Origin of the sequence: Galbibacter kalidii (assembly GCF_026241135.1) — a bacterium.
Taxonomy (GTDB): domain Bacteria; phylum Bacteroidota; class Bacteroidia; order Flavobacteriales; family Flavobacteriaceae; genus Galbibacter.
In genome coordinates this window covers 288358-346028 of sequence record NZ_JAPFGA010000002.1, presented here as the reverse complement: position 1 = coordinate 346028, position 57671 = coordinate 288358, and the positions used below count along the sequence as shown (strand labels likewise).

Below are 57671 nucleotides of genomic sequence, written 5' to 3'. Positions count from 1 at the left end.
TTTGGATTTTAAAGAAGATGTTACACTTTCCCAATTCAATAGTGTTTTGGAGGATATTGAAACGGTTTTACAAGATAATTTTGGGATTAATCACATCAATATTCAACCGGAATTCAATAAAGAAGACCCTAAAGACTATATTGTTCAAGATTAGTAGCGTCCAAAACATTTTTATTGAATTTTTTAAACATACTGAATTTGCTGAGGTTTAGATGAAATTTCAACGTTTGTGGTTTGGTTCGGGCCTACGATAAAAATATTAAAAATCAAGGAAGCAGGGGTGGGTTAAAGATAAAAATTTATTTAGGACAGAATTGGTTATACATTTAAAACCTATGTTAAAAGTAGACGCAAAATCATATTCAGAACTCACCAAGGAAGAACTCTACGAACTACTACATCTAAGAAGTGAAATTTTTGTGGTGGAACAGGATTGTGTCTACCAGGATATTGATTACAAAGACCAAAAGGCGCTGCATATTATAGGTAAAGTTACAGGGGAAATTGTTGCCTATACCCGTATTTTCAAACCCGGTGATTATTTTAAAAACCCGAGTATTGGGCGTGTATTGGTTAAGATGAACTACAGAAAGTACGGTTACGGACACGATATTATAAAAGTCTCTGTGGAAGTGATTCATAAACAATACGCTTCTTTTCCTATAGAAATTTCCGCGCAAACCTATTTAAAAAAGTTTTATGAGACTCACGGATTTACCCAACAAGGTGAAGGCTATCTGGAAGATGGGATTCCGCATATTAAAATGATTAAATTCCACTAAATGTGATTATATCATTTATTTTTGTTTGGATGTTGTCGTGTGTCGAAAACCCTAACCACATAAATTTTTGTTCTTCCTTCCCGATACGTTATTTTACAATGATGTTTTATAAGTTTTCGATATTTGCGTTTTAAATGTAAGAAGGGATTATCCGTTTCACCAATTTTGGATGTATCCACATTCTTATGTTTGAGTATTTCTGTAGCTTGACGAAGTTCTGTTACTATTTGTCTTGCTTTAGAGAGACCGTGAATTTTACTATAAAATTCAGTGATTTTTTTCAAATCTTTAGTGGCTCTCGATGACCATACTACAGGTTTTATGCTTTTGTCCAATCTTCAATCATTTTTTGAACTTCATCCTGACTGTGTATGCGACCAGCTTTAATATCTTCTTCGCCTTCAGCAATCATTCTATCTAATTGTTTTTGTTCAATATATGATATAGCAGTTTTATATAAAGCATCTAAAAATTTTTTATCGCCTATTTCTACATACTTATGCAGTTCTTCTCTTAATTCTATAGCACCCATATTTTCTGTATTAACCCCACTTAGTGGGTTTTATTTCCCGATACTCTACATTGAAATGAGTTAGGATGTGTTCTTTTTAATACCTCATAGGCTTATCCCAATGTAGTTGATTTATACCAAAGATACAATTTCTGTTTTAGAATAGTAATCCCACCGCATGGGTTTAACCGGTTTGTTATTAGAAAAGTATATTATATTTATGGAAAGATAATTCCTAATCAAGGACTCAATTCAACTTGATCATCTTCTTGTCGAGATTCAGATCATCGAGCATGGTATTGGTGAATTTATAATGGCCTTTGGTAGTTATAATTTTAAATCGATAGGATTTCATTTTACTCAAAACATCCAAAAACATCCATTTGGATTTTAATAAATGAGGCTTTTCAGACTTCACACTGATCTCAAAGAAATGTTTGATTCCCTTTTTATCGGCCACAATATCCGGGGTAATGGTAACATCACTTCCTTTTTTGATAAAAGATTTTGGTGTATCATATCCCTTCAGGTCGGCTCTTATATTTTTAAAGCCCCTATTTTCCAAATAGTGAACGGATCTGCTTAAAAAATCTTGGTAATTTACCTTATCTATGCTTATCATACATCTATAATACGAAAAAAAATCGTAATTAACCAATAATCAATGAGTTAAATGTTGTTAAGTATGGCATAAGCTTACTTTTTTAATAAATTGGCTTCCTCCAAACTGCTTTTTATGATTTCCATGACCGAATTATAAGTCTTTTTCTGATAGAAGAAACGAAAACCAAAAGTCAATATCCAGCTTCCTAAAATGCTGCGCACCAAAGAGCGAATTCGTTTTTTTAGGATACGTTTATATTTCTTTTCAAAATCTGATATATCCATTTTCGGATATTCGGGATAACCTAAGGCAGCATCCTCCCCATAAAGGTCTGAATAGACTTGATTATCATAAGCAGACTTTACTTTCATATCGGGAATGATAGGGAAAAAACGTTCGCCCGATATATTCCCTGGTGGCACGAAATAGGAAAAACGATCCATGGCTTCTTTGGTAATTTTGATATCAAGACGCTTTTCCACATTTTTCTCTTTGACGGAAAAATGATAGCGCAAAAAATCCTGACAGTTCTTTCTGCCGAGTGCAAAATCGTGCTCTCTTAGGTTTTTATTCATAAATCCGGCAAAACCGCTCATAGGTGATGATGCTAAATGATTTTCTTCAATCATATTCATGCCGTTTATCTTGCTTTTTCTACTGGGAGCGACCAAAAATTTGGTACGATCACTAAGGGATAATGCTTCTAAAATACCATCCTGATTAAACATCACTTGATTCCGCAAGGCTCTGAACATGCTTTTTGCGACACTCAAAATATCGCGTTGCGGATTGAACAGTGACAAATCGTTGTCTTGATTTGGGAAAGGATCAACCATTACAACGGCATAATTGTCATTCTTTTGGAGGTTTTCATTCTTTTCGTTCAAGACTTTAATACCAATTCCGTAGGGCTCATTGTTGATTAAACCACCGTCAATGGAATTGAATTTATAACTCTCCTCATTATCCAGAATAAGGGGTTCAATCCCCTTTTTCCTTCCAAAGAGATAATTTGGAAAGCGCTCAATATATTTTTTGGAAATTTCAATTTCCCGCGATTTTAAACCGATGGGAAAAGCAGCAGTACTCAGGGTAGCATCCCTTAAATAATGGATATCTTGGTTTTCATTGAGATCAAGCACATAATAAAGCGAATCCTCATCGTTGGGAACACCGCGGAGGTGCTTGTCATTTTTTACTTTATATCTGAAAAATCCACCGTGATTGGTAATGATATTGGCCGAATTGTTACTGTGACTACCACTGAAATCGACTTTGAAATTCAATCCGCGTAGATTGGTGGTGGTCAGGATCAAATCCAGATCTTTTGAGATAAAATCGGGATATTGAACATCTTTATTGACCCTTAGTGCCTCATCAGCTATCTTTTCTATGGCAATGCTGTTCAAAAGTGATTCCGGTAACTTTTTTTTATCGAGATCATCAGTATTCAACAATTTTTCAAGGGTTTTGCTTTGCTGATCATCAGCCATTTTCACCCAACACTTATAAAAGAGATTGTCTTCCCCTTCAGGATTTTGGCGGTTTGTCGCTTTGTGTTTTTTGTTCAGCAAACTTAAAAGCGTGAGCGTTCCCGTAATTCCCCCTGCAGAAGCACCACTTAAAACATCAATTTCCACATCGTGCATGGGGATACTGTGATCGTAATCAGGATGGTCTATACCTAATTTTTTATTTTCCTCCTTTTTTTCCTGCCATAAGCTCAGGGTTTCCATCAGGTAGTCAATAACCCCAGCTGTATAGGAACCGGCTGAAACAGCTCCGGCCATGGTTAAACAGAGTTTGAATGATTTGGGCATGACAGCTAATGTTTTTACGGTTGATGCCATAAAGTTAAAAAGGAATTATTAAAAAAATCTTAAACGTCAATGAAAACCCTAAAATCCATCATAAAACAGCGTGAAACTAATGTTAAACAGCAGAAATCAATAAAGAAAAGAAATACCTTGATCCGGCTAATACTTATTGAATGTGAAAAAACTACCCAATGCAACACTTTACCCGCTTTTCTTTTTGAGCGCCTGTATTGCTTTTTCCCAAAGTGAAAAAGAATTAAAAGTTTTTGTTTATATAGATAACAAGGCAGTCACTCAATTTGGAATAGCCAATTTAACCACAAAGACTGAAGGGGTCTATACCGATGGTTTTCATGTTATTAAAGCCAAACTTGGCGATCAACTGTTTATTGCTTCCAAAGCGTTTGAGAATTTTTATAAATCAGTTACTGAAACGGATGTGGCTTTGGGAAAAATAGAGGTGTACATGAAAGACGGAGTGATTCAACTGGATGAAGTGGTGGTAACAGAACATCAACTTTCCTACGGAACATTTACGGATTATGAACCTATTCAATACACGCCTGCAGAACGCAGGTTAAAAGCCGCCAATAAATCATATTACAAGGGAAGTGGGATGTCAATGTCATTAGACCCGCTTATCAATGCCATTAGCGGAAGAACCAAAAAACTCAAGAAACGCCTCAAGGCTGAAACCGAACAAACAGCAGTTGATTTTCTGGAAGAAAACTATAAAGATCATATTTTGAACGACCTTAAACTACCTAGGAAATATTTTGGGATGTTTCTGTATTTTGTGGCGAATAAAAACAAAGCAATACATAAGATTACAAACAAACGCCGAATCCACTTCCTCTTGAAAAGAAGTTATATGGAGTTTATCGAATCTGCTGAAGAGGGAGAACGGGAAGATTAAATTGACTAAAAAAGCACATGATATTTTGCGTCAGGTCGAGCGCAGTCGAGACCTAATTCAAAAGCATCAAAGTCCCAAAACCTCTCGACTGCGCTCGAGGTGAGAATGTCTTTAACTAAATCGAACAAACATCACCTCAAAATACTGCTATACTTACTTTCATCCTTCAATATTTGAGCCGAGGTTTGAATGGCTTCATCATTCTTTAAGTAATAGTCATAAAGTCCGTCGCGATAAAAATAACGAACGATAAGATCGTCTTCTATATTTTTGGTAATGCTCTGCTGGAAACTATCCAAGGAAGCCAGTTTACTTTTATTGATATCATCCAATAATTGCTGATAATCGTTTTTAACAGATTCACCAAACAGCTCAAATTCGTTATCACTCATCACTTCTTTCAGCGTTTTTTCCGTTTCCGTTTCATAATCAAATCCGCTTTGGGCCACATAATCCTTGAAATTTTGGTAATCGGCTTCCGTAAAATTAAAATCAGCCATATTGTTTGTCGGATTTTTGTAGTAGTATTCCGTAGCATAATCAAAAACAACATTGTTTTGTAATAAGGCTTTAGTAAGGATATTGTCTTTGAGACGGCTCACCTCAATATCGGGCATCACACCACCACCGTCGTACACTTTTCTTCCGTTTCGGGTTTTAAATTCGTTAAATTGCTTTTTTGTAACGGCATTTCCATTTTCATCCCGATTCCAGTAGTCCAAAGATTGAATACAACGTCCGCTTGGAGTGTAATATCGGGAAATAGTCACTTTCAATTGCGTTCCGTAAGTAAGTTTGATAGGGCGCTGCACCAAGCCTTTTCCAAAGCTTCTCGCCCCTACTACAACAGCCCTGTCCAAATCTTGAAGCGCACCACTTACAATTTCACTGGCAGAAGCACTTCGACCGTTGATCAAAACAATCAAGGGGATTTCGGTATCCACCGGATTTTTTCGGGTGTAATATTCCTTGTTGAATTTTTTGACGTTGGATTTTGTACTTACGATCAATTCCTTTTTGGGAACAAACAAATTACAAACATTGATAGCTTCGGTAAGCAGTCCGCCGGGATTGCCCCTAAGGTCGAGGATAATCTTTTTAGCTCCCTGATCTTTTAGGGATTCCAAGGCTTCTTCAGTTTGTTTGGAAGCCTTACTGTTGAATTTAGAAAGGACGATATAGCCGGTTTCATCATCAACTTTTTTGAAATACGGAACGGCATCAACTTCTATTTCTTCTCTTGAAATTACGGTGGTCATGGTTTTCCCCTGACGCAGATAGGTGATATCAACATCGCTGTTTGAAGATCCTTTCAGCAGTTCAGAAGCATCATCTTTAAAATCGGATACATCGATATCACCGATCTTGATGATCTCGTCCCCGGCTTTCAAACCGGCTTTATCGGCAGGATAATTTTTGTAGGGTTCTACGATCAAAAGTTTATTGTCATAACTACGAACCACTGCTCCAATACCCGAATATTCTCCGGCATTGTTTATTTTAAAGCCTTCTACGTCCTGTTCGTTCATAAAACGGGTGTAAGGGTCTAAATCCTCCAACATGTTTTTTATGGCTGTGTCCATAAGTTCTGCCGGATTGGTTTCATCGACATAATTCATGTTGAGCTCCTTGAACATGGTCGTGAAAATCTCTATCTGTTTAGCGATTTCAAAAAAGTCATTTTTAAACCCGGATCCTATTAACAATAAAACCACCGCTACTACCGGAATTATAACACGCTTTTTCATCTGTATTCAATTTTTTTAATAATATTCTGTCCGTTTTCAGTAAAAATAAGGATTATTGTCGGAAAGGGATTATTTATTGGTTTAAAACCTTGCTCCCGAACCTTCGAGGTATTACAGCTACTTTTTAGTTCCTATAAATTTTAGCCACAGATTCACGGATATATTTCACTCCCCTCCTTTGGAGGGGTTGGGGGGAGGAAAAATACATTTGTGAATTCGTGGCAAACAGACTTCAAGTCCATGGTGGTTTATTCCATTTTAACAGCCTCTTCAAATTTTTGATGCAGTTTTTGTATCTGCCGCATCAGTTTTTCAAAAGCGGGCATTTCCTTTCCTGTGTAAAGGAACATCATTGCGTAGGAAGAGCTTCCGGCAGCAGTAAAAAATAAATGTTTATTGAGCCGATAAGCTTCCCGCATAAGACGTTTGATACGGTTTCTGTCCACAGCTTTTTTAAAATTTCGTTTTGAAACGGAAACACCGGCTTTTATTTTTACCTCCTCGTCTTCCGTTTTTAGATAGACTAATCGCAGCGGATATTTAGACACAACACTTCCTTCTGTAAACAACTGCTCGATGCGTTTTACACTTTTGAGTTTTTCTTTTTTGGGAAAGGATTGGTCCATTGGTTTGACAATTGGGCGTAAAAATAACAAAACTGTTTAAAAAGTAATAAAAATGGTACTTTGTCAGTTCGAGCGCAGTCGAAACCTATTGATTTTTCAAAGGTTATTTAGTTCTCGACTGCGCTCGAACTGACAGAAAATGATCTTTTAGCCAGTCTCTTTTATTCCGCTTGATAGGTATTGTTGCTCCTGTCAATATCGGCCATTAACTCTGATGGATCGATAACAATAGCTTTGATATTACTTTTAGGCGCGTCGATAGTAAAATCGTATGTTGGGAATGCCCATGGCCAGTCAGGCAAAACGGTTCTCTCCACTTCAAACGGATTCATTTTTTCACCGTGCATCATACGTAAAGGCGCATAAAAATATTCCATGCTTCCGTCGTTGTAGAATACCATCACATCTATAGGCATTGGCATCAATCCGATACGTTCCATTTCCACCTTGGTTTTCCCATTTTCTTCACTAACCGATGTAATTCCGTAGTCGATAGTATTGGTGGTTTGTGTCCAATCAGTCAAATACCAGCCCAGTTGCATCCCCGATACCTTCTCGGCAGTTCTTTTGATATCGTTGGGCGTAGGGTGTTTAAATTTGAAATCACTATAATACTTTTGAAGGGTTTTCAACAAATTCCCTTGTCCGATAACATAGCCCAACTGTGCCAAAAAGACTTCCCCTTTGCTGTATGCTGAGATGCCGTAAGCACGGTTGAACACATACCTGTCGGCATGGGTTGTCATGGGTTGTTCCATACCTGAAGTGGCCAAAGAAATATAGCCCTTATACGCCCCTTTAAACGGATTCGGGTTGTTTTGTCCCATAACTTCATTCATGGCGAGGTCTGAAATAAAAGAAGTAAAACCTTCGTCCATCCACTCATGCTTGGATTCGTTGGTTGCCAAAACGTGCTGAAACCACGAATGTGCAAATTCGTGTGCTGTTACACCTACAAGGCTGCCAAATTTACGCTCTCCGGTAATCAAAGTACACATGGCATATTCCATACCGCCATCTCCCCCTTGGATTATGGAGTACTGTTTATATGGATATTTACCGACGTATTTGTTGAAGAAAGCTAGTATTTCTGCTGTTTTGGGTTGAAGTTTTTTCCAGTTTTCTTTAATCGATTCCTTGTCTTTATAAAAGAAATGTAGTGTGGTCCCACTTGGGGTTTCCAAAGTATCGTGAATAAAATCTGGATCGGCTCCCCAGGCAAAATCATGAACATTAGGTGCTACAAAATGCCAGGTCAGGGTCTTCCCTTTTGCTTTTTTTGGCTTTTCTCCTTCCGGAAGGTATCCGTGTCCGATTTCTTCGGGATTCTGCAAATAGCCTGTCCCACCAATAACATAATCTTTGTCTATGGTAATTTTCACGTCAAAATCACCCCAAACCCCGTGAAATTCACGTCCTATGTACGGATCGGCATGCCAGCCTTCAAAGTCGTATTCCGCCATTTTAGGATACCATTGTGTCATGGATAAAGCAACACCTTCGGCATTGTTTCGCCCACTTCTTCTGATTTGCTGTGGAACCTGCCCATTAAAAGCCATATCAAAAGTTACGGTTTCCCCGGGGAGGATGGGTTTTTCTAACTCCACTTCCAAAACGGTTCCGTCTTCATTGAATGTGATAGCTTTTCCGTTTTGTTTAAGTTCATCAACCCTTAGGTAACCTATTTCCGAAGACGATAATTTACTAATCCTGTCTCTCACCCTTCGATCCGGATCTTGGATGGTTCTACTGCGAACGTCCATTTCACTTCCGGGTTGAAAAGCGTTAAAAAACAAATGATAAAAAATAGTTTTTAAGGTGTCGGGAGAATTATTGGTGTATTTTAATTTTTGAGTTCCTTTATATTGAAATGTTTTAACGTTCATTTCAACCTCCATTTTATAATCGACATGTTGTTGCCAATAGGAAGTTGAATTGGGTTGTGTTTCAACCTTGGTTGCATAGGCATTTGTAAAGAAGAAAATGCTTAGACCAAGTGCTGTGATAAAAAATCGGTTCATAATATTTAATTCATTTATAATTTCACTTGTTTTTTAGAAACTTTATCGGCCAGGAGAATAGCATTGAACAAATTGACCATTTTTCCTGATTTTGAGATTTGCCCGAATGGTTTTTTGTTGGAAGGATCACCTCCCAGAATAACATTAGCTGTAGAAGTAAGTCCGGATTGCATGATGATCTGCTTAACTTCATTTGCCTTTAGATCGGGATAATAAGCCCTGATCAAAGCAGCGACACCAGCTACTGCCGGGGCAGCCATTGAGGTTCCTTGCAAGAATTCATAGCCGTTATCGGGCGTAGTGGACCAAATTTTGGTTCCGGGAGCAAAAACATCGACGTTGTTTTTTCCGTAGTTAGAGAAAACAGCGACCATTTCAGGTCCGTATTTATAATTCAAGGCTCCTACAGTCAAAAAGTTATCGGCGATTTCCGGATTGTTATTTTCGTTGTCGTTCGGATATACATTGGTTTCATCCAAGTTGTAGGATTCGTTTCCGGCTGCTTTGATGATCAACACATCTTTGGAAGCGGCATATTTTATGGCATCCCAAACCCATTCTTTGTGCGGAGAATAATATTTCCCGAAGCTTCCGTTGATTACTTTGGCACCATTATCTACCGCATAGCGGATGGCCAAAGCGACATCTTTGTCATATTCGTCACCATTGGGCACTGTTCGAACCGGCATGATCTTAACGTGATTGGCAACTCCATCTATTCCAATACCATTATTGCGTTGTGCAGCTATGATTCCCGAAACGTGGGTTCCGTGTTTGGCGTGTTTTTTATCACCGATCACATCGTTATTTCCATAATCGGTATCGGTAATATCATTGGGATCATCACCAACAATAGTTCTGCCGTCGAAATCTAAATTAAGATTGTAATTGAGCTGATCTGTATGATACTCAATACCTTCTTTGAGCTGTTTTTTGATTTCGGCAGCATCGTTTTCAATAGCAAACATTTGATTCATAATTGCAACAGCTTGCAGTACTTTTGGATCTGTAGATTGTATAGCTGCTACCTCTTCCGAAGTATAGGTTTCTTTTCCAAGTTCTTCCTGCAGGACCGCATCAGCTTGAGTTACAGCTTGTAAAATTTGTTCGTATTGAGCTTTGTTTTGCAGGGCTTCTTGATATTTTTTTTCATGTTCAGCCTTGGCTTTTTGATAAGTTTCAGAACCGTCGTCCCCTTTATTGATGATACGGGCCATTTCAAGCTGTTCGTTATTAGCTTCACCCAGGAAATTCCATCCGTGGATATCATCAACAAAACCATTTTTATCATCGTCGATTCCATTGCCAGCAACTTCATCCGGATTGGTCCAGATCACATTTCTTAGATCTTCGTGATTGATATCAACTCCGGAATCCAACACGCCTACAATCACTGTCGTCGGGTTTAATCCACTCAGTTTATTGAAAATATCGGCATATGCTTTATCTACACTCATTCCCGGAATGGTATCTGCGATAAGGTCACTGTGGCTCCAGTCTTTTAACTGAGCGTCTGATAGCGTAGCTACCTTCAGCGGGGTTTTATCAATATTTTCAACAGGGGTCATAAGAATTGCAGAAGACCCACATCCAGTCAAAAGGATTGTTGCAATCGCACAGGAGGCAACAGATTTTTTAATATTCATCGTTTAAATTTTAATTAAATAATTCATTAAAGGTAAAAGTTTGGTTCAGTCTGGGACCTTTTTCTGTTGATTGAAGCGTACATATTTCGTTATGTGCATCGTGTTCGAACAACAAATAATAATCGTTGTTTACGGCGGTGTTTAAAAATAGTTTTTTCTCTTCCAAAGTAAGCAAAGGCCGGGTGTCGTATCCCATTACGAAAGGCAACGGAATATGACCAACAGTAGGCAATAGGTCTGCCATAAAAACCAAGGTTTTTCCTTTGTATTTTATATGGGGAATCATTTGTTTGTCGGTGTGACCGTTTACGTATAGAATATCAAAACCCAATTCAGAATCTTTTAAAAAACCACTGTCCGGGACAGGTAGAAATTCCAACTGTCCGCTTTCCTCAAGCGGAAGGATGTTTTCTTTTAAAAATGAAGCTTTTTCCCTTGCATTGGGTTTTGTTGCCCATTCCCAATGATCCTTGTTGGTCCAAAAACGGGCATTTTTGAAGGCTGGTTCATAGCCGGTCCGGTCTTTGTTCCACTGCACACTTCCACCACAATGATCAAAATGAAGGTGCGTCATAAACACATCGGTGATATCGTCACGGTGAAAGCCGTGTTTTTTAAGGGAATCGTCTATGTTGTCGTCTCCCCAGAGGTAATAATAGCCAAAGAATTTATCAGATTGTTTGTTTCCCAGACCTGTATCGATAAGGATGAGCCGGTCGCCGTCTTCTATCAAAAGCGATCGGGCAGCGATATCGATCATATTATTTTTATCGGCGGGATTGGTTCTGTTCCAAATAGATTTTGGCACAACGCCAAACATGGCGCCGCCGTCTAATTTGAAATTCCCGGTCTCTATCGGATATATTTCCATAGGTTATAAAAGGTTATGCAAGTTATAAAAATCACTGAATTAACAATTATTGTATCTTCTAATTTAGCAATCATTAACATTATACAAAATTAAACAAGACTTCATTCTGTTTTGCAGTTGTATAAAGTTTGGGGTATTTTTATGACATATAACAAGCAGATGAAAATTTACCCAAAGAAAGCTACCAAAATAAAACTTTTAAGGTTTGGACGTGACTTCAAACCTGATGAAAAAGTGATTTTAAGGGATTTTCTTGCCATTGAAAGAACACGGCTCGCTAACGAACGTACACTTTTGTCGTATATCAGATCGTCTATTTATTTGGTTCTGGGAGGCATCGCTTTTCTTCAACTGAAGGATTTTGAAAGCATTAAATACCTTGGCTATCTTTCCATTGCTTTAAGTGTCATTTTTTTGGTTATAGGAATTTACCGTTTCATGCTTTTAAAAAAGAGCCTGAAAAAAGTGTTTTACGATTCTGAAAAGGAAAAGTAACAGATTGTTGATTTTTTATTAAATTCCTCCAGGCAGTTGATTTATTCGATGTAAATCACCTTTTCCAGAGAGTCGATGACATCGTCATAGTGAAAGGGACGTTTGTTGTTTTCACCATCCATAATTATAAGGGGTAAAACAGGATTTCCATTTTTCTTTTTTTCCTTAAGCCAGTTTCTGGTTGAAATTTTATTGTTAACGATTTCTGTTTTCTGATCATATTCATCGTTTTGGATTTTTCTGATCCATGGTTCTATATTAGCAGTACCTGCAAATAAGGTTGATGCAGAAATAGAGTGTAAAAGATTGACACCGACACCATCTTGGTTTGCAGCAATCACCACATATTTTTCAGGGACATAAAAAACATCGTTAGCAATTCTGGATGCCAGCAAGTTGATTTCACTGTTTCCCGTTAGAGCAATAAAAGCCTTAAAATTGCCTGCTTCAGCTTCACCCTGTATGCTTTCGTCAAGGGCATTACCGTGAATACATTCAAACCCCAATTTCCTAGCTTGGATTACTGCCACTTTATTGGTATCGATAAGTCTTACTTTATTTTTTTCGCCGAGGTGTTTAGCAATAAACAAGGCCAAGGGGTTAGCCCCCAAGATGAGGTATCCTTCTTTGGAATATTGTTTTACCAATTCGCCCCGTTTTTTAAGCCAATTGGTGGTCCATGTAAGCAGCAACGGTACTGAAAGCGTTGTTAAAATAGCCATAAACACCAAAATGGAAAATAATTCCTGTGAAATAATCCCGTATTGAAGTCCGATTCCTGCAATAATGATCTCAACAGCACCACGTCCATTCATTCCGGTTCCTACAGCAAGCCCTTCCCGCCAACCATTTCCACTTGGGAGATAAAACAATACAGTACCCAAAATTTTTCCGGCAAAGGCGACACCAAGGATTAAAAGCATAAGGTTGAGGTCGGTTTGAAATACATCCAGGGTTACATGAAAGCCTGCTGATACAAAAAAGATAGGTGCCATAAACCCAATGGATACATCGTGAAAAATTCCTGTAATGTCTTTGGTAACTTGTCTGTCAAACACATTATCTTTCACGAACAAACCTGCCATAAAAGCCCCAAGAATGCTATGAAGTCCTGCCATTTCAGCTAATTCAGCAAACCCGAAAACGATAATAAGCAATAGAGTGAAATGAAAGGTCCTATTCTTTATTTTATTATTGGTAAGTAGCTTTCCAAGTTTTGGCAATACAAAAAGCCCTAAAGCTGAGGTGACTGCAAAAAAGAGCAGGACTTTTCCTGCAACAATGGCAATTTCTGAAGTATTGACAGATCCTGCGTCAATAAAACTGGAGATTCCGGCAAAAATAATCAAGGCAAAAGAGTCAGAAATTAAGGCTCCGGCCATCAGCACATAGGCAATACGGGTATCCAGCAAGTTCAGGTCGACCAGAATCCTGCTTTTGGTTGCCAAGGAAGTAACTCCCACAGCAATACCTACAAAAAACCCGGCCAACGGAGTGCCACCAGTAGCGGAGATGACATAATATCCCAGAGCAAAAGGAACTACAAATCCTCCAACAGCAGCCAAGAGTCCGGCCCATGAAGCTTTCCCTAAATCCTTGAAATGGATTTCCATGCCTATATAAGCCATAAGCATGATAATTCCGGTTTCAGATAAAATATTAATCGTTTCAGAAGATTCTAACAAACCTAAAAGTGCAGGCCCAATCAGGATACCTACCAAAAGTTCACCCATAATAGCAGGGTAGCCAATACGTTTGAATAAGGCTCCGCCCGCCCAAGCCGCTACCAAAATAATCAGTAAACTTAAAATATCGAAACCTTCCATATCCTTCTGACAAACAATAAGTTCCTCTAAGATGAGGAAAAATTTTTAAAGAGAGAAATTCTGAGGATTCTTTGCCGCATATTTCTGAAAGAAAAATTTTTAACGGATATTTATTGCTAATAAACCATCCAACAAAAGATCCCTATGCTGTTTACATTTGCTTCTATGGACACAAACCTTATCATTACAATTGCCATCATTATTGTTGGGATTTTTCTCTTTGTAAGGAATTATTTTTCCATAGACACCACCTCTATTATTATCATGGCACTGTTTATTGTTGCAGGCGTGTTGAGTCCGGAGGAAGGTTTTTCAGGTTTTAACCATCCGGCAACCCTTACTTTGGCCTGTATGTTTGTGGTTAGTGCAGGGGTTTTTAAGTCTGGGATACTCGACGGACTGAGCGATAAAATCATCAAACTTGCTAAAATACATTACAGTATTGCCTTGGTTGTGTTTTGCGTTATTGCGGCTTTGTTTTCGGCCTTTATCAATGACTCGGCTGTGGTGGCACTGCTGTTGCCCATAGCCCTTACCGTGTGTAGGGAAACAAATATCAGCCCGGGAAAATTACTAATGCCGATTTCGTTTGCCGCACTATTTGGCGGTACATGTACACTTATTGGTACATCCACCAACATATTGGTAAGCAGCTATGCCGAAAAGTACGGGGTGGAAGGTTTTGGTATGTTCGAGTTTTCCAAACCGGCTTTTTGCTTATTGATCATTGGGTTTTTGTATCTGTTTTTTGTGTCACCACTTTTACTTCCCAAGCAAAAAGGAAAAACAAGAGGGCTCACTAAAGAAGCCGAAAAATACATTACCGAAATAAAGGTGAAAGAAAAGGCATCGGATATTGGTAAAGCCATAGAGGACTCTAAATTGACAAAGGATTTTAAGGTGCAAATACTTTCGATAACCCGAAACGGGGAAGTAGAATATAATGTTGATCCTTTGGGAACCATTGCGCAAGGCGATATCATAAAAGTGATCGTTCCACCTGAGGTTTTAACTAAACTAAGGGAAGGCAAGGACTATTCACTGCAAGGCGAACTTGATGGAACCCTTTCTGAAGTCACTGATGATGAAAAAAATGTTTACGAGGTGATTATTCCGTTTGGGTCAAATTTATCGGGCAAGTCTCTTGTTGAAATGAATTTCAGGAACCGATATAACGCATCGGTATTGGCTATAAGACAGCGAGGAGAGGTGCGGTTTAACAAACTCTCGGAAGTAAAACTTGCCGAAGGCGATATGCTGCTTGTGTTATGTTCTAAAACCAATCTTGACCTATTGATAAACAATGATCTGGCTGTACTCTTATCAGAACACAAAAAACGGAAAACAGACTATAAAAAAGCTATTCCTGCCATCCTTATTGCTATGGGGGTTGTATTGGCGGCAACCTTTAATCTTACGTCCATATTGATAAGTAGTATGATGGGTGCATTGCTCTTGGTGGTAACCTCCACATTGAAACCCAAAGAAGCTTATGAGGCTGTGGAATGGAAAGTTATTTTTATGATGGCCGGCGTACTGTCTATGGGAACGGCCCTGGAAAAAACCGGAGGCGCCGAAAAGATTGCCGTTTTTATACAGGAAACCCTTGGCAATTACAGTGCCAACATTACGTTGAGCGCGTTGTTCTTGATTACGTTTTTATCGACAAATGTGTTGTCTAGTAAGGCTGCTGCTGCACTTATGACCCCAATAGTAATCAGTCTGGCGGCGGCTATGCAGGTAAGTGAACGACCATTTTTAATAGCTGTAATGTTTGCCTGTTCCCTGACTTTTATGACCCCTGTAAGCTACCCTACAAATACTATGGTCTATGCTCCGGGAAATTATAAATTCAAGGATTTTTTAAGAGTAGGAACCCCGCTTAACATCATTATTTGGATAGCTGCTTCCTTTATAATCCCTTACTTTTTTCCCTTTTAATCCCGCAAAACGGGGTTAACCGGAATACTATTGGGTATAGCGTGTCCATTTTTCGAGGGCGAAATATATAGCGTTTTAAATTGTGCTTTAACAGGGATAGATATCCGGAATAAAATCTGATATTCGTATATTGGCTAGAAATTAACCAAGAAAGAGAGAAAGAAATTCTATGATAGAACTTGCAGGAATTGTAATACTCGGAATCCTGGCACAATGGGTGTCTTGGAGACTGAAACTACCCGCTATTTTACCGCTTATCCTAATAGGTCTTTTTGTGGGGCCTATATCTACCTTGTTTACAGAGGACGGTTCGAAGTGGATAGAACCTGTATGGAATGGCGAAAAAGGCCTTTTCCCCGGGGATAGCTTGTTCTATTTTGTTTCCTTGGCTATGGGTGTTATTCTTTTTGAAGGGGGTTTGACACTGAGAAGAAATGAAATATCCAAAGTAGGTCCGGTGATTCTAAAATTGATAAGTCTCGGGGCAGTGGTTACTTTTTTTGGAGCTGCAGTAGCAACTCATTTTATTTTTGATCTAAGCTGGGAGGTGTCCTTTTTGTTTGCAGGACTGATCATCGTTACCGGACCAACGGTAATTTCGCCTATTTTGCGGAATATCCCGTTAAAAAAAGACGTTTCGGCTGTTTTAAAGTGGGAAGGAATTCTTATAGATCCCCTCGGAGCTTTGGTAGCGGTATTGGTTTTTGAGTTTATAAGCGTTGGAGGGACTTCCGGTTTTACACAACAGGCCCTTATTGAATTTGGAAAAATAGTGATAGTTGGTTTTTCGTTTGGTATTTCTGCCGCCTATGCCCTGTATTTTGCAATGAAGAAAAGACTGATTCCGCACTATTTGCTAAATGTGGCCGCATTGTCAGTTGTGCTGCTGGTTTTTGTGGAGTCCGATATATTTGCTCATGAATCGGGATTGCTTTCCGTTGTGGTCATGGGAATGGTTCTTGGAAACAGCAACCTGCCCAATTTGAAAGAACTGTTGTATTTTAAAGAATCATTGAGCGTATTGCTTATATCTATACTGTTTATTTTACTGGCTGCCAATATCAACATCAGTGATTTGTTGTTGGTGTATAATTGGAAGACAGCAATTTTAATGGCAGTTATTATTTTTATTTTAAGACCATTAGCAGTTTTTATAAGCACCTTTGGGTCAAGTCTTAAAACCAATGAAAAAATGTTTATCAGCTGGGTTGGTCCAAGAGGGATCGTGGCTGCAGGTATTGCATCTTTATTAGGGACCAAATTAATAAAAAGAGGAGTTGCTGAAGCTGAATATATTACCCCGCTTGTAATCACTCTGGTACTGGTGACCGTATTGTTGAATGGGACCACGGCCCGTTTTGTTGCCAAATTGGTGGGCGTATTCTTAAAAGAATCAAACGGAATCCTTATTGTGGGGGCTTCCAAGGCGTCTCGTCTTATTGCTAAATATTTACATAATAACGAACGTCATGTGGTTTTGATAGATACTAACAGCGAAAATATTGAGAAAGCGAAAAGGTTAGGGCTGGACGCCATGGAATCGAATATTTATTCAGAAGATGTTTCTACAGATGTTGAATTGAGTGATATTGGGTATCTATTGGCACTTACCGGGAGTGATGAGGTAAATAATTATGCCCTGACAAGGTTTAAAAAACATTTAGGGGAACACGGGGCCTTCCGGCTTATTTCTCCCGAAGAATTAAGAAAGCCGAAAAAAGCTCCAGTTAAAGAACTCTTTTCCAAGAAAGATGATTATATCAATTTAAATGAAGTAGCACGTGATTATCCTGCTGTTAATGAATTGGAGTTGGAATCTAAGGAAAACTATCTTAAAGAGATTGAGAAACTGAACAAAGAACAAAAAACAGTGCCTTTATTCATTAAAGACAATACAGGGGTGTTGCATATCATAGCATCGACCTCCATAGAAAATGAATTGACAATTGAAAAAGGCAATAAACTGGTGTATTTAGGAAAACCCATAGAGGTAATAGGTGCTGACCCTGAATCTAAAAAAACAGTAGAAACTGAATAATCAAGTGATGTTAAAAAGTCTTGTTTGTAAACTTTTAATGCTGTTGACCACAATTGTTTGGCTGTCGTCTTGTGATGGAACACGCCAAAGGAATAAAGGCAATAGGCTTTTTGATGATTCTTATAAAGCGACGACCCATTTTCAAACAAAAGAAATTCCGGAAGGCTATGCAGAAATAGTTGTCGATACGGTTCTAACAAATCACTTTACAGCACAAACAAAATATCATTCTACAGACGAAATTGTACTTGAGATTGAAAACAAAAAACACGAAGCCATCCAAAAAACGGTCTATAAAGAATTTCATTCGGATGTATCTGTGTACTACAAAGATCAATTGGTACTCAAGAAAAAGATAAAAAAAGATCTTTTTAAAGATGAAAACGAGGACTTTTGGGATAAATCCATTATGCATTCCATAGCCGTGGATGAAATAGCTTCTTCAGAAAACAATATTGTTTTTACTGTTACTTTCTATAATACTGATAAAGAGCATTTTATCGATTATAAATTGATTATCGACAAGATTGGGGATTTTCATATAGAAGAATACACCGTATAATTTATTAAGATCTAATCATTCAACTTTAAAACCGCCATAAACGCCTGTTGCGGAATCTCTACATTCCCTACCTGACGCATACGCTTTTTCCCTTTTTTCTGTTTTTCCAGGAGTTTCCGTTTACGTGAGATATCACCACCATAACATTTGGCCGTTACGTCCTTACGTAGCGCTTTTATGGTTTCCCGGGCAATAATTTTTGCTCCGATAGCGGCTTGTATAGGAATATCAAACTGCTGTCTTGGGATAAGCTCCTTTAATTTCTCACACATTTTTTTCCCGATGTTGTAAGCATTATCGGTATGGATCAATGCAGAAAGCGCGTCGACAGAGTTAGCGTTGATCAAGACATCGACCTTAACGAGTTTAGATTCCCGCATACCTATCGGTGCATAGTCAAATGAAGCATAACCACGGGAGACGGTTTTCAGTCGGTCGTAAAAATCAAAAACGATTTCTGCCAAGGGCATATCAAACGAGAGTTCAACCCTTTCCGGAGTTAAATAAGTTTGATTGGTGATCGCTCCTCTTTTCTCGATACAAAGCGACATTACCGGTCCTATAAAATCGGCTTTGGTGATGATGGAAGCTTTGATGTACGGTTCTTCTACACGATCTAATCCGGACGGATCAGGAAGGTCGGAAGGGTTATTGACGATAATCTGTGTATCGGGTTCTTTTTTGGTGTAGGCGTGATAACTTACGTTGGGAACGGTAGTTATCACCGTCATATCAAACTCTCGCTCCAAACGTTCCTGAATGATTTCCAAGTGAAGCATCCCAAGGAATCCACAACGGAATCCGAAGCCAAGTGCTGCTGAACTTTCAGGGGCGAATACTAAGGAAGCATCGTTCAGTTGAAGCTTTTCCATAGCCCCGCGAAGCTCTTCATAATCTTCAGTATCTACGGGATAGATTCCGGCAAATACCATGGGTTTTACATCTTCAAAGCCTTCGATCATCGAAGTTGTTGGCTTTTCAGCATCGGTGATGGTGTCTCCCACTTTGACCTCCCGGGCATCTTTAATCCCGGTAATCAAATAGCCTACATCCCCGGTTTTTATTACATCTTTAGGATGTTGAACTAATTTCAGCGTTCCCACTTCATCAGCATTATAGGTCTTGTTGGTGGCGAGGAATTTTATTTTTTGTCCTTTTTTGATTTCACCGTTTATCACCCGAAAATAGGTCTCAACCCCTCGGAAAGTATTGTAAACAGAATCGAATATCAAGGCTTGCAAAGGTTCGTCCGGATTTCCTTTCGGAGCAGGGATTTTTTCAATGATAGCTTCTAGGATCTCTTCAATCCCAATACCTGTTTTTGCACTGGCAGGAATCACATCAGAAGGATCACAACCCAACAAATCTACAATATCGTCAGTGACTTCTTCCGGATTTGCACTGGGTAGATCGACCTTGTTCAACACCGGAATGATTTCCAAATCGTTTTCCAAGGCCAAATACAAATTAGAAATGGTTTGCGCCTGAATACTTTGTGCTGCATCAACAACCAACAAAGCCCCTTCACAAGCGGCAATAGATCGTGAAACTTCATAGGAAAAATCGACGTGACCGGGAGTATCGATAAGGTTTAAGACATAGGTCTCCCCTTTATAGACATATTCCATTTGGATAGCGTGACTTTTAATGGTGATTCCACGCTCCCGCTCCAAATCCATATTATCGAGAAGTTGCTCTTTTTTCTCCCGCTCTGTAACCGATCCGGTAGAGTCCAATAACCTGTCTGCCAAGGTACTTTTTCCGTGGTCGATATGTGCGATTATACAAAAATTCCTAATGTGCTTCATAGCTGCGATCAATGCAAATTATCAGTCTGCAAAAATACGTGAATTTTTTTGATTGAACTCGTTTATGCTTTCTTGATTGAAGCGAAAAATAAAGGTTTTTGCCCCAGATGAAGGTTTTTTTTGCTAGGACCGAGCGTAAAGAAACAGTCCAATGGACATTTTTAACGAACCTGCCTGTCGGCAGACAGGGGGACCGGCTTGTCGCGTGGGCGTATAGAGCCGGGAGGCGCATGGCCAAAAAGATCATTTTGCAGCCAATTAAAGATTAAAGGAAGTTTAAACGAGTTCATTAAAAACTACACATAAATTCCAATTAAAAAAATTCATGTCCTTTCCTGATGTAAAACTAAAATTTATATTTTCTGTCATAAATTTCAGTTTCTTATAGAAGGAATATAAGTTATTTTAATACGCTTAAATAAAGGTATCACGGATTATTAGTGTTTGTGATGAAGAAATAAAACAGTGCAAAAAATGGCTGTGTGCGTAAAAAATTCTATTTTTACCATCCCTCACCTAGTTTTTTGCTTATGCTATTAAAACCTACGACATTATTCACAATGCTGTTTTTGGGTGTTTTCCTGCACGCCCAAGAAGTCTCTGTTAAAGGAAAGGTTTTTGACGCAGATGACGCTCCGTTATCTTTTGTCAATGTCATTTTGCTCAAAGCTTCAGATTCTACGGCAATTACCGGAACATCAACCCAAGAGCAAGGGATTTTTCAGTTGAACAATGTTAAAAAAGGAGAATACCTTCTTCAAGCTACTCATATCGGTTATAAAACGTCTTATCAAACGATAAATCTGGTTGAGGACACAGATATTGGAACAATTTTCTTATCTCCTGAAGCAGAAAATTTGGAAGGGGTTACGGTAGCCTATCAACAACCAACTATAGAAAAAAAAGGAGGACGACTTGTTTTTCAAGTTGAAAACACCACGCTTTCTTCATTGTCTACTTATGAAATACTTCAGCGTACCCCGGGAGTGATCACCACAGGGAATAGAATTCTGGTAAAGAATGCCAAAACAACAGTTTATATCAATGATAAAAGGGTATATCTGGAAGATAGCGAACTTCAAAATTTGCTTCAAAATTTCTCGGGGAGTAATATCGCTTCCATAGAAGTGATTACCAATCCGTCTGCAAAATACGATGCTGAAGGAGGTTCGGTTTTAAATATTGTAACCTCTAAAACCATCTCTATCGGTTATAAAGGAAGCGTAAATGGAAAATATACCCAAGCGGTTTTTCCAAAATATGCCTTCGGAACAGATCATTATTACAAAAACGACGTGCTGAACATCTATGCGGGCTATACTTTTAGTCCGAGGAAAGAATACAAAAGGGATGATAGTTATATCCATTTCTTTGACGGAACAACACCGAGCAATCGTTGGGAAACGGATATGCGGAAAATCACGCGTTCCAAAGCGTATAATTTTAATACGATATGGGATTTCACCATAGACGAGAAAAATGAATTGAGTTTCACATCCAATCTTAGTTTTAACCCCAATCAAACGATTGATAATAAGTTCCGTACCGATGTTTTTGATCAGAACGGAACAATAGACAGTGCTTTTGTCTCCCAAGGGGATATGGACATAGACAATGTGAATTTAGCTTTTAACGCTTCATACAAAAGGGCAGTTGGTGAAAATGGTGCGAGCCTCAAGGCGGAAAGTAATTATGTCTATTTTTCAAATGAACAACAACAGAACATCAGCACAGATTATTACAATAACACTGATGAATTTCAATACAACAATACTTTTAACACCGATGCGGATCAAAAGAATAACATCTTTACGGCACAAGCAGATTATAACACGCCTTGGGGAGATACCGATGTAGCATTTGGAGTCAAATATTCCGGAATAGAAAGTCACAGTACGATCTTATTTGATGGAACGTTCAATCCTGAACAATCCGAAAATGACGATTTTGAGTACAACGAAAATATTTGGGCGGTCTATGCAGATATGAGCAAATCATGGGAAAAGTGGACTTTGCAGACAGGATTAAGAGGAGAACAAACCGATGTGCGTTCACATTCGCTGGCTTTGGGACAGGGAAACAATCAGGGTTATTTTGAGCTGTTTCCAACCGTTAGCCTGCACAATACCCTGTCCGATAAACATCAATGGGGAATAAATTACAAAAGAGCTATAGCCCGTCCCCGATACCAAAGTTTAAATCCGTTTCGGTATTACCTCAACGAAAAAAATTATTTCTCCGGAAACCCGTATTTGGGACCTGCCATTGAAAATAAATTCACTTTGGATTATACTTACAACGGCAATTATATCTTTGAAATCTATTACCAACATTTTAGCGATGAATTGATCAAACTGACTTTTCAGGATAACGAAGCGCAGGCCATCTATAATTCCACCTACAACATCACGGAATCATTCCAATACAGCATTGATTTTATACATTACAGATCAGTGACCCCATGGTGGTTTTTGAGTACCTATATGTCAGGGTTCTTTTATGAAAATTCGTTTACGGCCATAGAAAGCGGAAACGCATTGCAAACATTGAACACCTACGGATACTTCGGGCAATTGTACAATGCGTTTACACTATCTAAAGACCGGACTTTTACTGCGGATCTTTATCTGGAATATCTGTCGAGTTTCATTGCCGGGAATTATATGTTGAAAAACCGATTTAAAGCCAATATCGGCCTGAAAAAAAGCCTGTGGAACAAAAGAGCGGAACTAAGCCTGAATATTGCTGATGTTTTTAACAGTTTCAACGTACTGATCGATTCCAGATACCTGAATCAGGATCACGGGTATACGGCCATGCCTGAAAGCAGATCGATAACCCTTGGTTTTCGGTATAAATTCGGGAATTATAGATTGGAAGACAATGAAAGAGATATAGAATTGGATGAGCAGGAACGCTTGGAAGAAGAGGATGAAATTTAAGGACGGAGCGTTAAAAAATAACCCACTGGGTTATTTTAGCGAACCTGCCTGTCGGCAGACAGGCGGGCCAGCCGGCGGGTGGGCAAACAAAAGGAGCCGGGAGACGCATGGAAAAGGACCATTTTGCAGCTAATTAAGGAAAGTTTAAATCACTTCCATAATTTAGATTTTCTCCAATTGCGTTGGAAACAAAAATCTTGTGTTACTTTGTAAATAGTGAATCATTAAAAGAAGAAAAGTATGAAATGCTCATCATTCTATATAAAAAGTACAGGCCTTCTACTTTTATCGATAGGAATTTTTACTGCATGTGAAACAACCAAAGTCGAGACAAATAAGGTTGATGTATTGATAGCTGATATAAAAGAGCAGTATGCACCGGATAAACGCGTAGCCCTGTTTGATGTTGAGGCGATAAAAACAGATGATGGATATCTTGTAAAAGGCGCATCCAACCTTCCTGAAGCGGTAGATGCCTTTCGGGAGCAATTGGAGGAACAAGCGATCGAATATACCGATAGTATTGAAGTATTGCCTTCAGCAGCACTGGAAGGGAAAACTTATGGGGTGATAAAACTCTCTGCAGCCAATTTGAGGGGAAAGCCAAGTCATTCTTCTGAATTAGTAACACAGGGCACCATGGGTATGCCTGTAAAAGTGTATCAAAAAGAAGAAAATTGGTATTATGTCCAAACCCCTGACAAGTATTTGGCATGGGTGGACAACGGAGGTATTACCCTTATGGACAAAGCTGATTTTGAACAGTGGGAAAATTCAGAAAAACTGATTTATACCCAAACCTTCGGAAGTTCGTATGCCGAAACGGATAAAAACACACAAGTGGTTTCAGATTTGGTGGCCGGTAATGTTATGGAGCTTGTAGCAGAGCAGGACGATTTTTACGAGGTAAAATATCCCGACGGAAGAACAGCCTTTGTGAGCAAAGCTGAAGCTGAGCCGTATAAAAGTTGGAAAGAGGCTTTATCCTTTACCAAAGAAGCATTGGTGACTACTTCTAAAAAAATGATGGGAGTGCCCTATCTGTGGGGAGGAACTTCTACCAAAGGAGTGGATTGCAGCGGATTTACCAAAACTATTTATTTGATGAATGGAATGATCATACCCCGTGATGCATCACAACAAGTACACGAAGGGGTTTTGGTAGATGATAGCAAGACATTTGATAAATTAATTCCCGGGGATTTACTGTTTTTTGGAAGACAGGCAACCGACTCTACTGCCGAAAAGGTGGTTCATGTAGGGATGTGGATCGGCAATAACGAATTTATCCATTCCGCCGGGCGTGTTCATATCAGCAGTGTGGATAAGAACGCTGAGAATTTTGATGAATATAACTACAACCGCTACTTGCAAAGCAAACGTGTCCTTAACGAGAAAGGCACCGGATTGCTATACCTGACGGAAAAGGATGTTTTTTAAGGGGTTTGCTAGCAGAACTTAAACATTATAGAGGTTGTCTAAAAAGCCCTGAGTGAATTTGATTTGTCAGTCTGAGCCTGTCGAAGACATCTTGGCGTTCAATAAATTATGATTCGACAGCCTGCTCTAGGCGGGGTATTTATCACACGCAAAGATTTTCTGATAAAATGTAATGCGTTTGCCTTCTGATGAAGCAAAACCTAGATTTTAAAAATATCTTAGAAATGCCATATCTTTGCGCTTGAATTTAATTCAGTAAATCAAACATGGCAAAAATAGGATCGATAGATGTTGGGGAATTTCCGCTTTTGTTAGCACCTATGGAAGATGTGAGTGATCCTCCTTTCAGGGCGTTGTGCAAAGAGCAGGGAGCCGATGTTGTCTATACAGAATTTATTTCTTCAGAAGGACTTATCCGTGATGCGGCCAAAAGCACCATGAAGCTCGACATTTATGAAAAAGAGCGTCCGGTAGGCATACAAATTTTTGGTGCCAATCTGGATTCTATGTTAAAGTCCGTTGAAATTGTTGAAAAGTCCAATCCGGATATTATCGACATCAATTTTGGTTGTCCCGTTAAAAAAGTGGTTTCAAAAGGCGCAGGTGCAGGGATTTTAAAAGATATTGATTTAATGGTGTCCCTTAGCGAGGCTATGGTAAAACACACCGATCTTCCCATTACCGTAAAAACGAGATTGGGATGGGACCATGACTCCATAAAAATAGTTGAAGTAGCCGAAAGATTGCAAGATGTAGGGATAAAAGCTATCTCTATTCACGGTAGAACCCGTGCTCAAATGTATAAAGGAGAAGCCGATTGGGGGCCTATAGCTGAAGTGAAAAACAATCCCCGTATGCATATTCCCGTATTTGGAAATGGCGATGTGGACACACCGGAAATGGCTAAAAAAATGCGGGACGAATACGGACTCGACGGTGCCATGATCGGCAGGGCAAGTATTGGTTATCCTTGGTTTTTTAAAGAAGTAAAACACTTTTTTGAAACTGGAGAGCACCTGCCACCTCCAAGTATAGAAGAACGGGTAAAAGCCGCACGAAGACATCTGGAAATGTCAATCGACTGGAAAGGGGAGAAATTAGGGGTTTTTGAAACCCGAAGACATTACACCAATTATTTTAAAGGAATCCCGCACTTTAAAGAATACCGAATGAAAATGGTCACCAGTGATGATGCCGCTGATGTTTTTGCCGCTTTTGATGAGGTAGAAGAAAAATTTTCAGGATATCAGTTTGCTTAATTCTTCCACCTAGAAAGGAAGAAATACTAGCTCCCTCTCCTTTGGAGGGGTTGGGGGAGGATTTTTAGGTAACAGATTTAATTAAAACTTATAAGTCGCATATTCACACGATTCGCCGCAATCATAGAAGCGATAAATCCTAAAACAAAGATGGTAGCAAAGACGATGAAAACATTGGTGAGTTTGTATTCTACCGGATAGGCCAACGACGGATTTAATTTTATCCATTTAAAAGCGAGCTGTGTCCAGACCAGTATCGAAGCCAATACTATTCCAATAATGCCACCTACGGTGGTTACCAATAATCCCTGAAGGAAAAAGATGCGTTTGAGTTTTTTTATGGAGACCCCCATACTGTACAAGGTAGTGGCGTTTTCTTTTTTGTCGAGGATCATCATAGTGATGGCACCCACCACATTAAAAAGTGCAATAATAAGTACCAGGGTAAAGATGAGGTAAATAGCCAGATTTTCAGTGTTGAGCATTTTGTAGAGCGAATCGTTCAGCTGTGCTCTTGTTTTTAAAGATACTTTTCCTTCCAAAGCTTTATCAATAGCAGACATAACAACATCAATATCTGCGGAAGGCTGAAGCTTAAAATTGATACCGGTAATTTCGTTTTGTTCTTTTTCAAGTAGTGGTTGTACGGTTTCTAAGGGAGCAAAAACATATTTTTTATCCAATTCATCACTAAGCGCATAAACCCCGGAAACCGTAACAGAAAGTTGATTGTATGGTTTTCTCTGACTTGTGATGCCTCCTTTGCCGGGTTTGGGTGCGAGAATCTTCAACGGACTCTGATAATCGTTGATTCCCAATCCCAATAAATTGGCAATGCCAATACCGGGAACCACCTGATAAGGATCCATTTTCATCCAACTTCCGAGGTATAAAACGCTATCGACATCCGTTACACGGGAGTAATTACTATCCACCGCCTTGATATAGGCAATATGGTTCTTTTGTTTGTGCAGTAGAAAAATACGCTCTTCAATTTCCTTGGAATAAGAAGCAATACCATTGATGTTTTCCAGTTGATTTTCATTTTCCGGAGTGAGGAGGAAATACTTTCCTTGAGCCGAAACCGCCTTGAGATCGGGATCAAAAGTGTTGGAGAAGGAAAGGCTCAGGGTTTTCAATCCGGCGAAAGCCGATAAAACAATAAACAAAGAAGCAGCTCCGATGACAATCACCAAAAAAGTAACAAAATTGATAATGTTTACCGCATTTTGGCTACTCTTGGAGATGAGGTATCTCTTGGCTATGTAGAGTGCAATATTCAAGAATTACGACTTCTTTCTTTTGTCCAACAAATCAGGATTTTCAATAGGGTTGTCACTTCCTTTTAATGATTTATCGATTTTATCAATATACTCCAGCGAATCATCTACAAAAAATTCCAATTCAGGAACTCTTCGCAACTGATTTTTAGTACGCTGTGACAATTCGTGTTTAATAAGGGGTTGATTCGAACGAATACCCTTTATCAATTCTTCCGTGTTCTTAACCGGAAAAATACTTACATAAACCTTTGCCATAGACAGGTCGGAGGTTACATGTACCTTTGTAACGCTTATCAATGTTCCCGACATTCCACCTTCCTTTGCAGCGCGTTGAAGAATTTCAGCTAAATCACGTTGAATCACTCCACCTATCTTTTTCTGTCTGTTTGTTTCCATGATGCAAAAGTACGAGAATAATAAATAGTAAAGAAAGCATTATTTTTGTTAAACCTCACTTAGTGAGTAAAAATAGAAAAGATGAACAAAATAGAACATTTAGGAATTGCCGTTAAAGATCTGGAAGCATCCAACACCTTATTCCATAAATTATTAGGGGTGTCACATTATAAGATTGAAGAGGTGGCTTTAGAAGGGGTTAAGACCTCTTTTTTTCAAACAGGAGAGAGTAAAATTGAACTGCTGGAAGCCACAAATAGCGACAGCGCGATAACCAAGTTTATCGAGAAAAGGGGAGAGGGCTTACATCATGTTGCTTTTGAGGTGGCAGATATTCAGGCGGAAATAAAACGATTGAAAGGTGAAGGCTTCACCATTTTGAACGAAACCCCCAAACGTGGTGCGGATAACAAATGGGTGGTTTTTTTACACCCGAAGTCCATCAACGGTGTGTTGATCGAGTTGTGTCAGGAAATAGAAAGCCCGTAAACAGGCATTGGAAAAAAGAACAAACACTTGCAGAGGTTAAAAATATATGCTAATATTGCACTCCTAAAATTCGGGTCCTATAGCTCAGCTGGTTAGAGCACTTGACTCATAATCAAGGGGTCCCTGGTTCGAGCCCAGGTGGGACCACACAGGAGGACATTTAGTCGATTTGGCTGCTTGTCCTCTTTTTTTGTCCACACCTTTTCCCTTCCTGTTTTTTCCACCCTGCTTTACACATTGGCCGCCCAAATACTTGAGACAGCCAAAGAGTAAAGTTGCCAACGCTTCTTTTCCACCCCACTCGCAAAAGCCAGAAAAAACACGCCCTTTCGGGCACTCATTTTTTCTGACTATTTGCTCTGCCGCCTCGGTAACTTGGGGTACATCTTCTGTTTAAAATCCGAAACTTCATCTTTTAATTTCTTATTGGCTTTTTCTAAAAGCTCATTTTGGTGTTTCATAATGCTAAGAAGGTCATGCATTGCATTCAAGTTCTCCAATTGAACGGAAACGATTTCTTCTAAATCGGCTTTGGTGTATTTTCTGCTCATAAACGTAATTATAATATTCAAAAAAAACTTAAAAAGGTTTATTTAATGCTTTTAAAGCACAACAAAGGTATTAAAAATATTCTATTGAACACAATAAAGCTTAAAATAATGCGATAAAGGTTAAAAATGAAGTAGGTATCTTTGGGTTTTAACAATAAAATTACCATGAGTAAAGAAATTTACAACCGCATTAAAGCAGTTCTGGCAGAGCAAGGAAAAACAAACAATTGGTTGGCCGACCAATTGGAAATGAATCGAACAACTGTTTCAAAATGGTGTAGAAATGAGATGCAACCTAGAGTAGAAACCTTGTTTCAGGTTGCTAAAGTGTTAGATGTTGATGTTAGGGCATTATTGGTGTCTACCAAAAATGATAATCAATAAATGAGAGTAGCATATAGAACAAATAAAGGAACATTTTATGAAGGTAAAGTTGAGCAAGCTTTACAATCGAAAAAGTTTGAAAAGTATAAAGGAAAAATTAATCTAATATTTACTTCTCCTCCATTTCCTCTGAATAGGAAAAAGAAGTATGGCAATTTGCAAGGGGAGGAATATATCAATTGGCTCACGAATATTGGAATTCTTCTTAAAGATTACTTAGCAGAAGATGGCTCAATTGTAATGGAAATCGGAAATTCTTGGGAACCAAAGAGACCCGTTATGTCGACCTTCCCATTGAAAGCAATGTTAGATTTCTTAGAAAAAGGGGAATACAGTTTGTGCCAACAGTTTGTATGGAATAACCCGGCAAAACTCCCGAGTCCTGCTCAATGGGTGAATATTGAAAGAAATAGGGTAAAAGATTCATTTACTTACATATGGTGGATGAGCAAAACAGATTTTCCAAAAGCTGACAATCGAAAAGTACTTGTTGAGTATAGTGATTCAATGAAAAGCCTTCTAAAAACGAAGAAATATAATTCAGGAAAGCGTCCATCAGAGCATAATATAGGAGAAAAGTCTTTTTTAACTAATAACAAAGGGGCAATACCATCAAATGTTATTACTGCCGCTAATACTCAATCAGGTACTAGCTACCAAAGATTTTGTAAGGAGAAGGGATATGAATTACATCCTGCAAGAATGCCAAGTGCTCTAGCTGAGTTTTTCATTAACATGCTAACAGATGAAGGAGACATTATTTTAGATCCATTTGGAGGAAGTAATACTACTGGAGCTGTTGCTGAGAGTTTAAACAGAGAATGGATTTCCATTGAACCAAATGAGGAATATATCAAAGGGTCAAGAGGTAGATTTAATAAGGAAAATAAACTGAAATACTATCACAAAAAGAAGACAAAATAGCTGGCAAACTAAACATACTCCAAGAGGGTGGCAAGAACAAGCTTTAAAAGAATGGAAAAAAGATTTTAAAGGCGTCGTTAGTGTCGTAACGGGAGGAGGAAAAACCTTATTTGCCTTTTTTTGTGCTTGTGAATTTAAAAAAGCGTTTCCAGAGAAAAGAATACTCGTCATTGTTCCTACTTTGACTTTACTAGACCAATGGTACTTAGGATTTGAGGAGGACCTGGGAATATCTAAAGAACAAATTAGTTGTTTTTCAGGTCAAGAAAAACCAAAAGAATTTAATGAGGTAAATCTGCTAGTAATTAATACTGCGAGAACAGTTTTACAAAAGCTTAAAGAAAAGAATGAATATCTTTTAATAGTTGATGAATGTCATAGAGCAGGAAGTCCCGCAAACAGTGAATCAATTAAAGGGAATTATGCTGCTACACTAGGACTATCCGCTACTCCTGACAGAGAATATGACCTTGGTTTGAAGAAATATATAATCCCAAGATTGGGAAGAATTATTTACTCCTATGATTACCTACAAGCTCTTAACGATAATGTTATATCTCCATTTGAACTGGTTAATGTTGAAGTTAACTTGCTACCGCATGAAGAAAGAGAGTTCAATAAAGTAACTAAAAAATTGAGGTTCTTATTTAGCAAAAAAGATGAAAGCGAAGATGATAAATCAAAAATTGAACGGCTACTCATCAGAAGAGCTAGAATTTCAAATGGAGCAATGATTCGGGTTCCAGTAGCAGTTAAATTGACTGAAGAAAATAAAAATCAAAAGACAATTATTTTTCATGAAAGTATTGAGGGAGCTAATACAATACTAAAGATGTTTAATGAGAGAGGAGAAACAGCAGTTATCTATCATTCCGGTATTGGTCCAGAAATGAGAAGAGATAATCTGAGATTATTTAAAAAAGGAATTTTCAATGTTTTGGTTACCTGTAAGGCTCTAGATGAGGGGATGAATGTTCCAAAAACTTCAGTTGCTATAATCGCAAGTTCAACGGCAAGTACAAGACAACGAATCCAACGACTTGGACGTGTTTTACGACCTGCCACAGGAAAAAATAAGGCTTACATATACACTATTTACGCTTCTAATCAAGAAAAACAACGATTGGTTAAAGAATATAAAAAGTTGCAGGAACATATTGATATTAAATGGATTAAAACAGATTTTCGATTAAATGGCTAGGTTGCTAATAAATAATGAATGGTATGATGAAGTCTCCGCAAAGGCTTTAAGAGAATCTGAGTTTGAAAACTATTTTTTAGAAAATGCGGAGACCATATATCCCGACTATTATACGATTCCTTTTAAAGGAATAATTGTTGAATCAGAATACGGAACAGCAAAAGCTGACTTAGCACTAATTGATAAAGAATATTTGAATTGGTGGGTAATTGAAGTCGAAATGAGCCGTCATTCCCTAAATGGCCATGTGTTACCCCAAGTACAGTGTTTAGCTAATGGAGTATATGGTGAAGATGTCGCAGTATATTTTCACAAAAAATGTCCGGAGTTGGATGTGGAAAAGCTAACGGTCTTAATGAAAGGCAAACAACCAAGAGTGATGGTTGTGTTAGATATTCCAAAAGAAAATTGGAGTAATAAGCTTGAAAAACATGATGCCATACTTTCTGTTTTTCAAATATTCAAATCTGATAAAGGAAATCATATTTATAGAGTCAATGGTGATTACCCACACAAATTTGGGAGCAGTAAATCCAAGTGTCAATTCACGCATTTGCTAAATAATTTCCTTAAAGTGGATTCACCTGCAATTCTAAATGTTCCTGATAAAGAAATAGTAAGTGTTACAATAGACGGAGCTACAACGAATTGGAAAAGAATTGATATACAGGACACAGTTTATTTATATCCTGTTAGCTATAACCCATTAGATATTAAAAAAGAGTACGTTTTGCTCCAAGAGCCTGACAGTACTTATCACATAAAAGAACATAAATAATAACCCTATGGAATTTAAAGTTGGACCAGACATAATCAAATCATACAAGCGGCTATCATATTCACCATGGCATGCAATAGCTGAGTTAGTTGATAATTCGACTCAATCTTATTTTAATAATGAGGAGGAATTAAAGGCAAAATTTGAGGCAAATGATGAAAAACTACAAGTTGCTGTTGTGTATGATAAAGCTTCCGATATCTTAAGAGTTTCCGATAATTCTATTGGCATGACAGGTGATGAACTTGAAGATGCCTTGCACATTGGAAAGACAACGGATAGGACATCCGGAAGATCAAAATACGGCCTTGGGCTGAAAACTTCCGCTTGTTGGTTGGGAAATAAGTGGAGTGTACGGACTAAAAAACTGGGAGAATCTGTAGAGCATTTTATCAAAGTGGATGTTGAAGAAGTTGCTAATGGGAATAATACTTTAGAGCATATCGAAACAGATGGAAAATCTGTAGATGAGTCCTATACAATTGTTGAAGTGACTGATTTGAACCGGCAATTTCACGGAAGAACTCTCGGAAAGATTAAAAACTATTTAAGCTCTATGTACCGAATTGATATTAGGGAAGGGAGACTAGAGCTTGAGTGGCAAGGAGAATCATTGACATGGCAAGAGCCAGAATTTTTATCCGATAGAGAAGGGAATTTTTATTACAAATCATTTGATTTTGTTGTGGATGAAGATACTGATGACCCTAAAACAGTTACAGGATGGGTAGGAATATTGAACAGTGGTAGTCGAGCAAATGCTGGGTTTTCAATATTACAATCAAGTAGAGTTATTAAAGGTTGGCCTAAAGCATGGCGACCTAGTACTATATATGGTCAAGAAGAAGGTTCCAATGACTTGATTAACCAAAGGTTAATAGGTGAAATTCATTTAGATGGTTTGGAAGTCAGTCATACAAAAGATGATATACAATGGTTTGGAAGTCAGGAAGAAGAAGTTGAAAATAAACTCTATGATGCCTGTAAAGATTATAGAGATATTGCAAAAATTCCTAGAAAGGCTCTTGATGATGGAAGAGGACCAACTCAGGCGGAAACAGATGTAGCAATTGACGAATTGAAGAAAGAGCTTTTCTCGCCAGAAATGGTAGACAAAATTTCTTTGACTGTAGTTCCGAATGATGAAGAAGTGGATGCTCAAATACATGCAATTACAAATACTATTGAAGAACGAGCAGAACCAGAAATTGAGGGAGAAATAGGAGGAATATTCGTTAAAGTATACATTGATGCTGAAATGTCTCCAAATGACCCTTATGTTTTGGTGGAAGCAGCACAAAGTGATGAAGTTATTATAATAGTTAATGCTTCACATCCGCATTGGAACCAGGTTACAGGAGACCATGGAACCCTAAATTATTTGAGACATTGCACTTATGATGGTGTTGCCGAGCATATGGCACGATTTAAAAAAGGAACTGTCAATCCAAATACAATTAAGTTACTTAAAGACCAATTGTTAAGAGTTGCCTTTAACATAGAACAAAATATAGATGGTGAATGAAAAACTTTGTAGCCTTAAATAGAGAAGAACTGGCAAAACAACACTATGTTAGAAAGGCTTCAACTTCATCTGATTATTTTTTTAGTATATATCAGCAGGAACTAAAGGGCTATGAAGAAAGGTTTGGAAATGATTTTAACATTATTTTTTATGGGAATGAAGATGTAGAAACGGACTATTATTCTATTCCCTTTCTTTTCGTAAAAGATGTTCTAATCCCTCAAAATCTATATCAAAAGCAAAAGAGATGGGCAGGAGATATAAAAAATCATGTCATCAATTTTAGAGTATCTAAGGTAAAACGGAACATTTCAGGGTTTTACAGTCTTCCATTCTCGCTGAAGAAAAATCAAGTTCAAATTAGCGTAAAAGATTCTAATGATTATGCTATTGAAAATGCAAAAAGGGAAATCAAAGTTCGAGTAAAGCAATCACTCTTTAGAAATCGTGTTCTAAATAATTTTAATGGTACTTGTTGTGTTTCAGGTATTACTGAAAATGATTTGTTGGTTGCAAGCCATATAGTTCCTTGGAGTGAAAAAATTGAAACAAGATTAAACCCAAGCAATGGTTTGTGTTTATCAGTACTATATGATAAACTCTTTGACAAAGGGTATTTCACTTTAGACAATGATTATAAAGTTGTTATTACTTCTAGAATCAGTGAGTTAAGCTCAAAAACAAAAGCCAGGTTATTAGAAATTCAGGGCAAATTCATATCGAGTACAAGGAATAATGAAATAAGCCAATTGTGTTTAGAGTTTCATAGGCAGAATATTTTTGAAAGCTTTAAATTGTGAGAGTAACTGAGCAGGGGCAGCAATAGAGATTGATGGCCCTACAACAAATGGAATTACTCAAGCCGTTAGAAGAAAGAAACAATCTTTTTAGACAGCCTCTTTTATTCCATCCCTACAGAAGCCGTTTCTTCATCTGAAAAAACATTTTCGCTTTCAGAAAAATCCAGGGTTTCTGCATTGGGAATATGTTCCATGATTTCGTCGATTCCTTTGCTTAACCTCAACTCAGTTGAATATTTCCTACTAGTAGCCAGTACCAGTCCGCCTTTTGATAACCTGAAAAAATGTTTTTTACCGGAAGGTGTGCTTTTCTTGGTAATGTTAAATTCTTCAATATATTCTTTAATTCCGGCAATGATCAATTCACAATCCGATTTTTGTTTGCAGCTAATACTGGTAAAAATAGTTTTCCCTCTTCTGGAGGTAAAAACAAACTTATAATTTCCGTTACGTCGTTTGCTAATGACAAACAGCCCCATAATTCATCCTTTAATTTTTAAACCCCACTAACTACTAAGGGGGTAACTTGAAACCAACAAGGCAGTTGATTTCCTAGCCCCCCCATGTTTAAGAGACACAAATCTAAGATAAAATAAGATGAATTTTAGTTTGTTCTTCTTTAGAATGCTTTGTTCCTATTTAATAGAAGACTTTAATCATTTAGTCCATAATACGATCTTACGGCCTCGTAATCCCTAAAATCGATATTGGGCAATTCTGCTTCTTTACTACTCAGGTCTTCTGTATTATTTGCAATTACACGAATAACAATTAATTCGGCATAAATTTCACCGGTACCATTTTTTATAGTAATAGTAATACGCGCCGAACCATTGTTTGCTGGCACGTGGAGCATATAAATCCGGTATTCTGTCATTCCGTCTACACCCCAACCAGGGATTGGATATACATTTCCACCGGGTCGTACCATGTAAACATGCCATGAGCTTTGTTTAATCTCTTCTTCGGTAACATCCGGAATGTCCAGGTTGACAGAGGAACTTACAGAGAAATCGTGTTCTCCAAAGGTGTATTGTGTGACATTGGCATTACCTTCAATGCCTTGTGGTCCCATAGGCCCTTGTTCCCCCTGTGGTCCTTGTTCCCCATCTAATCCGTCCATGCCGTCTTCTCCGTCGGAACAGGCAAGAAAATTAATACTAAACAATAGCAGCATGCAATAAAAAATTTTTGTTTTCATTAGTAATGGTTTTTAATCCCTGAAACTTTATGATTTTCAAGGGTTTGATTAATATTGATTCCAAAAGTATCTGTAGAGGGAATGTTGAGCAAGAGGAGATTCCCCTCTTTTCAATAAGGGTTTTCAGCTTTTTTTAACAGGAGAAATCCCCTAAGGAATTCGCAGTGAATTATGGTTATGAAGTTTATTCAATGGAAGGAGAGATCACTCTTTTTCAAGCATAGCCTTTTTAATGGACGAAACCGTGATTTTTAGATCGGGATAATCTTTACGGTATCGCTTAGAAAATTTCCAGAGCATTAAAGCCTTCAATGTATTCTGAGCCCAAAAACTTAATTTATTCAAAACTTTTCCATAGTCACCCAATATGGTCAGATGGTTAATTGTATGACATACCCCCGGGTACCGGACTTACCAATATGGATTTACCCGGATTCGCCATACCCCAGATAAGGCTATAATTACATTTTGGGTGGTATAGAACTCTATCAGGGTGTTCTTCTTTTTGTATCTTATTATGTAGCTCCAAAATATCCTTTGATAGTTTTATGCCAACTCTGGCCATTTTTGTCAGGAATCTGAACCGTTTAAAAATTGACCCTTGCCCTCCCATAAACATTTTAGCTTCCTTGCTATCCAACATATCCAGAAATTCTCTACTAAACCCTCTAAAAGGAAGTCCCATGCGTTCAACGATTTCCCGAAATTGTTCGGGAAAAACACAGACTACATCCCAATTCTTTCCCTTTAGCAACTGTGCCATTGCTAAGAACGGTTCAATATCTCCTCTCGTACCTATGGAGAATAAGACTGCTTTCATTTTTGGGATTTCGATTTCTTGCATTGGCTACCGGCGGCTGACCTTCTTGTCAGTTTAGGTTTCGTTCTTACTATCAATTTCAGCCTTTCCAAAGCCGACTGTTTCTCTGTATTGTTGTGCTGAAATTTCTGCATTTTTTTTAAAAAACCTGCTAAAATAATGTTCATCGTCATAGCCCAATTCATAGGCTATTTCCTTTACTGTTTTATTTGTCAAATACAATTCTCGTTTTGCCTCTATAAGTATTCGCTCCGTGATTAACTCTGTAAAAGTTTTCTGATAGTATTGCTTTATTAGTTTTGCTAATGCCTTTTGAGAAATATTAAGCATCAACGCATATTCTGCTGGCATATGTTTCGATCTATAATTTTCTTCGATTACATTTTTAAGCTTTTGAAGTATTTCCGGTTCGTTTATATCTTCTTCTGCTTTAACAATAAGTTGTTCAGATTTAATCCTGGAAGCTGTGATTAGCAGAATTTTCATGTAAGAAATCAACATTTCGTATTGAGCAATTCCAGCATTGTTAATTTCTATTTTCATTTTTTCTACAATATCCTGAAAATTTGCTTTGGTAAGTTCATCAATGTAGAAAATGGGAAGTTGATATATATTGTTAAACAAAACACCATTGCAGGTTACTTCTGTTTGATGTTTATGAATGCAAAAAAAATCTGAATGAAAGAAGATTGCAATGCCTTCGCAATGTGCTGCTTGTATCATAAACGGTTGATAGGGTGCAAACGAAAACATTGAATTTTGCTCAAAGGAAAACTCGGAGAAACCCGTACGCAAATTCCCTGAACCGTTTAGAATCCATATCAAAGTATAGTAGTTATTACGTTGAAAATAATCAAAATGGGTATTGTCGATAAATGGTAAAATCTTAAAAGCAAGATTCCCTGTTTGCTCATTTATAAGGGTAAAAACCTGTTTATCTTTCATACGCAAATTTACTCATAATAATTTTCGTTCAGTTTCATTTATTGGAATATCGTTAATGCTGGCAATGAGAATCTTTTTTCTGATATGATGTAGTTTAAAGCTCCCAAAGCATTCCAGTTTTGGGAGCTTGTGAATAATTATTTATGCATTTAACAATGCCTCTGCCAATTGAATGGGGCTTTCTATTTGTGGGACATGACCCGTATTTAATGAAATGGAATGATAACTGCAACCAACCATTTTTGAAAGCTCTTTTTGTGCGTTTTCCGATAAAATTTTGTCCATTGTACATCCAATATAAACTTTAGGTATTTTACCAAAATTATTTTCGGTAGTAGTTACCAGTGAGGAAAATGGCTGAGTAGCTTGGCGAACCAATTGTGGGGCAGCTTCTGCAATTTGTTCATCAGTGGCACCGTTATAAACAACTTTTTTCAATGTGTCTTCACTTACGGTTGCCCAACTTTGGTCTTCTGAAAAAATTAAGTTGTTCAATAATTCACTTCCGGTATCTGCCTTTAAAATATCAAGAACTGATTTCCCATTGTTAGGTATCATAGCAGCTACAAATACTAACTTCTCCACCTTATCCGGCATTTCTTCTGCAACTTTGCTTATAATGAAACCAGCAAGGCTGTGTCCAACCAGAATAACAGAGGTGTCAAGTTTTGTAATTTCTTGTTTCACTCTCTCCACATAGGAATCAAGTGATACTTGTGAAATGTCTGTTTTGTCATTCCCATGTCCTGGTAGGTCAAAGGCTATAACTTTGGAGCCAGACTGCTCCATTTTTTGTTTGGTCGTTTGAAAATACCAGGCACCATGCCAGGCACCGTGAACTAGAACATACGTTTTTTTTGAACTATCCATATTTTTTACCTTTTTAATTGTGTGTGCGAAGGTAATGCAATGTCATAATTTGTAAAATGGGTAAAATACGCTTTGTAGTGGACAGATTTTTATGGTTCAGTTTGCTCGGACATCGGTCGATAGGATTGCCACTAACTCGTTATATAAATACCAAACATATCGATATCCTGTTAAATAATTGGGACAACAAGGAATAAATGGCTAACGATATTTTAGCAAGAGTTTCTGGTTTCCGGTCAAATTCACTCAACCCCAATTGAGGTTTCTCATTTTACTCATTTAACTCCATCGACATTTTTCTACCATTAAAATCAATATCCTGTTTAAGCACTTTTCGTGTTTTATCATCTATATAATAAGTGCTAATAGCGGCGTTATCTGATATATCATCTGTTGTTTGAACCTGCCAAACTGAATGCTCTTGTCCGTTCCAGTTAATGGAAGTCTTTTGTACACTTTTTACAGTTGCTGTAATGACTCCGGTTTTGGCTTTAGGGTTGTAATCAAAAATTGAAATCACAGTGGAATAACCATCCTTTAAGGGAAGCCATCTTATGAGTTGCGGATAAAAGTTACTGTCGAAATATGATTTTTCGGTTTTCTCGGAAATAATTGTTTTTGCCCCAGTTTTTTTATCCAAATAATATCCGGTAACCTCATTTCCAAAATTTAAAACCATATCTCTTTGCGCGTTAAAAGATGAATGGTAAATCGGTTTGAAATTTGTTGTTTCAACAATAGTACTGTCAATCCATTTTGAAGGGGACTGTTTCATATCAACCGTTGTAATGACAACTATTTCCCCTTTTTTCTTCTCAATTTCAGTAAGCACTTTTCCAATTTCCATTTTAACAGTATCCTGTAACATAAACCAAGTCATTTCTGAACTTTCGTTCTCAATGAATTTTTTGTCAGCAGGGTTGTTATCAGGATTTAGTGGGGCTTCTTGGCTAAATGCTTGTATTGGAGCACAAAAAGCGATTAATAAAATACATTTCCAAATTTTCATAATATTTAAATTTATTATAGGTCTGTTGTCTTTATACTTCTTAAGCTTGATTCCTGTCTCCACATTATACTTTTTCTTATTTAATAAATGTGTTACATCCTTTTGATTTAATTTATCTAAAGAGAAAAACACATTAAAATGGAAACAATAAATAAGGTTTTCCAAGTTTCAGCGTTTATTTATGACATAATAACAGCCATGTGATAATTAGCAGCAAAAACTCCTATCATAACTAACAAAAGATCGCTCTCTCTTTTATTAAAAGTAACATCATAATTATACTCTAGTTTACTCCAATTGAAATGGGGGTCAAACTGTATTAGCTCTTCCTTCTCTCTATTCTCAACGACATACCTGTTTCGAAATACACCTACACCTTTTGTTGTGACTATATATTCATTCCCGTTCGTAAACGAGAGTACAATTTGTCCTTTCAAATTCAGTTTCAACAAAGCAATTTTTAATTCATTTTTTGAAACGATTATATCTGTATCAAAGAAACCACTGGATTTTATTTCATATAGTTCTGATTCCGGTAGTTCTATTTCAGCGTTTATGGAAAACAGTTTTTTATAAATGAGTTTGCCCTTGGTTTGCCCTTCAGTTATTAGTTGAAATGTTTTTTTATCTGTGCATTCTATTTTCATAATTCTTCTTTCTATATTAAAATATTCTATTTTGCTTCTCGGCTTTTAAGTCTTGGTTACGACCAATTAATAGTCCTACTGTCATTCCTGTTCCCATTCCTAAACTCAGTCCTAAGGCTAAACTTATTGAACCTCCCAACACCCCAATACTGGAGCCAATTGTTATTCCAAAACACGCCCCTATACTCATCCCTAAAATTATACCTCTAGTAGTATAGTAACCCTCTGTAATTAATGAGAATTCATCTTTCAAAAATTGTTTGAAAATATTAAGCTTTTTACTAAAATACCTTTTCTTATTTTCAGGACTGAATTTTAAATTCAAGATTTTGATCTGATCTTCAATCTGAGATAATTGTCCTGCTGTAAAATCCCTACTTTTTAATTGATCTAAAATGATAATAAAGTCGTTATATATTCTTGTCTCTCCTTTACTATTAGCCTCTTTTAATAGTTTTTGGAAAAATTTAGTAGCCTCGATAATACTCATAGGATTCATACTTGTTTAATTCGTTTCCTAAATCAATTAATACTACACTTTAGTTTTTTGTTATATATGGGGATCTTAAATCTTCCATATCAGCAATGATTTCATCAAGCTTTTTCAGCACACGGCCGTAGATGATCTTTACATCATATCGAAAAACCGCACCTGCAAAAACTCCAAACAATCCTGCATAAATGATTGCTCCCAAAATATAAAAGAGAGGCATGCCAAGCACCATGACCGGATTACTTCTTTCAATAATAATTTCGATGATTGACTTGTCCAAAATAGGTCTGGGGGTTGAATAAAGAACACCAACGGTAATCACTAATATAATTATGGGATAGAAAAATCTGTAAACCCGAACATATTTTGAAATCATATCCCTTAGCCAGTTATCAAAAGCTTTTAAGTATTGATAACTGTCTTTACTATTATCAATTTGATCAAGGCTTTTGATATGTCTTTTACTGTGCCAAACTAACCAGGATAATAGCAGAAACACTAAAATTCCAGCTACCGGAACACCTGTATAGATGAACCCTGTCAAAAAAAACGTAGCAACAATCATAATGATGATCAGGTTCTTTCTGAACATTCTTTTCAATTTCTCAATTACGTGTTTCGATTTTTGGTTGTACAGGTTATTGACTTTTGGTGCTGCTAAAGTGTCACCCTTTAAAAACCCTTGTTTCCATATCGATTCAATTGATTTTTCCATCTAATAATTTTTTTAAACGTTTTTTAATCCTGTTAACTCGCACACCTATGTTGTTTGGTGTAGTTCCAGTTATTTCTGCAATTTCCTTGTTTGGTTTTTCTTCTAAATAAAGTAATATAACAGCTTTATCAACATCAGATAATTGCTTAATAGCCTCATATAATAAATTCAAATCTTCATCCGAAAAAGCGGTATTGTCTTCAGCTTCATTATTTTGGCTTATAGCATCAGTACTATAGTATTGGCGTGTTTTTTTCTTTTTCTTAACTAAGGTTAGACAGATATTTAATGTTAGTCTGTAAATCCAAGTGGACCATTTAGAATCGCCACGAAATTTGTCTTTACTTCTCCAAATTTGTAAACAGGTTTCCTGATAATAATCCTCAAAATCTTCTTGAGAATCAGTATATGCCCTACAGATCTTTATAATAATTCCGGAATAGGGTAAAATTGATGATGTATAAAAATCGTTACTCAAAAATTGTTTTTAAGGTTGGTGGCAGAAGTTATAGATTATTACACCCTTTTAATAATTTTTTTAATTTATAATATGTATTTGGTGGGGTGGATACAGTACACGAAGATAAATAGACTGTTGTTAATCATGATTAAAAACCTTCCTTCACTATCGTTTCGGCAGGCAAGTACAATTACTCATATTGCTTGTTTATTGTTTTTTTAAGGTGCTCGTGAAATCGAAGATTAGGCAAAGCCAAACATTCAAAAAAGAAAGCGAGGTACTCTCAAAAAAGCCCCCGCTTTAAATGTTTTCACAACGGAATAATCCTTATTGTGAATTGTTTTCAAAATTGTATGATGCTAATATACAGAATTATCAGGAAATAGGATTACGTGATTCCGTAAAAGGGTTAAATATCTTTTACTTATTTTTAGAAAATAAGATTAAAATCCCTCGAACAGCTTAAACTAAATACAATACTAGAGTAATATGAAAAGAATATTAGGACTGGACTTAGGAACCAACTCTATTGGGTGGGCGTTGGTTGATGAAGCTGAAAACGACAGCGAAATTTCAGAAATTATTAAACTTGGGGTTAGGGTCAACCCTTTAACAGTAGATGAGAAGACTAATTTTGAAAAAGGAAGACCTCTCTCAACAAATGCAGAGAGAACTCAAAAACGTGGCGCAAGACGTAATTTGCAACGCTATAAATTAAGGAGGAACAACTTAATTGAAATTATAAAAGAAAATGGTTTTATTGATGAAAAGACACCTTTAACAGAAGTTGGAAAAGGTACTACACATCAAACTTTGCAATTAAGAGCTAAAGCTGCAAGAGAAAAAATAGCTTTAGTGGATTTAGCTAAAGTTTTATTGACAATCAACAAAAAGCGTGGTTACAAAAGCAGTCGAAAAGCGAACAATGAGGAAGAAGGGCAAGCCATTGATGGAATGGCGATTGCCAAAAAACTCTATGAAGAGAATTTAACTCCCGGTCAATATGTGTTGAATTTACTGAATGATAACAGGAAATATATCCCTGATTTTTATCGCTCAGATTTACAAGAGGAATTCAAAAAGGTTTGGAATGCACAAAAAGTATTTTATCCTCAAATTTTAATTGATGAACTTTTTACAAATCTTCAAGGCAAGAACAAATCTCAAACTTGGGCTATTTGTAAAGAGCCCTTTGATATAGTTGGGATTAAACAGAAAGGGAAAACCAACGAAAAAAAATTGGAGCGTTATCAGTGGCGTGTGGATGGATTGACACAAAAATTAGAATTAGAGCATTTGGCTATTGTGTTACAAGAAATCAATAACGACCTCAATAAATCCAGTGGATACCTTGGGGCAATTTCAGATAGAAGCAAGGAACTTTATTTTAACAAGGAAACCGTTGGTGAAAACTTATACAAGCAAATCCTAAAAAGTCCACATACATCCTTAAAAAACCAAGTATTTTATCGTCAGGATTACCTCGATGAGTTTGAGCAAATATGGAACACACAAAGTAAATTTCACCCACAACTAACAGAAGCGTTAAAGGAAGAAGTTCGGGATGTTATCATATTCTATCAGCGTAAGCTCAAATCTCAAAAATCTCTTATTAGTTTTTGTCAGTTTGAAAGTAGAGAGCAAAGCTATATTGAAAAAGAAACAGGCAAATCAAAAACAAGAACTATTGGTCGCAGAGTTGTTCCAAAATCTTCACCGCTTTTTCAAGAGTTCAAAATATGGCTAAACCTCAACAATTTAGAGTTTAGAAATGTTGAAAAAAACGAAAAAATTGAGTTTATAGAATTGGATGATGAGGTTAAACAATCTGTTTTTGATGAACTGAACTTGCGCGGCGATTTAAAGCCTAATGATATTTTAAAGATTTTAGGAAAGTTTCTTTTCACAGGGAAAGTTTCTCAATGGAAATGCAATTTCGAAAAAATTGAAGGTAATAGAACCAACAAATCGTTGTATGATATTTACCAAATCATAGCAGAAAACGAAGGTTATGGTTTTGATTGGGCTAAAAAATCTCCCAAAGAAATCAATGATGAATTAAAATCTATTTTTCCTGAAATAGGGATAGGTACGACTATTTTAAATTTTGATGCTGAACAAGATGATTTTGATAAACAAGCAAGTTATCAACTATGGCATTTGCTCTATTCAGCAGAAGAAGATGACAAAATTACTGATGAAGACAAACTCCTATATGGAAACTCCAGTATTGCATTAAAAAGAAAACTCCACACCAAATATGGTTTTATACCGCAATATGCTTCTTTGTTGACAAACATATCGCTACAACCGGATTACGGCAATTTGTCGTCAAAAGCTATTAGGAAAATTTTGCCTTATTTAAAAGAGGGGAATACCTATTCTGAAGCTTGTGCTTTAGCAGGTTATAATCATTCTAATAGTTTAACTGCTGAAGAACAAGCTAAAAGAGAGTTGAAACCCAAACTGGAATTGCTTAAAAAGAATAGTTTGCGAAATCCGGTCGTTGAGAAAATCCTAAACCAAATGATCAATGTCATAAATCAAATCATTGATACTTATGGCAAACCGGATGAAATTAGGATTGAATTGGCCCGCGAACTTAAAAAGTCGGCCAAGGAGCGTGCAGAAATGACAAAAGGAATAGCTGATGCCACCAAAAGAAATGACGATATTAGAAAAACAATCACAAAAGAATTCGGCATACCCAACCCTACAAGAAATGATGTTATTCGATATAGACTATGGAAGGAATTGGAAACCCGAGGCTATAAAGATTTGTTCACTAACAAACAAATAAAGCACGAAGATTTATTTAGTAATAAAATAGATATAGAACACATTATCCCCAAAGCCTTATTGTTTGATGATTCGTTTTCTAACAAAACCTTGGCGTTTAAAAAAGACAACCTTAAAAAAGCAGACCGTACGGCTTATGATTTTATCTCACAAGATTATCAACAAGATTTAGAAAATTTTGAAGAACGTGTGGAAGTGTTGTTTAAAGACGGACATATTACAAGAGCTAAACGTAACAAATTATTAATGCCGCAAAGTAAATTACCCGACGGCTTTATTGAGCGTGATTTGAGAAACAGCCAATATATTGCCAAAAAAGCCAAGCAAATGCTTTTTGAGGTATTTAGGACTGTTGTCTCTACCTCAGGAAGTATAACTGACAAACTCCGTGAAGATTGGGGGTTAATCAATGTTATGAAAGATTTAAACCTACCTAAGTATAAGGCATTAGGTTTAACAGAGATAAAAAAGCGCTGGGATAGTGGACAGGAAAAGGAAAAACCAATAGAAATTATTCAAGATTGGAGCAAACGTAACGACCACAGGCATCACGCTATGGATGCATTAACAGTAGCATTTACAACTCATAATCATATTCAATATCTAAACCACTTGAATGCACGAAAAGATGAGTCGCATAAAAGACATTCCAATATTATTGCCATAGAGAAAACAATAACGGCAAAAAATGGCAATGGTAAACGGAAATTTGTTGCTCCTTTACCAGACTTTAGGTCAAAGGCAAAAGAGCATATAGAATCGATTTTAATTTCGTTTAAAAACAAAAATAAGGTTGTCACCAATAATATCAACAAAACCAAACGCAAAGGAAAAGACAAAAACAATAAAAAAGTACAATTAACACCACGGGGACAACTACACAAAGAAACAGTTTATGGTAAAATAAAACAGCCGTTAATTAAACCGACTAAAATCAATAAACGGTTTACCTTAGAAGAAGCCAAACTCATAATAGACAAAGAAAAAAGAGATTTGGTGTTGGATCATTTGTCAAAATATGATAACAAAGGCGAATTAGCCTTTGCAACCAAAACACTAAAAAAAGAACCTCTTTTGTTTAGGGTTGAGCCATTAAAAGAAGTATTGTGTTTTGAAGAGGTTTTAACCACAAGAAAAGACATTTCATCAGATAACTTTAAGAATGAAAAACACTTAGATAAAGTAATTGATGAAAAAATAAAACAGGTTTTAAAGGAAAGAGTAAAACAGTATAATGGTGATTTTAAAGAAGCTTTTTCCGATTTAGACAAAAAACCTATTTGGTTAAATAAAGAGAAAGGCATCTCTATCAAACGAACAACGATAAAAGGAGTAAGTAATGCAGAACCGCTTCACATAGCAAAAGATCATTTAGGGAATGACATTCTTGACAAAAATGGAAATGTTATACCGGTAGATTATGTAAGCACAGGGAATAACCACCACGTAGCTATTTATAAGGATGAAGATGGTAATTTACAAGAAAACGTAGTGTCTTTCTTTGAAGCCGTTGAACGGGTTAACCAAGACTTGCCTATCGTTGACAAAAACTACAATGAACACCTTGGTTGGGAGTTTCAGTTTACCATGAAACAAAATGAAATGTTTTTTTTCCCCAATGAAAAAGAAGGTTTCAATCCATCAGAAATTGATTTGCTCGACAAGAAAAATCAAAAAGAGATAAGTCCTAATTTGTTTAGGGTACAGAAAATCGCGACAAAGAATTATATGTTTAGGCATCATTTGGAAACAACTGTAACCAATGATTTAGATTTTACTTTTATAAATATACGTTCAACTTCACCATTAGAAGGGATAATTAAAGTTAGAATCAACCATATTGGAGAAATTGTCCACGTTGGAGAATATTAAATCATATAGTCATGATAAAACGCACCCTATTCTTCAGCAATCCGGCTTACCTAAGCACCAAAAACGAACAATTGGTGGTCAACTTTCCTGAGGACGACAAACAGGAAGCTACCATTGCTATCGAAGATTTGGGCTATATCGTCTTGGAAAATCCGCAAATTACTTTAACCAACGGTTTGTTGATGAAACTGATGCAAAACAAAACCGCAGTCATTACCTGCGATAAACAGCATTTGCCCTGTTCGTTTTTACAGCCTTTGGTAGGGCATACCGAACAAACCGAGCGTATCCGGCATCAACTCGATGCCAGCGTACCACTAAAAAAACAGTTGTGGCAACAAACCATTACGACCAAGATAGAAAATCAAGCCAACCATCTATTAAAACGGCAAAAAAATGCCTTAAAACTAAAACGTTGGGCTAAGGAGGTAAAAAGCGGCGATACCGAAAACCATGAAGCCATAGCGGCGGCCTATTATTTTCAAAACCTTTTTGATATAGAGGGGTTCAGTAGAAACCAAAAAGGTATTCCTCCCAATAATTTACTCAACTATGGCTATGCTATTTTACGTGCCGTAGCAGCCCGAGCTCTGATCAGTAGTGGGATGTTTCCATCCGTGGGGATATACCACCACAACAAATACAACGCTTTTTGCTTGGCAGACGATGTTATGGAGCCCTACCGGATATTTGTAGATGATTTGGTGTATGATATTGTGGAAGAAGGGAACAATAATATTGAGGAACTTACAACTGATATAAAACAGCTATTGCTAAAAATCCCGGCTATGGATGTGGTGATCGATGGCAAACAAAGTCCGTTGATGATCGCCATGAGCCGAACCACAAATAGTTTATATGAATGTTTTTACGGCAGTAGCCGAAAGATATTGTATCCCGATTTTTAACCCTTGAAGGGTTTCAAACCCTTCAAGGGTTGAGGGTTAAACATTACTGTCATGGAAACCGATCGATTTTCACGTTTAAACCAATACAGAAGCATGTGGGTACTCGTACTTTTTGATTTACCAACCGAAACACGGAAAGACCGTAAAGCAGCCACACGATTCCGAAAAGATCTTTTGGACGATGGGTTTTCCATGTTTCAGTTTAGCATCTATATGCGATTCTGTGCCAGCAGGGAAAATGCCAATGTACATACCAAAAGGGTAAAAATGTGTTTACCCAAACACGGCAAGGTGTGTATTATGCAGATAACAGATAAACAATTTGGAATGATAGAGCTCTTCCACGGTCAAAAAGAGGTCGAAACCGAAACCCCATCACAACAACTGGAACTTTTTTAGTACAACTTTTCCAAAGTTTCAAACTTTGGAAAAGTTCATTATCAATAATTTTGGCTAATCGTTCAATTAGAAATGTCAGACCGAGCGTAGTCGAGGCCTCAATAAATCATTTCATTTTTTAATCTTAGCATACAGCATAAAAAACAGCATACCGGCGTGAGCGTTAAAAATTGACCTGGTAGGTCAATTTAGTGAAACGGCCAGGAGGCGGGAGGGAAAAACAGGGGAGCAGATTTGTTTATACTCTTTTTTGATTCTGTTTTTTCTATCCTGAGAATAGGCTTAAAAAACAGCATACCAGCCTGTTATGGCCGGTATGCTGTCAATCATGATTAAAAATACAATTCTGAAAGCAATTCACAACTTGAACACAGAGGTAAATGGAGAGGAAAAAGCTGTCAATCATGATTAAAAATACAATTCTGAAAGCAATTCACAACGAAGGACAGCCTGACCCGATTAAAATTACGCTGTCAATCATGATTAAAAATACAATTCTGAAAGCAATTCACAACTGAAGAATGGAAAGTATATTATGATGTTAGCTGTCAATCATGATTAAAAATACAATTCTGAAAGCAATTCACAACTCACCTTTAAAATCATGTGAGAAACTATTGCTGTCAATCATGATTAAAAATACAATTCTGAAAGCAATTCACAACCGGCAAACCTACGCCCATTTTGGTAGCATGCTGTCAATCATGATTAAAAATACAATTCTGAAAGCAATTCACAACGGAACTGAAAAGATAAATAAGTTACTGGATGCTGTCAATCATGATTAAAAATACAATTCTGAAAGCAATTCACAACCCCGGAATAACTAGGTTATAATCAAATACAGCTGTCAATCATGATTAAAAATACAATTCTGAAAGCAATTCACAACCGATCATGCCTTAAGCGTTAGAGACATAATGCTGTCAATCATGATTAAAAATACAATTCTGAAAGCAATTCACAACCAACTCTGGGGATTACAACTCTGGGTATCGGCTGTCAATCATGATTAAAAATACAATTCTGAAAGCAATTCACAACCCAAAGCTATTGCAGTACTACAACATATAGCTGTCAATCATGATTAAAAATACAATTCTGAAAGCAATTCACAACAGGCTCGTCATTTACTTTTGATTTGTATTGCTGTCAATCATGATTAAAAATACAATTCTGAAAGCAATTCACAACATATTCGTTGAGGTCGCTTTCACGTATGGGGCTGTCAATCATGATTAAAAATACAATTCTGAAAGCAATTCACAACACCGCTTTTAATGCGTAACTTGCGCTTTTTGCTGTCAATCATGATTAAAAATACAATTCTGAAAGCAATTCACAACCCTTCTGTCAACAATATTCCCGTTCGGTAAGCTGTCAATCATGATTAAAAATACAATTCTGAAAGCAATTCACAACCAGATACCGTCAAGTCCCCGGACGATTGAAGCTGTCAATCATGATTAAAAATACAATTCTGAAAGCAATTCACAACAGGATGTTGACATAACAGCAAATGGGTATCGCTGTCAATCATGATTAAAAATACAATTCTGAAAGCAATTCACAACAGGATTGCCGTGTTTTGTACAGCAAACAGGGCTGTCAATCATGATTAAAAATACAATTCTGAAAGCAATTCACAACATCCTGGTAAGTTTAATTTCCTATTTGTAGCTGTCAATCATGATTAAAAATACAATTCTGAAAGCAATTCACAACCCCTCGAATATAAAGGACAGGATGCTGTCAGCTGTCAATCATGATTAAAAATACAATTCTGAAAGCAATTCACAACCGTCTACCCAATCATTTGTATTGTTTAAAAAAAAGGAATAAAAAATCACTTTTTGGTGATATTCTCATTAATTTCTGCACTATAATAATAGAAACCCGAAATAAATGGAACTAAAAGAAAAACCTAGAGCTAAGCGTGAGAAAGCTAAAAATATCACGGAAACTTATGAAGCGGCTTTTCCAAAAGTTGCCCGATTTGTAAAAAAAATGGGCGGTTCGTTAGACGATGCAAAAGATATTTTTCACGATGCGATAATTGTTTATTACGAACTTAGAACAAAAAAGGCAAATAAAATCCACACCTCTGAAGTAGCTTATATTTTAGGGATAGCTAAGCATATGTGGATTAGAAAATATAATCGACAACGCAACCATATTTCCTTAAGCCTTATTGAAAATCAGATTTCAATTCCTGAAGATTATTATTTAGGTGTACAGGATAAAAAACTCTTTAGCTTGCTAAACCTGACGGGGAAGAAATGTATGGAATTACTGAGAACCTTTTATTTTAAAAAAACGTCATTGGAGGAGTTGATTACAGTTTTAGGATATCCAAACAAACACGCTGCAAGTGTACAAAAATACAAGTGTCTTGAAAAGGTAAGAAACTTCGTCAAAGAAAAAACGCTTTCGTATGATGACTTTAAAAAATAGCACAAAATTAATTGAGAAATATATTGAAGGTTCCTTAAAACCTTCAGATAAAGTATTGTTTGAAGCAAAACTTATTCTAAGCCCCACTCTTTTTGAACAGTATATTTCTCAAAAAAAGGCTTTTGAAATGGTTAAATTTTATCATCGTAAAAAGCTAAAGGAAGAATTGGAAACATTGCACAAAACTATATTCAGCGATCCTGAAAAAACTAGGTTCAAACTTAAAATTCACGAGATATTCAACATATTATGATTCAATCCAATTTAATACCAATGGTAATTGATGATACAGGTGCGGGGGAGAGAGCTTTTGATATATACAGCCTTCTTCTGAAGGAACGCATCATTTTTCTAAACGGACCTATAGACTCAAAACTGGCGGGGGTTGTTATAGCACAACTTCTTTATCTCAATAGCGTAAATGGCAAGCGTCCAATTAATCTTTATATCCAGAGTCCGGGAGGAGAAGTATATTCAGGTCTTGCAATATATGATACAATGAAAATGGTGACCGCACCGGTATCCACATATTCAATAGGGTTTACGGGAAGTATGGGCACCTTCTTATTAAATGCCGGTTCTAAAGGGAACAGATATGCCTTGTCCCATTCAACTATTCATATGCACCCTACGGGGGGCGGGTCAAAAGGGTATACGGAGGACGTTCGGATAGCGACTAGGGAACAGGAACGCTTACAAACACAAATCTTTCATATAATGGGAAAAAATTCCAATAAAACCTGGAAAGAAATCGAAGCATTTTTTTTACGTGACAGATATCTAAACTCCATTGAAGCAAAGGATTATGGAATTGTTGATGAAGTCTTGGGCGATACAAATAATCTAATTGCTTTGAACAGAGAGGATTTTAAAGTAAGCTTTCTTACGGATAATAGCATTATATAAAACAGATGCCTACAGAGACAGACAAATATGATGATAATGGTTATTCCAAAAACTATCACGAAATTGACAGAGTAATCAAAACACAGGATTTCTCTTAAAAAGACCAACTCGTTATTTTTTCTGTTTTACACACTTTGGAGAAAAGGTTATGGTAGTTGGGAATGATTAAGAGTTTACAAGAAACGATAAAAAACTAAAAAATGAAAGCATTGACCTTCTCAAAATTTGGAACATCTGACGTACTTGAATACATAGAAATACCCACACCTGAAATTAAAAACAATGAAATACTTCTTGAGAACAAAGCGATTGGATTAAATTTTGCTGACATTTATAGAAGAAGGGGAAATTATCATTTAAAAGGTAAACCTCCATTTATTGCAGGATATGAGGGAGCGGGAATTGTTGTGAAGTCCAAGTCAGATAAAATTAAAGTTGGAGATAATATTGCCTATACGGACGTCCCTTTTGCAAATGCAGAGTTTATTGCGATTCCCGATACACAAGCAATTCCTATTCCAGAAAATGTTGATTATTCATTAGCATCATCAGTTCTTTTACAAGGTTTAACAGCTCATTATTTGTGTAATGATAGCCACAATGTAAAAGACGGAGAAACAGTTCTTATCCACGCAGCGTCAGGGGGCGTAGGTCAAATATTAACCCAAATCTGCAAATTCAAAGGAGCTACCGTGATAGGCTTGTCAAGAAGTCAAGAAAAATTAAATACAATTTTGGATTGCAAAGCTGATTATGCGATTCAGTTAAATGATGATTGGAAATCTCAAGTAATGGAATTGACCAATCAAAAAGGTATTGATGTCGTATTCGATGGTGTTGGTTCCACCCTAATGGATAGTTTTGAAATTACAAAAGATTGCGGGCACGTTGTATTTTTTGGTATGAGCGGTGGAGACCCAAAACCAGTTGACCCAAGAATGCTTTTGAACACTAGTAAAACTTTAACTGGAGGAGATTTATGGAGTTATTTAACCAATGAGAAAGAGCGGAAAAAAAGAGCAGTAATTTTGTTTGATTTAATAGAAAATGGGACAGTAAAAATTAAAGAACCCGTTCAATTTAGACTTTCCGAAGGGAAAAAAGCACACGAGTTTTTAGAAAAGGGAAAAAGTTCAAGTAAGATATTGCTAATACCAGATTAAGGAGTAAAAACTAAACACAAAAGTACTCGGTATATCTCAAAACAGTAGTATAAAAGTATCGAGTCTGGAGGTCATCGATCAAACCTCACTAATTGACATTAAACTATAATAATATGAAGAAATTAACTATGAAAAAAACATCCAAAAGCTTTATACCTGTGGCACTTTCAGCTTTTAATACATCCGGGTTTCCGGATACCTCCTGGTAAAAGCGGATACCCAAAAAAGCAAACTTCATACCGCCGGTTTCGAGGGTGTCTTCCGGTACTAACTCTATATGGTTATCATTAAAGCCCTTTCCTATTATTACAGGAGTTGCCATATAGGTTTTAGAGCCCAAAGCATCAAAATCGATCCGGATAATACCAAAGAGTAGTTCAAAATGGGTCGCATTCGGGTGAAATTTAAATTGCTTTATATCAAAGCCGGATATCTGGCATTTGTAACTTTCCCTATCAAAAATAATATCGCCCATAAGGGTGGTTTCTATATCCCTTTTAGGGGTGAAACTAAAATCCTTTAACAATTGCTTGCCTTTATCGGTTTTCAACCCCTTGCCCACGGTTCGTTTACCTCTTTCGGATACGGTGTCACAGGTCTTTATCTGCTGGAAAACCTTCATCATCCTGCCGTGTAATGTAGGATCTTTATAATACATTAGAAAGGGGTACAAGCTATCTTTAAAAACTTTTTTTGTACGTGAACACAACCCAAACTCACTGTTGTTTTCGCGCACCCGCTCCATCTTCGGGGATTTCTTAATCGTTTCCTTGTTAAATCCACCACCGGCCTTTCGCGCTACGGGAACGCCCTTTCGATAATAAAAATTAATCCCGTCTATGGTTCCTGTAAACTTTACAATGCTTTTTTGTTTTGCCATGATATTTAGAATAGGTTCTATCTAAAGATATAACAAAAACATGGATCAACCATATTTATAGCGTATATATGTCGTGTATATGCCGTATATATAGCGTGTTTATATCGTATTTGATATATATCATCCCCTATTCTGCCTCATGGCTATAAACGCTTCAATACCTATATAACAGATTCAAATTCCATGATAGGACAGAGCGTTAAGAATTAGTCCGGTGGACTAATTTAGCGAATGGGCCAGAAGGCGTATGGAAAAAAAGAATATTTTGTAGCCACTTACAGAAAATTTAAATAAGTTCATTTTAAGATGAAGTCAAAAAAAGTGGTAATTTAGAAAAATCTCTGTGTTACAGTAGCTTTCAGAACCAGTAGCGTCCAAAACGTTTTTATTAAATTTTTTAATCATACTGAATTTACTGAGGTTTTGATAAAGTTTCAATGTTTATGGTTTAGTCCTGGCCTACGATAAAAACATTGAAAATCAAGGAAGCAGCGGTGGCCTAGAGATAAAAATCTGTTTGAGTTCCGCCCTAAAGGCGGAATGAGTTCTTTTTATCTGTGGCTGAGGGTTCCGTAGTATTTTCTTATATTTTTATCGTCAGCCTAGATTTTTTTGGTTCGTTTTTTCATCGATGGAAAAAATGAACAGATAGAATTTGTTTAGGACAGAATTGAACCAGAACCTAAAAATTAAAACTTAAACACACCATCAATGTCAAAATTCATACTCGCCTTTGATCAAGGTACTACCAGTTCCCGTGCCATTGTTTTCGATAAAAACGGGCATACAGTTTCCATAGCACAAAGAGAATTCAAACAAATTTTTCCCACTCCGGGATGGGTGGAACACGACCCAAATGAAATCCTGTCTTCCCAAATTGGTGTGGCAGCCGAGGCGGTCACCAAAGGAAAGTTAAAGTCAGCAGACATAGCCGCCATTGGGATTACCAATCAGCGGGAAACTACTATTGTCTGGGATAGGGAAACCGGCGAACCCGTCTATAATGCTATTGTATGGCAAGATAGAAGAACTTCCGACTACTGCGATGAGTTAATTTCACAAGGGTGGGAGCCTAAAATCAGAAATAAGACCGGATTGGTCATCGACGCTTATTTTGTCGCCACCAAAGTCAAATGGATCTTGGACAATGTAGAGGATGCCAGGAAAAAAGCAAAAGCAGGGAAGTTGGTTTTTGGTACTGTAGACTCTTGGCTTATCTGGAATCTCACTGAAGGAGAAAAACACGTCACCGATGTTACCAATGCCTCCAGAACCTTGTTGTTTAATATTAATACCCTTGATTGGGATGATGAGTTGTTGGATCTTTTTGAGATCCCTAAAAGTATGCTCCCTGAAGTTTGTGATTCCAGCGGGGAAATTTGTACGACTTCAGGAGTGGTATTTGCCAAAAAGATACCTATCTCCGGTATTGCCGGAGATCAACATGCAGCGCTATTCGGACAAATGTGCACAGAACCGGGGATGGTAAAGAATACTTATGGTACCGGTTGTTTTATGCTTATGAATATAGGGGACAAACCCATTATCTCTAAAAATAAATTAATCACCACCATCGCTTGGAAGATTGACAATAAGGTAGCTTATGCCCTTGAGGGAAGTATTTTTATAGCTGGCGCTGTTGTGCAATGGTTAAGGGATGGACTTGGCATTATAAAGACAGCACCGGAGGTAGAGAAATTAGTGGACAAAACCAAAGATAGTGATGGCGTTTATTTTGTACCGGCATTTACGGGTTTGGGAGCTCCGCATTGGAACCAACACGCACGGGGCACTATGGTAGGGATTACCCGGGGGACGACCTTAAACCATATAGCAAGGGCATCCTTAGAAAGTATAGCCTATCAAACCTATGATGTCCTTAAAGCTATGGAAGCCGATGCACAAATCAATATCAAAGAATTGCGGGTCGATGGAGGAGCGACAACCAATGATTTTTTAATGCAGTTCCAGTCTGATGTGCTGGAGACTAAAATTGTAAAACCAGAAACCTTGGAAACCACAGCTCTTGGGGTTGCCTATTTGGCCGGATTAGGGGTAGGCTTCTGGAAAGATGTTGAAGAAATCCGTTCAACATGGAAAAGTAAAGCCTTCTTTTTACCTGATCCTGAAACACCAATAGAGAAACTTCTAAAAGGATGGCGGAAAGCAATTGCGGCTACTAATGCCTGGTCTAAAAGTGAAATCAACTAACATTTAAAATATCATGACAGAATTTACAGCAGAATTTATCGGCACCATGTTTTTGATTCTCATAGGGAACGGCGTGGTAGCCAATGTTGTTTTAAAGGATACCAAAGGACATAACAGCGGTTGGATAGTTATTACCACCGGATGGGCACTTGCCGTCTTTACCGGGGTAGTAATTGCGGCCCCATATAGCGGAGCTCACATTAATCCCGCGGTCACCATAGGCCTTGCCATTGCGGGGAAATTTTCATGGAATCTGGTTCCTTTGTTTATAACAGCTCAGCTGCTAGGTGCTATGACAGGAGGTTTTCTGGTATGGGGAATGTACAGAAACCACTATGATAAAACTGAAAATCCTCTGGCAAAGCGAGCGACTTTTTGCACCCATCCGGCCATTCGAAATATATTTTCCAATGTGTTGAGTGAAGTGATAGGTACTTTTACCCTCATATTCGTTATTTTCTACTTTACAGATCCCGTGATAAATGGTAGTACCCAAGCTCCCATAGGAATGGGATCCTTAGGAGCCATTCCCGTGTCGTTCCTTGTTTGGGCCATTGGTCTGTCACTAGGGGGAACAACAGGTTATGCCATTAATCCTGCCCGGGATTTAGGCCCGAGGATTATACATGCCATCTTGCCCATTAAAGAAAAAGCTGAAAACGATTGGAGTTATTCCTGGGTTCCGGTCATAGGACCTCTTATTGGAGCAGCATTAGCGGCACTTCTTTTTATGCAATTATCTTAATTTTTAACCTATAAAAGACCTTTAAGGTCTGATAAAGTCAATATTATGCAAAACAACAAGGCCATATTATCCCCGGAAGGCACCTATCACATTTATAATAGGGCAAACGGTAGTGAACAATTGTTTTTATCGGACGAAAACTACTGGTATTTCCTAAGGAAGTATGATGAATATATTAATCCGGTTGCTGATACATTTTGTTATTGTTTGATGCCTAATCATTTTCATTTTTTGGTGAGGGTAAAGAGTGAGGAGCAATTAGCAACTTTTCCAAAGTTTCAACAAAGAAAGAGGCAAAATCTTCAAGGGTTGAGTAACTTTATGTTCACACCCTATAACAAATCCTGAGGCTCCCATCCGGGTTCATATGTCCTGCCCCAAAGCGCACGTCCTTTTTCACTATTGGTGATATGTCCGTTTTTAGGATCACATTCCAGGGTTTCCCCGGTGCGGTATGCCATATTGGCCAAGTGACATAAGAGCGTACTTTTTGCACCTTCGTCAATTGGGGATCGTTGTTCTTCTTTTCCTCTGATGGCTTCAAAGAAGTTCACTACATGCATGCTAGACATATCGCCGCCACCGCCGAGTTGGGTACCTGCTTCAGATCCACCGGATTTACGTTCTTTAACCAACTTTCCTGTTCTGTCATAAAGTTCGTATCCTCCACGATCCACATGAACAGTTCCATCGGTTCCATAAATGATGGTTCCTCTTCCTTTACCGTAGGTACTGTAACCGTTACGGCTTTTTCCATCCCATTTGATAATCTTATCCTTATTAAACTCAAAAGTAGCGTCCATGGTGTCATACATAGACCAACCATCATTCGGCCAGTGGAGTTTTTCAGCATTGACTTTTACTTTCTTCGGAAATTCCACCTGAAGCGCCCAGCGTGCGATATCCAATTCATGGGTGGCGTTGTTTCCGGTTTCGGCAGTACCAAAATCCCATCCATACCAATGCCAGTTATAATTCCAAGTGTCGTGCATATATTCTTTTCTTGGGGAAGGCCCTTGGAAAAGATCCCAGTCTAATCCGTCGGGAACAGGTGATTTTGATGGCACCACCACCTCACCACGCCTATTCGCATAATGGGCGACAGCCAGATACGGATTACCGATCACACCGTTGTGTATTTCATTGATGATTTCCTGACTGGGTAATGCAGAACGTTGCTGATTCCCCATTTGGACAACTCGCTTGTATTTTTTTTGATAGGCCACCAACAATTCCCCTTCTTTTGGGTTATGGCTACACGGCTTTTCCACATAAACGTGTTTTCCGTTTTCCAGCGCAAGCCAGGTACCCGGAGCGTGCCAGTGGTCGGGAGTAGCGTTGATAATGGCATCGACCTTTTTATCTTCCATCACCTTGAGGATGCTGTTCTCCAGCTTGGGCGTGTAGTCAAGGTGCTCTGCAAAGCGTTCTGCCGCCTTTTCCCTTTGCGATTTCATGACATCGCAGAGGTACACGAGTTCGACATTGCTTGCTTTGTTTGCAATGGGAGCCACATAAGCGCCGAGCCTTCTTCCCAGTCCGGCAATGGCTATGTTCAGCCGTTCGTTGGAACCAATGATCTTGTTGTAGCTTTTTGCGGTAAAGCTCATCGCACTAAAAGAGCTAAGCCCTGCAGTGGTCATGGCGGTGTTTTTTATAAACTTTCTTCGTTTCATATCTGTATGTTTTTGGTTTTTGACGGTTACTTTAATCAATAGAGACACTCTACTTCCCTGATTATGGTAGACCCCTTTTTCAATCTATAATATTTATATTGGTTACCAAACAGCTCCCCTCTTCAGACGAAGAGGGGAATGAATCCGCCATAGGCGGAGAAAGGGGTGTTTTGATAAACGCAATCTTTTGGTTTAAACAACAAACGTTTATTTTTTACCAATGGTTTGGGATTTTCAGAACCCTCCGTCTTCCTCCGCATGGCTCCGGAATCCACCTCCCTTCTAGCCATTTTTTGGTTTTATTCAATCTCGAC

Annotated in this window: 55 protein-coding genes, 1 tRNA gene and 1 CRISPR repeat array (1 of these 57 running past the window's edge); of the genes, 29 read left to right on the top strand and 27 right to left on the bottom strand. The window is 37.5% G+C overall.

All coding sequences use genetic code 11. The annotated features are described in order from the left end of the window. Positions 1–154, top strand: the 3' portion of a protein-coding gene (locus tag OOZ15_RS03765; RefSeq protein WP_265954429.1) for a cation diffusion facilitator family transporter. The gene continues 758 nt to the left of window position 1, outside the view; the window shows 154 of its 912 coding nt (coding positions 759–912); its start codon lies off the left edge, out of view; it ends in the stop codon at positions 152–154. 181 nt (positions 155–335) lie between these two features. Then, a complete protein-coding gene (locus OOZ15_RS03760; protein ID WP_265954427.1) occupies positions 336–782 on the top strand; it encodes a GNAT family N-acetyltransferase in 447 nt (148 codons plus the stop codon). An 11-nt stretch (positions 783–793) separates the two neighbouring features. Here OOZ15_RS03760 and OOZ15_RS03755 read toward each other — a convergent pair whose 3' ends face one another. The 4 genes from OOZ15_RS03755 to OOZ15_RS03740 form a co-directional block, all read right to left on the bottom strand. Then, on the bottom strand, positions 794–1117 hold the full coding sequence (locus tag OOZ15_RS03755) for a type II toxin-antitoxin system RelE/ParE family toxin (RefSeq protein ID WP_265954425.1): 324 nt from the start codon (positions 1115–1117) through the stop codon (positions 794–796). After that, positions 1102–1314, bottom strand: a complete 213-nt coding sequence (locus tag OOZ15_RS03750; RefSeq protein WP_265954424.1) for a hypothetical protein — start codon at positions 1312–1314, stop codon at positions 1102–1104. The genes OOZ15_RS03755 and OOZ15_RS03750 overlap by 16 nt, the downstream gene beginning before the upstream one ends. A gap of 226 nt (positions 1315–1540) precedes the next feature. After that, positions 1541–1915: a hypothetical protein gene (locus OOZ15_RS03745; RefSeq protein ID WP_265954422.1), complete on the bottom strand. Its 375-nt coding sequence runs from the start codon at positions 1913–1915 to the stop codon at positions 1541–1543. 74 nt (positions 1916–1989) lie between these two features. Then, positions 1990–3717, bottom strand: coding sequence for a patatin-like phospholipase family protein (locus tag OOZ15_RS03740; RefSeq protein ID WP_265954421.1), 1728 nt, complete (start codon positions 3715–3717; stop codon positions 1990–1992). Positions 3718–3889: 172 nt separating this feature from the next. Between OOZ15_RS03740 and OOZ15_RS03735 the strand changes: the two genes are divergently transcribed. After that, positions 3890–4630 (top strand): hypothetical protein, encoded by a 741-nt coding sequence (locus OOZ15_RS03735; protein WP_265954419.1) that lies wholly within the window; start codon positions 3890–3892, stop codon positions 4628–4630. Between the two features lie 131 nt (positions 4631–4761). Here the strand turns inward: OOZ15_RS03735 and OOZ15_RS03730 are convergent, their stop codons facing one another. The 5 genes from OOZ15_RS03730 to OOZ15_RS03710 all read right to left on the bottom strand — a co-directional run bounded on the left by OOZ15_RS03730 (position 4762) and on the right by OOZ15_RS03710 (position 11542). Continuing rightward, a complete protein-coding gene (locus OOZ15_RS03730) occupies positions 4762–6378 on the bottom strand; it encodes a S41 family peptidase (RefSeq protein WP_265954417.1) in 1617 nt (538 codons plus the stop codon). Positions 6379–6626: 248 nt separating this feature from the next. Continuing rightward, positions 6627–7004: a ribonuclease P protein component gene (rnpA, locus tag OOZ15_RS03725; protein ID WP_265954416.1), complete on the bottom strand. Its 378-nt coding sequence runs from the start codon at positions 7002–7004 to the stop codon at positions 6627–6629. Between the two features lie 161 nt (positions 7005–7165). Continuing rightward, a complete protein-coding gene (locus tag OOZ15_RS03720; RefSeq protein ID WP_265954415.1) occupies positions 7166–9025 on the bottom strand; it encodes a M1 family metallopeptidase in 1860 nt (619 codons plus the stop codon). Positions 9026–9039: 14 nt separating this feature from the next. Next, on the bottom strand, positions 9040–10671 hold the full coding sequence (locus tag OOZ15_RS03715) for a S8 family peptidase (protein WP_265954414.1): 1632 nt from the start codon (positions 10669–10671) through the stop codon (positions 9040–9042). Between the two features lie 10 nt (positions 10672–10681). After that, on the bottom strand, positions 10682–11542 hold the full coding sequence (locus tag OOZ15_RS03710) for an MBL fold metallo-hydrolase (protein ID WP_265954413.1): 861 nt from the start codon (positions 11540–11542) through the stop codon (positions 10682–10684). 159 nt (positions 11543–11701) lie between these two features. Here OOZ15_RS03710 and OOZ15_RS03705 point away from each other — a divergent pair, with 159 nt between their 5' ends. Then, the gene (locus tag OOZ15_RS03705; protein WP_265954412.1) at positions 11702–12037 is read left to right on the top strand and encodes a DUF202 domain-containing protein; all 336 of its coding nucleotides are present in this window, start codon (positions 11702–11704) and stop codon (positions 12035–12037) included. A gap of 41 nt (positions 12038–12078) precedes the next feature. On the opposite strand, the gene OOZ15_RS03700 is transcribed toward OOZ15_RS03705, so the two are convergent. Further along, a complete protein-coding gene (locus tag OOZ15_RS03700; protein WP_265954411.1) occupies positions 12079–13863 on the bottom strand; it encodes a cation:proton antiporter in 1785 nt (594 codons plus the stop codon). 144 nt (positions 13864–14007) lie between these two features. Between OOZ15_RS03700 and OOZ15_RS03695 the strand changes: the two genes are divergently transcribed. From OOZ15_RS03695 to OOZ15_RS03685, 3 genes are all read left to right on the top strand, one after another. Continuing rightward, positions 14008–15804 (top strand): SLC13 family permease, encoded by a 1797-nt coding sequence (locus OOZ15_RS03695; protein ID WP_265954410.1) that lies wholly within the window; start codon positions 14008–14010, stop codon positions 15802–15804. 169 nt (positions 15805–15973) lie between these two features. Further along, positions 15974–17842 carry a cation:proton antiporter gene (locus tag OOZ15_RS03690; protein ID WP_265954408.1) on the top strand — a complete coding sequence of 623 codons (1869 nt, stop codon included), beginning with the start codon at positions 15974–15976 and terminating at the stop codon, positions 17840–17842. 43 nt (positions 17843–17885) lie between these two features. Further along, entirely contained in the window at positions 17886–18404 is a 519-nt protein-coding gene (locus tag OOZ15_RS03685) for a hypothetical protein (protein ID WP_265954406.1), read from the top strand. 11 nt (positions 18405–18415) lie between these two features. On the opposite strand, the gene lepA is transcribed toward OOZ15_RS03685, so the two are convergent. Further along, positions 18416–20212: a translation elongation factor 4 gene (lepA, locus tag OOZ15_RS03680; RefSeq protein WP_265954405.1), complete on the bottom strand. Its 1797-nt coding sequence runs from the start codon at positions 20210–20212 to the stop codon at positions 18416–18418. 530 nt (positions 20213–20742) lie between these two features. Here lepA and OOZ15_RS03675 point away from each other — a divergent pair. From OOZ15_RS03675 to dusB, 3 genes are all read left to right on the top strand, one after another. Next, a complete protein-coding gene (locus OOZ15_RS03675; RefSeq protein WP_265954404.1) occupies positions 20743–23154 on the top strand; it encodes an outer membrane beta-barrel protein in 2412 nt (803 codons plus the stop codon). Positions 23155–23394: 240 nt separating this feature from the next. Continuing rightward, positions 23395–24594, top strand: a complete 1200-nt coding sequence (locus OOZ15_RS03670) for a C40 family peptidase (protein ID WP_265954403.1) — start codon at positions 23395–23397, stop codon at positions 24592–24594. Between the two features lie 266 nt (positions 24595–24860). Beyond that, positions 24861–25853 (top strand): tRNA dihydrouridine synthase DusB, encoded by a 993-nt coding sequence (dusB, locus tag OOZ15_RS03665; protein ID WP_265954402.1) that lies wholly within the window; start codon positions 24861–24863, stop codon positions 25851–25853. Between the two features lie 77 nt (positions 25854–25930). Here the strand turns inward: dusB and OOZ15_RS03660 are convergent, their stop codons facing one another. Further along, a complete protein-coding gene (locus OOZ15_RS03660; RefSeq protein ID WP_265954400.1) occupies positions 25931–27136 on the bottom strand; it encodes an ABC transporter permease in 1206 nt (401 codons plus the stop codon). 3 nt (positions 27137–27139) lie between these two features. Continuing rightward, positions 27140–27532 carry a 30S ribosome-binding factor RbfA gene (gene rbfA, locus OOZ15_RS03655; protein ID WP_265954398.1) on the bottom strand — a complete coding sequence of 131 codons (393 nt, stop codon included), beginning with the start codon at positions 27530–27532 and terminating at the stop codon, positions 27140–27142. Positions 27533–27613: 81 nt separating this feature from the next. On the opposite strand from rbfA, the gene mce reads away from it, so the two are divergent. After that, positions 27614–28021: a methylmalonyl-CoA epimerase gene (gene mce / locus OOZ15_RS03650; RefSeq protein ID WP_265954394.1), complete on the top strand. Its 408-nt coding sequence runs from the start codon at positions 27614–27616 to the stop codon at positions 28019–28021. 73 nt (positions 28022–28094) lie between these two features. Next, positions 28095–28168: transfer RNA gene (locus OOZ15_RS03645), tRNA-Ile, on the top strand. A 203-nt stretch (positions 28169–28371) separates the two neighbouring features. Here the strand turns inward: OOZ15_RS03645 and OOZ15_RS03640 are convergent. Continuing rightward, positions 28372–28572, bottom strand: coding sequence for a hypothetical protein (locus tag OOZ15_RS03640; protein ID WP_265954392.1), 201 nt, complete (start codon positions 28570–28572; stop codon positions 28372–28374). Between the two features lie 165 nt (positions 28573–28737). On the opposite strand from OOZ15_RS03640, the gene OOZ15_RS03635 reads away from it, so the two are divergent. The 6 genes from OOZ15_RS03635 to OOZ15_RS03610 are packed head-to-tail and all read left to right on the top strand — an operon-like array spanning position 28738 to position 34184. After that, positions 28738–28956 carry a helix-turn-helix transcriptional regulator gene (locus OOZ15_RS03635; RefSeq protein ID WP_265954390.1) on the top strand — a complete coding sequence of 73 codons (219 nt, stop codon included), beginning with the start codon at positions 28738–28740 and terminating at the stop codon, positions 28954–28956. Then, a complete protein-coding gene (locus OOZ15_RS03630) occupies positions 28957–29880 on the top strand; it encodes a DNA-methyltransferase (protein ID WP_265954388.1) in 924 nt (307 codons plus the stop codon). Further along, a complete protein-coding gene (locus OOZ15_RS03625; protein WP_265954541.1) occupies positions 29858–31081 on the top strand; it encodes a DEAD/DEAH box helicase in 1224 nt (407 codons plus the stop codon). Before OOZ15_RS03630 ends, OOZ15_RS03625 begins: the two co-directional genes overlap by 23 nt. After that, positions 31074–31859, top strand: coding sequence for a hypothetical protein (locus OOZ15_RS03620; RefSeq protein WP_265954385.1), 786 nt, complete (start codon positions 31074–31076; stop codon positions 31857–31859). The genes OOZ15_RS03625 and OOZ15_RS03620 overlap by 8 nt, the downstream gene beginning before the upstream one ends. Before the next feature lie 7 nt (positions 31860–31866). Next, complete coding sequence (locus OOZ15_RS03615; protein WP_265954383.1) at positions 31867–33384, top strand: ATP-binding protein; 1518 nt, start codon at positions 31867–31869, stop codon at positions 33382–33384. Beyond that, positions 33381–34184 (top strand): HNH endonuclease, encoded by an 804-nt coding sequence (locus OOZ15_RS03610; RefSeq protein ID WP_265954381.1) that lies wholly within the window; start codon positions 33381–33383, stop codon positions 34182–34184. Before OOZ15_RS03615 ends, OOZ15_RS03610 begins: the two co-directional genes overlap by 4 nt. A 101-nt stretch (positions 34185–34285) precedes the next feature. On the opposite strand, the gene OOZ15_RS03605 is transcribed toward OOZ15_RS03610, so the two are convergent. The 5 genes from OOZ15_RS03605 to OOZ15_RS03585 all read right to left on the bottom strand — a co-directional run bounded on the left by OOZ15_RS03605 (position 34286) and on the right by OOZ15_RS03585 (position 38020). Further along, positions 34286–34663, bottom strand: coding sequence for a YegP family protein (locus tag OOZ15_RS03605; protein ID WP_265954379.1), 378 nt, complete (start codon positions 34661–34663; stop codon positions 34286–34288). A 173-nt stretch (positions 34664–34836) separates the two neighbouring features. Beyond that, positions 34837–35385, bottom strand: a complete 549-nt coding sequence (locus tag OOZ15_RS03600) for a hypothetical protein (RefSeq protein ID WP_265954377.1) — start codon at positions 35383–35385, stop codon at positions 34837–34839. Positions 35386–35764: 379 nt separating this feature from the next. Next, positions 35765–36205 carry a glycosyltransferase gene (locus OOZ15_RS03595; protein WP_265954375.1) on the bottom strand — a complete coding sequence of 147 codons (441 nt, stop codon included), beginning with the start codon at positions 36203–36205 and terminating at the stop codon, positions 35765–35767. 54 nt (positions 36206–36259) lie between these two features. Beyond that, entirely contained in the window at positions 36260–37150 is an 891-nt protein-coding gene (locus OOZ15_RS03590; RefSeq protein ID WP_265954373.1) for a helix-turn-helix domain-containing protein, read from the bottom strand. Between the two features lie 141 nt (positions 37151–37291). Then, positions 37292–38020: an alpha/beta fold hydrolase gene (locus OOZ15_RS03585; protein ID WP_265954371.1), complete on the bottom strand. Its 729-nt coding sequence runs from the start codon at positions 38018–38020 to the stop codon at positions 37292–37294. A 56-nt stretch (positions 38021–38076) separates the two neighbouring features. Between OOZ15_RS03585 and OOZ15_RS03580 the strand changes: the two genes are divergently transcribed. Further along, positions 38077–38217 carry a hypothetical protein gene (locus OOZ15_RS03580; protein WP_265954369.1) on the top strand — a complete coding sequence of 47 codons (141 nt, stop codon included), beginning with the start codon at positions 38077–38079 and terminating at the stop codon, positions 38215–38217. A 74-nt stretch (positions 38218–38291) separates the two neighbouring features. Here the strand turns inward: OOZ15_RS03580 and OOZ15_RS03575 are convergent, their stop codons facing one another. The 5 genes from OOZ15_RS03575 to OOZ15_RS03555 form a co-directional block, all read right to left on the bottom strand. Beyond that, on the bottom strand, positions 38292–39029 hold the full coding sequence (locus OOZ15_RS03575) for a DUF3108 domain-containing protein (RefSeq protein ID WP_265954367.1): 738 nt from the start codon (positions 39027–39029) through the stop codon (positions 38292–38294). Positions 39030–39208: 179 nt separating this feature from the next. After that, positions 39209–39676 carry a hypothetical protein gene (locus OOZ15_RS03570; RefSeq protein WP_265954366.1) on the bottom strand — a complete coding sequence of 156 codons (468 nt, stop codon included), beginning with the start codon at positions 39674–39676 and terminating at the stop codon, positions 39209–39211. Between the two features lie 16 nt (positions 39677–39692). After that, the gene (locus tag OOZ15_RS03565; protein WP_265954365.1) at positions 39693–40166 is read right to left on the bottom strand and encodes a hypothetical protein; all 474 of its coding nucleotides are present in this window, start codon (positions 40164–40166) and stop codon (positions 39693–39695) included. Positions 40167–40215: 49 nt separating this feature from the next. After that, positions 40216–40884 (bottom strand): hypothetical protein, encoded by a 669-nt coding sequence (locus OOZ15_RS03560; RefSeq protein ID WP_265954363.1) that lies wholly within the window; start codon positions 40882–40884, stop codon positions 40216–40218. Beyond that, the gene (locus OOZ15_RS03555) at positions 40868–41362 is read right to left on the bottom strand and encodes an RNA polymerase sigma factor (RefSeq protein WP_265954361.1); all 495 of its coding nucleotides are present in this window, start codon (positions 41360–41362) and stop codon (positions 40868–40870) included. The genes OOZ15_RS03560 and OOZ15_RS03555 overlap by 17 nt, the downstream gene beginning before the upstream one ends. A 471-nt stretch (positions 41363–41833) precedes the next feature. On the opposite strand from OOZ15_RS03555, the gene cas9 reads away from it, so the two are divergent. The 7 genes from cas9 to OOZ15_RS03520 all read left to right on the top strand — a co-directional run bounded on the left by cas9 (position 41834) and on the right by OOZ15_RS03520 (position 51845). After that, a complete protein-coding gene (gene cas9, locus OOZ15_RS03550) occupies positions 41834–46015 on the top strand; it encodes a type II CRISPR RNA-guided endonuclease Cas9 (RefSeq protein ID WP_265954359.1) in 4182 nt (1393 codons plus the stop codon). 11 nt (positions 46016–46026) lie between these two features. Then, a complete protein-coding gene (gene cas1, locus OOZ15_RS03545) occupies positions 46027–46923 on the top strand; it encodes a type II CRISPR-associated endonuclease Cas1 (RefSeq protein ID WP_265954357.1) in 897 nt (298 codons plus the stop codon). Between the two features lie 51 nt (positions 46924–46974). Beyond that, complete coding sequence (gene cas2 / locus OOZ15_RS03540; RefSeq protein ID WP_265954356.1) at positions 46975–47322, top strand: CRISPR-associated endonuclease Cas2; 348 nt, start codon at positions 46975–46977, stop codon at positions 47320–47322. A gap of 318 nt (positions 47323–47640) precedes the next feature. Further along, a CRISPR array of direct repeats spans positions 47641–49123; the repeat unit is 46 nt; unit sequence GCTGTCAATCATGATTAAAAATACAATTCTGAAAGCAATTCACAAC. A 104-nt stretch (positions 49124–49227) separates the two neighbouring features. Continuing rightward, a complete protein-coding gene (locus tag OOZ15_RS03535) occupies positions 49228–49776 on the top strand; it encodes an RNA polymerase sigma factor (protein WP_265954355.1) in 549 nt (182 codons plus the stop codon). After that, complete coding sequence (locus OOZ15_RS03530) at positions 49757–50029, top strand: hypothetical protein (protein ID WP_265954353.1); 273 nt, start codon at positions 49757–49759, stop codon at positions 50027–50029. The genes OOZ15_RS03535 and OOZ15_RS03530 overlap by 20 nt, the downstream gene beginning before the upstream one ends. Then, positions 50026–50682 carry a ClpP family protease gene (locus tag OOZ15_RS03525; protein WP_265954352.1) on the top strand — a complete coding sequence of 219 codons (657 nt, stop codon included), beginning with the start codon at positions 50026–50028 and terminating at the stop codon, positions 50680–50682. The genes OOZ15_RS03530 and OOZ15_RS03525 overlap by 4 nt, the downstream gene beginning before the upstream one ends. Positions 50683–50882: 200 nt before the next feature. Next, the gene (locus OOZ15_RS03520) at positions 50883–51845 is read left to right on the top strand and encodes a quinone oxidoreductase family protein (protein ID WP_265954351.1); all 963 of its coding nucleotides are present in this window, start codon (positions 50883–50885) and stop codon (positions 51843–51845) included. 103 nt (positions 51846–51948) lie between these two features. On the opposite strand, the gene OOZ15_RS03515 is transcribed toward OOZ15_RS03520, so the two are convergent. Next, positions 51949–52725, bottom strand: coding sequence for a hypothetical protein (locus tag OOZ15_RS03515; RefSeq protein ID WP_265954349.1), 777 nt, complete (start codon positions 52723–52725; stop codon positions 51949–51951). A 711-nt stretch (positions 52726–53436) separates the two neighbouring features. Here OOZ15_RS03515 and glpK point away from each other — a divergent pair. From glpK to OOZ15_RS03500, 3 genes are read left to right on the top strand one after another with little or no spacing between them, the layout of a single operon-like run. Continuing rightward, positions 53437–54936 carry a glycerol kinase GlpK gene (gene glpK / locus OOZ15_RS03510; RefSeq protein WP_265954347.1) on the top strand — a complete coding sequence of 500 codons (1500 nt, stop codon included), beginning with the start codon at positions 53437–53439 and terminating at the stop codon, positions 54934–54936. 13 nt (positions 54937–54949) lie between these two features. Then, on the top strand, positions 54950–55681 hold the full coding sequence (locus OOZ15_RS03505) for an MIP/aquaporin family protein (protein ID WP_265954344.1): 732 nt from the start codon (positions 54950–54952) through the stop codon (positions 55679–55681). A gap of 45 nt (positions 55682–55726) precedes the next feature. Beyond that, the gene (locus OOZ15_RS03500; RefSeq protein WP_265954342.1) at positions 55727–56029 is read left to right on the top strand and encodes a hypothetical protein; all 303 of its coding nucleotides are present in this window, start codon (positions 55727–55729) and stop codon (positions 56027–56029) included. On the opposite strand, the gene OOZ15_RS03495 is transcribed toward OOZ15_RS03500, so the two are convergent. Together OOZ15_RS03495 and OOZ15_RS03490 are read right to left on the bottom strand one after the other, a co-directional pair. Further along, a complete protein-coding gene (locus OOZ15_RS03495) occupies positions 56014–57357 on the bottom strand; it encodes a Gfo/Idh/MocA family protein (protein ID WP_265954340.1) in 1344 nt (447 codons plus the stop codon). The genes OOZ15_RS03500 and OOZ15_RS03495 overlap by 16 nt on opposite strands. A 122-nt stretch (positions 57358–57479) precedes the next feature. Continuing rightward, on the bottom strand, positions 57480–57647 hold the full coding sequence (locus OOZ15_RS03490; protein ID WP_265954338.1) for a hypothetical protein: 168 nt from the start codon (positions 57645–57647) through the stop codon (positions 57480–57482). Positions 57648–57671: the final 24 nt, after the last annotated feature.

Excerpts from the sequence above, each read along its gene's own strand:
- OOZ15_RS03670 (WP_265954403.1), top strand. The coding sequence starts at position 23,395 with ATGAAATGCTCATCATTCTATATAAAAAGTACAGGCCTTCTACTTTTA.
- OOZ15_RS03730 (WP_265954417.1), bottom strand. The coding sequence starts at position 6,378 with ATGAAAAAGCGTGTTATAATTCCGGTAGTAGCGGTGGTTTTATTGTTA.
- OOZ15_RS03495 (WP_265954340.1), bottom strand. The coding sequence starts at position 57,357 with ATGAAACGAAGAAAGTTTATAAAAAACACCGCCATGACCACTGCAGGG.
- OOZ15_RS03720 (WP_265954415.1), bottom strand. The coding sequence starts at position 9,025 with ATGAACCGATTTTTTATCACAGCACTTGGTCTAAGCATTTTCTTCTTT.
- OOZ15_RS03675 (WP_265954404.1), top strand. The coding sequence starts at position 20,743 with ATGCTATTAAAACCTACGACATTATTCACAATGCTGTTTTTGGGTGTT.
- OOZ15_RS03690 (WP_265954408.1), top strand. The coding sequence starts at position 15,974 with ATGATAGAACTTGCAGGAATTGTAATACTCGGAATCCTGGCACAATGG.
- OOZ15_RS03750 (WP_265954424.1), bottom strand. The coding sequence starts at position 1,314 with ATGGGTGCTATAGAATTAAGAGAAGAACTGCATAAGTATGTAGAAATA.
- OOZ15_RS03635 (WP_265954390.1), top strand. The coding sequence starts at position 28,738 with ATGAGTAAAGAAATTTACAACCGCATTAAAGCAGTTCTGGCAGAGCAA.
- mce (WP_265954394.1), top strand. The coding sequence starts at position 27,614 with ATGAACAAAATAGAACATTTAGGAATTGCCGTTAAAGATCTGGAAGCA.
- OOZ15_RS03500 (WP_265954342.1), top strand. The coding sequence starts at position 55,727 with ATGCAAAACAACAAGGCCATATTATCCCCGGAAGGCACCTATCACATT.
- OOZ15_RS03740 (WP_265954421.1), bottom strand. The coding sequence starts at position 3,717 with ATGCCCAAATCATTCAAACTCTGTTTAACCATGGCCGGAGCTGTTTCA.
- rbfA (WP_265954398.1), bottom strand. The coding sequence starts at position 27,532 with ATGGAAACAAACAGACAGAAAAAGATAGGTGGAGTGATTCAACGTGAT.
- OOZ15_RS03615 (WP_265954383.1), top strand. The coding sequence starts at position 31,867 with ATGGAATTTAAAGTTGGACCAGACATAATCAAATCATACAAGCGGCTA.
- OOZ15_RS03695 (WP_265954410.1), top strand. The coding sequence starts at position 14,008 with ATGCTGTTTACATTTGCTTCTATGGACACAAACCTTATCATTACAATT.
- OOZ15_RS03490 (WP_265954338.1), bottom strand. The coding sequence starts at position 57,647 with ATGGCTAGAAGGGAGGTGGATTCCGGAGCCATGCGGAGGAAGACGGAG.
- OOZ15_RS03705 (WP_265954412.1), top strand. The coding sequence starts at position 11,702 with ATGAAAATTTACCCAAAGAAAGCTACCAAAATAAAACTTTTAAGGTTT.
- OOZ15_RS03700 (WP_265954411.1), bottom strand. The coding sequence starts at position 13,863 with ATGGAAGGTTTCGATATTTTAAGTTTACTGATTATTTTGGTAGCGGCT.
- OOZ15_RS03560 (WP_265954363.1), bottom strand. The coding sequence starts at position 40,884 with ATGGAAAAATCAATTGAATCGATATGGAAACAAGGGTTTTTAAAGGGT.
- dusB (WP_265954402.1), top strand. The coding sequence starts at position 24,861 with ATGGCAAAAATAGGATCGATAGATGTTGGGGAATTTCCGCTTTTGTTA.
- OOZ15_RS03590 (WP_265954373.1), bottom strand. The coding sequence starts at position 37,150 with ATGAAAGATAAACAGGTTTTTACCCTTATAAATGAGCAAACAGGGAAT.
- OOZ15_RS03535 (WP_265954355.1), top strand. The coding sequence starts at position 49,228 with ATGGAACTAAAAGAAAAACCTAGAGCTAAGCGTGAGAAAGCTAAAAAT.
- OOZ15_RS03575 (WP_265954367.1), bottom strand. The coding sequence starts at position 39,029 with ATGAAAATTTGGAAATGTATTTTATTAATCGCTTTTTGTGCTCCAATA.
- OOZ15_RS03585 (WP_265954371.1), bottom strand. The coding sequence starts at position 38,020 with ATGGATAGTTCAAAAAAAACGTATGTTCTAGTTCACGGTGCCTGGCAT.
- OOZ15_RS03565 (WP_265954365.1), bottom strand. The coding sequence starts at position 40,166 with ATGAGTATTATCGAGGCTACTAAATTTTTCCAAAAACTATTAAAAGAG.
- OOZ15_RS03570 (WP_265954366.1), bottom strand. The coding sequence starts at position 39,676 with ATGAAAATAGAATGCACAGATAAAAAAACATTTCAACTAATAACTGAA.
- OOZ15_RS03745 (WP_265954422.1), bottom strand. The coding sequence starts at position 1,915 with ATGATAAGCATAGATAAGGTAAATTACCAAGATTTTTTAAGCAGATCC.
- OOZ15_RS03710 (WP_265954413.1), bottom strand. The coding sequence starts at position 11,542 with ATGGAAATATATCCGATAGAGACCGGGAATTTCAAATTAGACGGCGGC.
- OOZ15_RS03610 (WP_265954381.1), top strand. The coding sequence starts at position 33,381 with ATGAAAAACTTTGTAGCCTTAAATAGAGAAGAACTGGCAAAACAACAC.
- OOZ15_RS03715 (WP_265954414.1), bottom strand. The coding sequence starts at position 10,671 with ATGAATATTAAAAAATCTGTTGCCTCCTGTGCGATTGCAACAATCCTT.
- OOZ15_RS03525 (WP_265954352.1), top strand. The coding sequence starts at position 50,026 with ATGATTCAATCCAATTTAATACCAATGGTAATTGATGATACAGGTGCG.
- lepA (WP_265954405.1), bottom strand. The coding sequence starts at position 20,212 with ATGAAGCACATTAGGAATTTTTGTATAATCGCACATATCGACCACGGA.
- cas2 (WP_265954356.1), top strand. The coding sequence starts at position 46,975 with ATGGAAACCGATCGATTTTCACGTTTAAACCAATACAGAAGCATGTGG.
- OOZ15_RS03760 (WP_265954427.1), top strand. The coding sequence starts at position 336 with ATGTTAAAAGTAGACGCAAAATCATATTCAGAACTCACCAAGGAAGAA.
- OOZ15_RS03580 (WP_265954369.1), top strand. The coding sequence starts at position 38,077 with ATGGGTAAAATACGCTTTGTAGTGGACAGATTTTTATGGTTCAGTTTG.
- glpK (WP_265954347.1), top strand. The coding sequence starts at position 53,437 with ATGTCAAAATTCATACTCGCCTTTGATCAAGGTACTACCAGTTCCCGT.
- OOZ15_RS03640 (WP_265954392.1), bottom strand. The coding sequence starts at position 28,572 with ATGAGCAGAAAATACACCAAAGCCGATTTAGAAGAAATCGTTTCCGTT.
- OOZ15_RS03620 (WP_265954385.1), top strand. The coding sequence starts at position 31,074 with ATGGCTAGGTTGCTAATAAATAATGAATGGTATGATGAAGTCTCCGCA.
- OOZ15_RS03600 (WP_265954377.1), bottom strand. The coding sequence starts at position 35,385 with ATGAAAACAAAAATTTTTTATTGCATGCTGCTATTGTTTAGTATTAAT.
- cas1 (WP_265954357.1), top strand. The coding sequence starts at position 46,027 with ATGATAAAACGCACCCTATTCTTCAGCAATCCGGCTTACCTAAGCACC.
- OOZ15_RS03595 (WP_265954375.1), bottom strand. The coding sequence starts at position 36,205 with ATGAAAGCAGTCTTATTCTCCATAGGTACGAGAGGAGATATTGAACCG.
- OOZ15_RS03530 (WP_265954353.1), top strand. The coding sequence starts at position 49,757 with ATGATGACTTTAAAAAATAGCACAAAATTAATTGAGAAATATATTGAA.
- rnpA (WP_265954416.1), bottom strand. The coding sequence starts at position 7,004 with ATGGACCAATCCTTTCCCAAAAAAGAAAAACTCAAAAGTGTAAAACGC.
- OOZ15_RS03505 (WP_265954344.1), top strand. The coding sequence starts at position 54,950 with ATGACAGAATTTACAGCAGAATTTATCGGCACCATGTTTTTGATTCTC.
- OOZ15_RS03515 (WP_265954349.1), bottom strand. The coding sequence starts at position 52,725 with ATGGCAAAACAAAAAAGCATTGTAAAGTTTACAGGAACCATAGACGGG.
- cas9 (WP_265954359.1), top strand. The coding sequence starts at position 41,834 with ATGAAAAGAATATTAGGACTGGACTTAGGAACCAACTCTATTGGGTGG.
- OOZ15_RS03630 (WP_265954388.1), top strand. The coding sequence starts at position 28,957 with ATGAGAGTAGCATATAGAACAAATAAAGGAACATTTTATGAAGGTAAA.
- OOZ15_RS03605 (WP_265954379.1), bottom strand. The coding sequence starts at position 34,663 with ATGGGGCTGTTTGTCATTAGCAAACGACGTAACGGAAATTATAAGTTT.
- OOZ15_RS03520 (WP_265954351.1), top strand. The coding sequence starts at position 50,883 with ATGAAAGCATTGACCTTCTCAAAATTTGGAACATCTGACGTACTTGAA.